Below are 57,671 nucleotides of genomic sequence, written 5' to 3' on the forward strand. Positions count from 1 at the left end.
GAACAATCGTCCCCGAAAATGTCTTGGCATTAAAACGCCCAATCAAGTATTTTTCGGGATTAACCCATCCGTTGCACTAGTGAGTTGAATCCGCGTGATGTAAAAACTCTTCTTGATACCGATAAAAATTTCACTCGGGAATTCAATAGTGATGTACAAAAAAGAATGCTGACCGAAGATAACTAGTCAATTAGCCCAGCTGCTCAAATCAATCATCACTCAAGTGCAAAAAAGAGATCGTCACCCGTTGTTGGCTCAAATTCTGATCGCTGAAAAACGACAACTTTGCCGTCATCAATTTCTTGCTCTCAGGAAACAACACGCACACTCTCTATATCACTATCTCTGTTAGCGACGAATAATTGAGGTTCTTTTCCTTGCCATGATGAATCCAGGTGAATGCGAATCTCCTCTTTTCCTATTTCGCCTTTCCATGAGGCACCAGTCGCAAGAATATAGTCGAAAAACAGATACTTTTTCTTGTCATCCAACACCTTTAGCCATTCCGATGAAATACTGTCTTTCATCACTCTCCTTACTTCTTTATTTCCCTCAACATGGCGTGTAAATACTTCGGGTGACTGCCATGGAATATTCAGCGTGTAATTAATTTCTACAACCCGGGCTGTCATTGCTGGAATGGACGCTTCCCATAACAAGAGTTGCGATACAGGCTCACCGGACATCAATACATCTTTCAAAGCCGGGAATTGTGAGTCGGAAATATCTACCGCTTTCATCTCGCCTCCCGTTAATTCAGAGGAGAGGTGAAACAGACGCCAAGGCAATTTATTTCCACTTGTAGCAACATAAACAGGAGCAGGTTGGCCATCGTTCGAAGCCGTGAATGATTCAAGGCCATACTGACTGTACACCCTGTCACCGAGAGGAAAGCCGATTACAATGCGGGCATCTGCATCACTTTGATTCTCCAGTGTGAAGGCACCCTTGCCATTGATCGGTATTTTTTCATCAGGACTTTCTGTTTTTTCACCGATATAAATATCAACTTCTGCATCAAGCATTCTGACCGAAGACGATTGCTCCCTCTCGGAGACGACTTCACCCGGTATGGCAGCAGATGAGTATCGTTTAGGTCCATATGTAAGCTCTCCGACAAATTCAATGTCTGCCCATGATGCTGACCATAAAAAGAAGTTGAGGATAATGCAGAATGGAACCGTTGTAATATGCATCGTACTTCACCATTGAATCATGAATGAGTTGAAATACTCATGGATCAGAAGCCAGTTTGGACTCCCTTTCCACCTCTTTCAGTCTTGTGTGTAATTGCCATACTTCTTTTCTCCTTCGCTTGACCGCCTCTTCACTCAGGTGAACCCTTGTGTCAAAAGTTTCCCCTGAACGTATCTCGTTCTCCAGAGGCATCATCCTGGATAAGAGTATTGACTCGGCAAATGCCCTCTGGACATCAACAGGCGCTTTTCGCCGCATGATTTCCATATATTCAACTTCTGACTCAAGCATGATCACTTGAGATCTCCTTTGCGTATACTCCTCTTCATTGACATCTGCCAACTCAACAGCGGGCTGAATTTTCTCAATCATCGCTAGACAATTTTTTTCTGCGATAGCTTCGTCAATGACTCGATTGCGGTAATTATAACACCTTGTTCTTGTTGGGTTTTCTAGTATTTTTTGAAATAATTTTTTGAAAGAAAGCACCGCAGAGTACACCCCCCTTCCTTTACAGGAGGCACCCCCACTTCGGATTTTGCATTTGAAGCCGGGGCTGGAGTCCCTACCCACAGGCAGAAAACATTTTCGACTTCGAAAGCGGTGGCTAACCTGCACTGCGCGCCGCTTCTTTTGCGATGCCGGCTAGCCGCCATCGCTTGGGCCTCCTTCTTGTGTCATTTACACAAGAGGAATATTCCCATGAAAAACATACATCTCTCTTCCGTTACCTATATCACCCACCGCCCGGTGACTGCAGAGGATATTATTGCTGAGGCTTTGGGTTTACTCGAGACGCAGCTTCGTGCGCATGGCGACATCTCGCTCACCTCTCCTGAAACGGTAAAGGACTACCTGAAATTGCGCCTGGCAGCTCGTGAACGCGAAATCTTCGGCGTACTGCTGCTGGATACCCGTCACAGGCTAATCAGATACGAGGAGCTCTTCCACGGCACCATAGACTCTGCGACGGTTCATCCAAGAGAAGTCGTGAAAGCAGCGCTGCAGCACAATGCAGCGGCAGTGATCTTCACTCACAACCATCCCTCTGGCCTCTCCGATCCCAGCGAGGCAGACAAGATGCTGACGCAGAAGCTGATCGGCGCTCTGTCATTGATTGATGTCCGCGTGCTTGACCACTTGATTGTGGGCGCTGATGAGCCGTACAGCTTTGCGGAACATGGGCTGCTTTAACTCTCGTGCCCTGCATGAAGCATGAAGTGCGTAATTCTAACTGCGGAGCGTCAACACGGACTGAACATAACGCATGATTATGCGCCCTCCTTCGTCAGGTCCGGCTCTCATCCGCATAATCTGCGTTATATTAAATCGCGTTGTACAAGATGTATTTACTCTGAACGACCGCTTCCGACCCAAAGTGGTCATTCTCTCAACTCTAGTTGTCCCAGTTAGCCCATCACACTCAAGGGAGATGTTATATGCGAAGAAGCACTTTGAAGTTGGACTACTCGTAGGAACATACAAAAAACGGCGCCAACGGGCGCCGTTTTTATATCTTCTGGTTTATTTATAACCCAGATTTCACAGCATCTACTGCGTCCTCCGCCTTTTCCATCATGGTTTTCTCTTCCATGCTTGGAGTTGAGGCTTCCTCAGCGGCTGCTTTTGCTGCGGCTTCTTCAGCGGCTACTTTTGCTGCGGCTTCTTCAGCGGCTGCTTTTGCTGCGGCTTCTTCAGCGGCTGCTTTTGCTGCGGCCTCTTCAGCGGCTGCTTTTGCTGCGGTCTCTTCCACAACCTTTGTATCTGTGGCAGGCGCAGAACCTTGTTCACTCTGAGAACAAGCACCTAGCAGAGCCAGACAGCCAGCGAGAATAAATGTGTGATATTTCATTCGTTGTTTACTCCTTAAAGACATTATCCAAGCTTGCTAAAGCAAATATTGCAAAAGCAGCTTTATTTGGAAATCAGTAATAACGATCACCAACTAAATAATACAGCAATACCAGTGAATGAATGCTGACAAAAAACAATTTATTCTTCATCACACAATTTGTCGTCAATTCGTACGACGAGAAGAATTAGCAGCTTAGATGTGCAATAAAAGCATGCGGCTAATTACTGTCAATCAATGTCTGCTTATGGCCGAAAGCAGATCTTCACGAATTTCACCGGGTTAGCCTAGTTAAACGACCGCTTCCGACCCAAAGCGGACATCTATTCTTGATGCTCAAGAAAGTCGGCTCGCCTATCAGATACTGACAAACGCACTCCATCGAATAACATCTTCTCGATTTCCTGTGACGGAAACGGCTTGCTGAAGTAAAAGCCCTGCATAATCGTACAACCAATTCGGTTCAGGAATTGCAACTGCGAAACCTCTTCAACTCCCTCCGCTACGGTTTGAAGTTTCAAAGCCTTGGCCAGGGCGATAATCGCCTCACAGAAAGAGGCGCTTTCTTTATTTTCTGGAAGCCCCTTGATGAAGGCGCGGTCTATTTTTAGCGTGTCGAACGGCAAGTCCATCAGGCTTGAGAGGGATGAATATCCCGTACCAAAATCATCGATGGCAATTTCCAAGCCCAGGTTGTGCAGGTCGTTGAGTAAGGATTCCGCATACTGCGGGTCGTCCATTACAGTGCCCTCGGTAATCTCCAACTCGACATGGGATGGTGACACTTCGACTTCCTGCAACATTTTCTCGATTATCGCCAGGAAATTCTTATTTTTGAATTGAACGGGGGATATGTTAATGGCCATCCTGAGATGATCAAAGCCTGAATCGTGCCATCTTTTTAAACACTTGCAGCTTTCTTGCAACACCCAGTAACTGACATCAGTAATCAGCCCCGTTTCTTCCAGTACCGGTATGAACTGATCCGGAGAAACCAGACCATGTCCGGGACGGTTCCAGCGTAACAAGGCTTCTACACCAATGAGGCGGCCATCCAGTAAACTAACCTGTGGCTGGTAATGCAAGACATATTCTTCATTATCGAAGGCAGAGCGTAACGCTGTTTCCAGAGCGACTCGTTCATGTACGGATGCCTGCATTTCAGGATCATAGAAACTGATCCTGTTACGACCGGCTGACTTGGATTTATACATCGCGAGGTCAGCCTGCTTCAATAGTGTTTCGGCAGAGATTGTTTCACCATCAAACAGGCTGATGCCGATACTGGCAGTACTATGATGAGAAAAGCCATGTAATGTGTAATTTTGACCCAGTGCGTTCAGAACTTTTTCAGTTAACACTTCAGTGACATTGGCCGCCTTCATTTGTTCTGGAGGAAGTTCAGCGAGCAAGATGACAAACTCATCCCCACCGAGACGTGCAACAGTGTCGACTGCTCGTGTGGACGATTTCAGGCGCTTTGCAACCTGAGCAAGGAGCTCATCGCCTATGTCGTGACCACGCGTGTCATTAAGGTTCTTGAAGTGATCAAGATCGATCATCAAGATAGCGTTGTATTGATTGTGACGCTTGCCCGCAGCGATCAGTAGATCCAGGCGATCCATTAACAGGGTTCTGTTGGGAAGTCCTGTTAGTTGGTCATAGAAAGCCAAATGCTCGATTTTCTCCTCGGCTTCCTTTCTTTCTGTAATATCCGTGTGTACGCCAACAAAATGACTGATTTCACCCTCATCATTGGTAACCGCGGAGATGGTGAGCAACTTGGGATACACTTCACCGTCCTTGTGTTTATCCCATATCTCTCCATGCCAAGAGCCATCGTTGTTGATGTCATTCCACATTTTCTTATAAAAAGCGGCGTCATGACGTCCAGACTGGAACATGCGTGGGGTATTACCTATAACTTCTTCGGCTGAGTATCCGCTCATCTCACAGAATGCGCTGTTGACCTGTAGAATCCTTATTTCTGCATCCGTGATCATCATCCCTTGCTGTGACTCAAAAGCCGTTGCAGCGATCTGTATCTGTTGCTCAGACTGTTTGCGGTCGCTGATATCGCTATGTGTGCCGATCATGCGGACCGGATTATTATCGGCATCGCGGACAACGACCTTTCCACGGGCAGAGACCCATTTCCAGTCGCCATTCTTGGTTTGCATCCTGAATTCGGCAGAGTAGGATGTTCCCACTCCTTTATACATATAATCCTGAATCCCTTGTTGCACATATTCCAAATCGTCAGGATGTATTGCCCCGAACACTGCAGAGCCCGTACCGGGGAACTCATTCTCTTCATAACCGAGTATCGCGTTCCAGTTTTTTGAGAAGGTGGCCTCGTCAGTTTGGGGATTCCAGTCCCATACACCATCGCCTGCACCATCAAGCGCAAATCTCCACCGCCTTTCGCTTTGAGTCAGTTCTTCCGACATTGTCATGCGCGACTTTTCTTTGTTCATAGCAAGCCAGAAAGGAAAGATCAAAGAAAGCATCACAAATGAGGTAGTGGTAATCACATAACGCCACTTTTCGTGACCTTCCTCTGCCTCTTTCCCTAATAGATGCAAAATATAGGGTTCAAGCCAGTGCTCCCAAAGGACAGCGAGACCAAATGTAGATAGGACAACTAATACAAATAGGAGGAAGTAGGGTAAACGATCAATACGCTGATTATTCATACGAAGCTTTTCAATCGCACCTATCTAATCATCTTCAGTGATTCACGTATTGTGTAATTCACAGCGCATGAATATTAATAGACGATAGATAATTATCAATTATGTATCGAATGTAGCACCTATTCAGATGAAAATCTAATTGAGTGGATTGGAGAATAAGATATTGCGTGTTGATTTACACACGTTAAAAGCTTCGAATATTGGGACTAGAAGCATGTTATACGAATGACTGCTTCTGGCCGAAAGCGGACAATCTGGGTGATATTCCGCCTCAGCCTGGCTGAATGGCAGCTAACGACCCAAAACGGTCATTCTACATAATACGTTAACTGCACTATTCCTGATGCAATTCAGCATATGGAGGGATACTGAGTCCTGCATCTAGAGCAGCCTCTCTTACTTTCTTGGGAAGTGGAATAGGCCGCTTACCTTCGTACTGTGTTGCTCTCCATTTTCGAGACGACATTACCGGTTCTCTCGCTTCCATCACCGGGGAATCCGGGGTGGGTGCATCAGTTCCCCATACTGCATCAGGGCTAGTGCATAAACTGTCAGGACTGCTCGAAGGGCCATATTTCAGTTTTGTGTAAACATGCACACCTACCTGTTCATAAGGCTTGTGTACCCAGTCGATCCACCAGACCAGGTTTGCATGTAAATCGTTATTTGCATCATGAGAAGGTCCCGTGGCATCTCTTAGCTTAAAGGTAGTAAGTATCTGGGCGACACCCCGCATTTGATCCATCGCTCTTTCTAGCGCTGAAAAGTCATCAACAAATTTATGCTGGGCAGCGAGATTACAGACATAGTGCGCCCAGATACGCAGCCTCATGGCAATACGGTATTGATCAGCAACGTACTCAAGCTCCGGATACCATACATCATTGCTCTCGCAGGGCTCAGGATATGCCGGGATCGACTCCAAAAGGGACTGTGCAGTAACCTTGGCAAATTCCAGATGGTGCTGCTGAAGTGAGGCCTCTTCGTCAGTCATCCGCCACATGATGATGGGAAGAACCTCAGTCTGCTCCTTCGCTTCTGCAACATTTCCACGATAAACCTCTTCCTCACATGTCTTGATTGCATCTTTAGCTGCTTCAACCGCTGCTGTAATCTTATTCATATAATCCTGAATGATCGGATGCTGATTGACCGAATCGTGCGAAGTTATCATCGGAAGAGGTACATCGTTACCGGAACTACCCGTTGGAGTATCCTTCACAGGCCCATCAGCTACTTGCGGTTGCAGTTTTTCCGTATCGTATGTACTGCCTATCGGAAGAGAGGCTTCGTTACCGGAACTACCCTGTGGCGCATCTTCTGCCGATTCATTGTCTGTTCGAATAGGAGGGCCTAACTCTGGAGTCAGGTCTGTAGCAACTGGTCCCGAAGGAACTGGCACCATATCGCCATCATTTGCGGTTTCTCCCTCTCCCCAGCCGGCCGGGTTTCCTGGGTCTAGGTAATAAGGTTGTTCTTCGTTTCCTGGTTCCTCGTTATCTGGTTGTTCTTCAGCAACATATCTCATTTTGGGAATCAGTGTTTCATCAAATAACATCATACGGATCAGTCCGGCTCTAGGCCCATCACTATTCATTCGTTCCGCTTCTTCAGCAAAAGATCCAACAGAGAATAAAGGGGTCACATATTCTGTTTCAGCTTCATCCCACCATTCTTCTGAAGGCCAACGTGAGAAAACAGAATAATCCCCTTGTTGAAAGTCATTTTCATCGGGAAGACGAATGCTACCATCAGTTGATATTTCAGGCTGAAATGTAATTGGTGGAGGATCTTCTAGAGGAGGCAGAAGTGCACTCCCAGCCGTGTCGATTTCATCAGATAACACTACCTGACACGCAAGAGCCGCAGTAACAACGAGAGGTACAAATATGGACCAGGAAAAGTGTGTCAGTACCGTGTAGAAAGAGCAAACCACACGGTTGAACTGAACACGTAAAATGGCATTTTGATCAGATGAATGCATGATCATCCGCCTTGTTTGTGAATAACCCTATGTAAATAGTTTAGTTGAGGAAATCATCACTCTCAAATACCTTCCAATCATTGAATAATAATTCTGATTGAGATGACACTCATGATTACTGTGATAGATCTCAACTATTCATTAAGATGAAATGAATGTCCGCTTGTGGCCGAAAGCAGACATTCAACGTATCGACTGATCTATCGATATCATAAGAGCGAAGTTTGAACAAAATGTTGACGGCCTCGGACTAAAAAAACATACAATATTTTTTTCGCGTCATGGTAACTCAGTGGTAACTCAGACAAACAAAAAGCCTAGCTATTTCTAGCTAAGCCTTTGATTTATATGGTGGGCCGTGAAGGATTCGAACCTTCGACCAACTGATTAAAAGTCAGCTGCTCTACCGACTGAGCTAACGGCCCGCAAGTGCTGCAACCGGGGGAAATCCCGGAAGCGCACGATTATACAGAATGATCCGAATTTGGCAAGAGTCCGGACAACCAATTTTACCCTGTTATACCTTCTCCAGTTTACGCATGCTGTTGGGTAGCAGGCGCATATCCGCCAGCGACGCCACCAAGGCCTTGCCGAAGCTCGCCTCTTCCTCATAAACCAGCTTGTAGTACTGGATTTTCATCGTCAGCGCACTGCCGAAAACGATGCCACCAAAGGCGACAAAGGAGCCGACTGCGAGCGTCGAGGCGCCCGTAATCGCCTGCCCGATGGTGCAACCCATCGCCAGCACGCCGCCCAAGCCCATGAGAATGGCACCGATGAAGTGCGAGAAGAAATCTCCAACCGATGCAAACCACTCGATGCGGAAGCCCTTTGATATCAGCGACCACACCAGGGAGCCCAGAATCACACCTGCGAGTGCCATGATGCCAAATGTGAGGAAGGCAGCATCAAAACCCGATTTGGCGTACCCAAAGGCTTGCCCCATTGGATTGATGAACGTAAATGACTGGGCATTGAGTGGACGGCTGTCATCAGGTTGGCCCTCGGCATCTTCGGCGATGAAGTCCCAGTTTTGCACATACTCAGCCATTCGCATCGGTTCATCATCAACGTTGACCATGACATTGCTGGAGACATACCAGGCAGCAAAAACGGCGAGACCAACAACCAGTCCACCGAGGATATTGTCGAAACTGCCGCGGAATTCGCTGGTGACAAAAGCGACGACCACCAGCACGGCACCAATCGACAGGCCGATTGCAAGGCGTGCAGATAACGCTCCTTTATCTCCGGCCAGCAGGGTTCCAAGATCCTGGTTGGACGGAAGGTCGATGGCGAGAGGACGCAGCCAGTCATAAAAGAGCACGGTAAAGAGCGTGCTGTCACCGTCCGGGAACGGGTTAATCATGTAGTAAGCGATTACGGCAATAATGGCGACCACCATAACCGACTTGATGTTACCGCCACCGACACGAATCAGCGCCTTGTTACCGCAGCCGCTAGCCAGGGTCATGCCGATACCGAAAATAATGCCACCAACCAGGTTTTCAGCCCAGATCAGCTGACCGTTACGGTAGGGAGGAAAAGAGCCATCGGCATCAACCATCCCGAACATCTCAAAGATGACCACCCCGATCATGGCCACACCTATCGCAAAAAACCAGGCGCCAAGACGACCCTTGTCACCCATGTTGATCCAGTCGGAGATGGCACCCATGGTGCAGAAATTGGTTTTATTGACCACCGCACCCATGATGAAGGCGATGGCGAAAACAAGCAGCAGAAAGAGGCTTTGAGCCTCTGCAAAACTGTCCATTAACATAATTGAATCCTCAGCAGATTTCTGTTTTTTTCAGATTCAGTGGTGTAGCCACTGTAGTTATAACTTCTAATTTAACCATATCTGGCGGGGTTATTGATAGTTTGTCGGATCCCCTGCCCCCGCCTGTTCGAATCCGGCCTTTCTGAGTCGGCATGAGTCACACACACCACAGGCGCGGCCCTCTTCATCAGCCTGGTAGCAGGAGACTGTTTTACTGTAGTCAACGCCCAGTTCGATCCCGCGGCGAATGATGTCGGACTTGCTCATTTCAATCAGTGGCGCCTGTACGCTGAAATGGTCACCCTCTACGCCTGCCTTTGTCGCAAGGTTTGCAAGCTGTTCAAACGCCTCGATAAATTCTGGCCGGCAGTCGGGGTAGCCAGAGTAATCGACAGCGTTCACACCAATGAAGATATCGCGCGCACCGAGTACTTCCGCCCAGCCCAGGGCTATCGAAAGAAACACGGTATTCCTTGCAGGTACATAGGTGACCGGTATGCCTTCTGCTAGTGTCTCCGGCACATCAATCGCTTCATCCGTCAGCGCAGATCCACCAATTGCATCCAGTGCCATTGGCAACACCAGGTGTTGCCTGACGTTAAACTGTTGAGCAATCTTCTTCGCTGCATGAAGCTCAGTGTTATGGCGCTGGCCATAATCGAAGCTGAGTGCATAACAGTCGTATCCGGCATGCTGGGCAATTGCCAGCACTGTAGCCGAATCAAGCCCGCCGGAGAGGAGAATAACCGCCCTCTTTTTCTGCTCAGACACCAGGTTTGTCTCCCCACAGTATCTTGTGCAGCTGTAGCTGAAAGCGCACAGGAAGACGCTCCTCGACAATCCAGTCGGCCAGCTGGGTGGCATCCATTTCATCCACACTCGGAGAGAAGAGCACTTCGCAAGTGTCTGTCAGTTGGTATTTTTCCAGGATACGTTTTGACCAGTCGAAATCGTTCCTGTCACAGATAACGAACTTGACCTGGTCATTGGAAGTCAGGAGGGAAAGATTATTCCAATGGTTTTTCGAGGCCTCGCCGGAACCCGGAGTTTTGATATCCAACACCCTGGAAACACGCGTATCAACGGATCCAATATCGAGTGCACCGCTGGTCTCGAGCGAAACCTTCAGGCCTGCATCACACAGTTTATCGATGAGTTCGCTTGCGCCTTCCTGTGCAAGCGGCTCACCGCCAGTCACAGTCACGTATGGAACAGCATACCCCTGAACCTGTTCGACAATGGCATCAATATCGATCAGGGTTCCGCCACTGTAGGCATATTTGGTATCACAGTAATAACAGCGCAGCGGACAGCCTGTCAGGCGCACGAATACAGTCGCATACCCGACACTGCGGCTCTCACCCTGCAACGAGCAGAAAATCTCTGTAATCCGCAGTTGCGTCATAAAAGCAGCTCAGCCGATGGTTCAGTCTTGTGCGCTGTTAGCGCCGGCCAAGACGACGTTCAACATCCAGATACATCTCGCGCTGTTGCTGCTTGAGTTGCTCAAGCTCATGCCTGAGCAAATCGATCTCACCGCGCAGCTGGTTATTGGACAGCTGCAGCTCTTCAACCCGCAGTGTCAGGTCGGTGACAACGCCGATGCGGCGCTCAAGCGCCTCAAGGCGGTCAGAGGTACCGGCGACAGCGAACTGTGACAGCAGCAGAACCCCGCATATAAGAATTGCCCTTTCCATTAGTAGAGCAGTTCCGCACGACGGTTTTTAGCCCATGCAGATTCGTTGTGTGCATAGTCGACCGGACGCTCTTCACCGTAACTGATGGTAGAAATCTGCGACGAGGAGAGGCCTTCTGCGATCAGGTAGTTGCGTACAGCGTTGGCACGTCTCTCGCCAAGGCCGATGTTATATTCACGCGTACCACGTTCGTCACAATGGCCCTCGATTCTGATGCTGGCACCAGTCTCGTTGAGCTTCTTCGCATGCGCACTGAGTACACGACGGTATTTTGGCTTGATGATGTATTCATCAAAATCGAAGTGGATGGTCTTGATATCCAGCGCACGACGGCCGTCGATCATGAAGTCGTCTTCGCCGACCCCACCTGTGCTTGAACAACCCGCAAGGCCAAGTAGCGCGCCAGCGCCCATAAAGCCCAGCAATTCTCTTCTTTTCATGCTTATCTCCGTTTTATCAGGAATGGCGACCAGGCCGGGTTCCGGACATCACCGGACTGCGCGGCCAGGCGCGTCTCAACATCATAATCAGTCGCAGCAACATGCAAGGTACCGCGCAGACCACTGGCGTAAATAACCATCTTGCCATTGGGAGCGATGCTGGAAGATTCATCCAGCGGGCCGTCGCTGAGTATCTGCATACCGCGTGTTTCCAAATCAAGCAAAGCGACCTGGTAGCCCCCTGAAGTTCTGGTTACCAGTGTAATACTCTTGCCGTCAGGGGCAAAGGAAGCATTCGAGTTGTATTTACCCTCGAAGGTTAGCCTTGTAGGAGCCCCTCCAGCAGCAGACACCCGGTAGATTTGCGGTGATCCGCCACGATCTGACGTAAAGACCAGGGAATTACCATCAGGCGACCACGATGGTTCAGTATCGATACCAGGTGACCGGGTAATACGCTGCACTCCGCCACCACCGGCAGACATAACATAAATCTCGGGATCACCATCCTTCGACAGGGTCATCGCAAGACGTGAACCATCCGGCGACCAGGCCGGTGCACCGTTGATGCCCTTGAAGCTGGTCAGTTTCCTGCGGCTGCCTGATTCGACATTCTGTACATAGATGGCAGGCTGGCCTCCCTCAAAAGAGACATAGGCGAGCTTCTTGCCATTAGGCGACCATGAGGGCGACATGATTGGATCGTTAGTTGCCAAGATGGTTTTTGCACCATGACCGTCCGAGTCTGACACCTGCAGGCTGTTGGCCCTGCGGTTAGCTACGACGAAAGCGATGCGTGTAGCAAAAGCGCCGCGTTCCCCCGTCAACGCCTCGTAAACCAGGTCGGCCACGTGGTGTGCAGCAAAACGCTGATCCTTGGTTGCGGCGTAGACCGTATCCTTGGTGATCTGCTTTCCTCCAGCAGTATCATGCAGAACAAACTCAACCCTGTAGCGCCCGGCAACACTGGTCACCTTACCTGTCACCAGGTTATTGATGCCGCGGTCGCGCCAGGTGGCATGATTCACCGGCTGTCCAAATGGAGCAGCAGGTGGCTGATCGCTTCGCGAAGAGGGTTTGAATTCACCCGAGCGCTGCAGGTCATCAGAGATAATCCTGTCAAATTCTGCCGTTGGCGGAGTTCCTCCACCTTCCCATTCGAAGGGTGCAATGGCTATCGTAATCGCATCAACGTTACCACCGGTAATCTTGATGGTCAGTTCTGCTTGCGCTGCAAGTGGCAACATCAGCAGCCACGCAATGAGTAGAGTTCTGATTTTCATCATCGAATCCTGTTTGGTGTAAATTCCAAAACAAATGAACGAAACGCGTCAAAATCCTTGCCTTTTGGTACCGGCAGAGGATCTGAAAGCCTGACAGCATCTGCTGCCGAACGATCAAAAGCGACATTCCCGCTCGATTTTATCACTTGTACATTGGCAATGCCGCCCCCGGGAAAAAGCTTCAGGCGCATTTTCACCACGAGATCGGAACTGCTGCCCAATGGCCGGCGCCAGTTCCGCGTAATCTTGGATCTGATCGGTCCAATGTACTTATTATAGTTCTTGCCGCCACCGCCACCAGCCTTGCGACTTGTACCGCTACCAGATCCTTTACCCTTACTCTTCTGCCTGGCTGCCGCAGCGGCTGCTTCAGCCTTTTTGCGGGCAGCAATCTCCTGCTTGCGCTTGGCCTCGGCGTATTTTTTCTTCTCTTCTTCCTCTTTACGCTTTTTTTCCTGCGCTTTTTTCTCGGCAGCAATACGCGCATCTTCCTTGCGTTTAGCCTCTTTCTCAGCTGCGATGCGTTCAAGCTCAAGCTGCTTTAAACGCTCTTCCTCTTCAAGACGTTGACGTTCTGCCTCTTCTTCAGCCGCGATACGTTCAAGTTCAAGCTGCTTTAAGCGCTCTTCCTCTTCAAGACGTTTACGCTCTACCTCCTTCTCGGCTGCGATGCGCTCGGCTTCAAGTTGCTTGAGACGCTTTTCCTCTTCCTTGCGCTTACGCTCGGCTTCCTCGCGCTGTTTTTGCAGCTCTGCAAGTTGCCTCTCTCTCTCCTTCTGCTCTTCCTCGAGGCGTTTCAACTCCTCTTCGCGCTGTCTCTGCAGTTCGGCAAGGCGACGCTTCTCTTTCTCCTTCGCCTCTCGAGCCAGTTGCAACGCTTCGTCTTCGCGCTTCTTCAGGCCTATTGCACTCTTCTCCTGCAGTTCGCGTTTTTCACGCAGATCCTTGATAACCTGTTGCACCGTCTCTTTCGGCACCATCACAGGGATTGGAGTCTGCTCTTCAGCTTCCTCGGCCACAATCGGTGCAGGCGCGTCCATGGTGAGCAACTCGTCCGCCTTTAAAAACAGCAGGTAGAGCAACAGCAGGTGCAACAGCAGTGATATCACCATGGCAACCGGGTTGCTCCTGAAGAAAGAAAACACCTCTACTCACCCAATACTGTCATCAACTTGACGCTGTCACCTTCACGTACGTAGGGCGATAGCAGGCTGAGCAGGTCAAGAACCTTTTGATACTCGACTCGCTTATCTCCGTAGACCATGATTTCGCGTTCAGTACCCGCATCGGCATCGAGTGCGTAAACTGCAGCAGCACGCGCAATCGCTGCCTCTCTGGATTCGACGTATTCACGGACACCATCATCGTTGTACAAAAAATAGAGCCCCTGCTCATCGACACCAACGACAACAGGCGGCAGGATTTCAGCGACCTGGGTTGGATCACCCTTGGAAACCGGCAACTCGACATCGACATTTCGCACCAGCAATGGAGCGGTCACCATGAAGATAATCAGGAGCACCAGCATTACGTCAATGAAGGGAACAACATTGATCTGCGACATGCTTTTACGGCTGCGACGTGACATGGATACTGCCTTCCGCTCAGCGGATTAACTGGCGCTGAAGCACGTTGGTGAATTCCTCGATGAAGTCATCGTACTCACCCTCAAGGCGTTCGATTTCAGCCGTGTACTTGTTGTATGCAATGACTGCGGGAATCGCGGCAAACAAGCCAAGAGCGGTTGCAACCAGCGCCTCGGCAATTCCGGGAGCGACCATGCTGAGAGTCGCCTGCTGGACAGAGCCCAGCGCCTGGAAGGAGTTCAAGATTCCCCACACGGTACCGAAGAGACCAACATAGGGGCTGGTTGAACCGACAGTGGCAAGCAGCGTGAGTTGGTTTTCGAGCCTGGTCAGCTCGCGATTCTGTGCAACACGCATGGCACGCCGGCTGTTGTTGATAATGGTAATGTGATCGCCGCCATGCTCCCTGGTGGTCGTGAACTCTTTGAAGCCGGCAGTAAAAATTGAGCACATGCCACCATATTTCTTTGGCTTGGCTCTCTTGAAGAACGAACCCAGGTCTTCACCTTCCCAGAATTTCTTCCTGAAAGTTTTTGCGGTCTTGCGTGCCTTGCTGAAGGCACGTGAGCGATCGATGATCGCTCCCCATGAAAAGACTGATGCCAGCAACAGAAGCAGCAATACTGCTTTGACCACAGGGCCTGAATGTAATACCAGTTCTAAAAAATCGAGTTCACCTGCCATTGTTTATCTTGTCCTGTCTATCCTGTCTCTGATTTTGTCGGGAATGGAGGTTGGACGAAAAGATTGTGTATCAACACAGACGAGCAGTATCTCGCCACTGCACAACAACTCGTCCCCTCTCCTGATTTCTTGTTTAAACAGCAGGGATGCCCGTTTCAACTGCGCCACGCTAGCATGCACAGTTAATTCATCATCCAGGCGTGCCGGCTTGAGGTACTCGATACTGGCACGACGCACGGCAAAAACCACGCCATCCTCATCCATCAATCGCTGGTTCTCAAATCCGCTCGCACGCAGCCACTCGGTACGCGCTCGTTCCATGTAGGCCAGGTAGTTGGCGTAGTAAACCACGCCGCCTGCATCCGTATCCTCGTAGTAGACCCGCACCGGCCATTCATAATGATTCAATGCAATTCACCACTCTTTTTGTGACAAGTCATGACACGCATTGTTCCCTCTTATTCTCCGGATGCCATATCATCGAAGAGATCATCGGCTTTCGGCATCTCCCGGTTCGGTGGGGTCATGCCAAAATGGAGCCACGTCTGTCGTGTTGCCATACGTCCACGCGGTGTGCGTACCAGGAAGCCCTGCTGAATAAGGAAAGGCTCAAGTACATCTTCAATTGTGCCGCGCTCTTCACCGATCGCGGCAGCAAGTGAGTCGACACCGACAGGACCACCTTCAAATTTCTCAAGTATTGCTGTCAGCAGGCGCCTGTCCATGTGATCAAAACCGTTCTCGTCAACTTTGAGCATGTTCAAGGCATCATGCGCGACCGTCGCCGTGACATTGCCATCTGCCTTGACATCGGCGTAGTCACGCACACGTCGCAGCAACCGGTTAGCAATTCGCGGGGTACCGCGAGAACGCCTGGCAATCTCATGCGCGCCCTCTGCATCTATGCTGACATTCACGATATGCGCCGAGCGCTGCACGATACTGGCGAGATCCTCGACGTTATAAAATTCCAGCCGCTGAACGATACCAAAGCGGTCACGCAAAGGTGATGTCAGCAGACCTGCACGGGTGGTTGCACCAATCAGCGTGAATGGCGGCAAGTCGAGTTTGATCGAACGCGCTGCCGGCCCCTCGCCAATCATGATATCGAGTTGATAATCCTCCATCGCCGGGTAGAGAATCTCCTCGACAACCGGACTCAGGCGATGAATCTCATCAACGAACAGCACATCGTGAGGTTCGAGGTTAGTCAGCAGTGCGGCAAGATCACCCGCTTTCTCAAGAACGGGGCCTGAAGTTTGACGCAGGTTCGCCTGCATCTCATTGGCAACGATGTGCGCCAATGTCGTTTTACCGAGTCCGGGCGGGCCGAAAATCAGCACATGATCGAGTGCTTCGCTGCGTCCGCGCGCTGCACTGATAAATATATCCATCTGCTCGCGCACCGCCGGCTGGCCGACATATTCTGCAAGCGTGCGTGGACGAATAGCGCGATCAATCGCAGCCTCTTCGCTCATTTCGGAACCACTGACGAGTCGTTCGTGATCGTCCATATCAGCCTTTTCCCTTCACTGTGGATTGCAGCGCCGAGCGGATCAACTCTTCACTTGTTGCCTCTTCACTTGCAACACTCTTGACCATTTTAGTTGCATCGGCAGCCTTGTAGCCAAGCGCAACCAGCGCACTGACTGCTTCCGACTCCGGCGATTCGGTAACTGCCTGCACCTGCGCCCTGCCCGCTACAGGTGGCGCACCGGCGAAATCAACAACCTTATCCTTCATCTCGATAACCAGGCGTTGCGCGGTTTTCTTGCCGACACCTGGAATCCTGGTCAAGGTGGCGTGATCATCACTCTGCACACACAGAACAAAATCATCTGCACTCATACCCGAGAGAATTGCCAATGCCATCTTGCCTCCGACACCGCTCACCTTGAGCAGGGTCCTGAAAAGGGCACGTTCGGATTCACGATAGAAACCGAACAGGATATGTGCGTCGTCGCGAACCACGAGATGTGTATAGAGCTGTGCCTGCTCGCCCGTATCCGGCAGTTCGTAAAATGTCGACATCGGCGCCTCGACTTCGTAGCCGACACCGTTGACATCAATCAGCAGAAATGGCGCTTGTTTAACCAGCAAAGTACCGTAAAGACGTCCGATCATGAGAGCGCCTCGATGCGTTTTTCAGCATCACCCGTATGAGCATGGCAGAGGGCGATAGCGAGAGCATCGGCCTGGTCTTCGGTCAGTTCTTCAGTTTTGAGATTGAGCAATACACGCACCATGTGGGTCACCTGCGTCTTGTCCGCACCACCGGTACCGACAACCGCCTGCTTGACCAGGCGTGGGGCATATTCATGAACCTTGTAGCCGCGCACCACGGCTGCAGAAATTGCGGCGCCGCGCGCCTGCCCCAGCTTGAGTGCCGAGGCTGCATTCTTTGCCATGAAAACCTGCTCAATAGCCACTTCATCCGGTGTGAACTCCTTGATCAGGGCATCGATACCCTTGTAAATCTCGCCGAGTCGATCGCAGAATCCGAATTGATCGAGACGCAAGCGACCGCTGACAAGATGCTGGCTGTGGCGCCCATCCGACGTTATGAGCCCGTAACCTGTGTAACGGGAACCGGGATCAATACCTAGGATTTTTCGCATCATGGCGAGGCGGGTTAACCCAACGCCTCCAACACCTCGTCCGGAATGTCAGCATTGGTGAAGACATCCTGCACGTCGTCGAGATCCTCGAGCGTGTCGATCATCTTCATCAATTTCTCTGCATCATCTGCAGTGACAGGCGTGTTGTTCTCGGCACTGAAGGTCACTTCAGCATTGTCCGGCTCATGACCTGCAGCGGTAATCGCATCGCGCACATCCTCGAAATCTTCCGGCGTGGTGAGGATATCGACACTGCCGTCATCGTTAACCAGAACATCTTCTGCACCGGCATCGAGTGCAGCTTCCATCAGGGCATCCTCGTCACCTTCGCCAAAGGAGATGATCCCCTGCTTGTTGAACATGTAGGCAACCGAGCCATCGGTGCCAAGGTTGCCACCGTGCTTGCTGAATGCATGGCGCACTTCTGAAGCTGTACGGTTGCGGTTGTCCGTCATGCAATCAACGATCACCGCGATTCCGCCGACACCGTAACCCTCGTAACGAATCTCCTCGTAATCGCCATCATCATCGCCACCGGCACCTTTTTTAACAGCGCGATCAATGGTGTCTTTGGGCATATTCGCAGCCTTGCCCTTGTCAATTGCAAGACGAAGACGCGGGTTGCTCTCGAGATCGCCGCCGCCCTGCTTGGCCGCAACTGTGATCTCGCGAATCAGCTTGGTCCAGATTTTTCCGCGCTTCTTGTCGTTGGCCGCTTTCTTGTGCTTGATATTGGCCCATTTACTATGTCCTGCCATGCAGAATCCTCTTCGATATCCACGACATTTGAATCTTCAGGATTCTACCATTGCTCCACCCTGACATACAGGGCAAGGCGGCAATCCTCAATCCACAAAGACTAAAAAGCCCGCTGATGCGGGCTAATTACACTATCGTCATCCCGGCTAAGGGCCGGGTTAACGGGCAGTTCAGGTTTTTCAGATCAGGCGATTGACTGGTAATAAAGGTTTTGTGGATGCTTTGCTTCCGCAAAGAAGTACCAACGCTCAAACAACAGACCAAGGTACTGAATCGCAAAGGCAATCATTGGCAGGTATGGCGATGCAGTCGCCCATGCTGCAGCAAGCAGTACTGCAGGAACGGCAAACACCAGCACCAGGAATGTATAACGAACCAATTTAAGTACTGCTTCACTCTGGCCATGAAAAAATTCACGTGTGTTGAAATTGCCACCCATTGAACCCTGCGATTTTTGAACCACCGCGTTATGGCGGACACCAATTGCGGTACTGCTGGTTGATTTGTGCTTTAGCGTTACATTCCTGTAGAGCGACCAGCCGCGAGTAACCAGTCCGGCGACCAGGAAGAAAGCAGCCCAGAAACCAAAGAAGTTAACCAGCTCAATCCCTCTCCAGGCTGTAAAGGCAGCCGCAAGGGTAAAACCTGATGTCAGACCAAGGAAGATGTAGTTGGCGACCGTCAGCCAGTGGTGCCACTCCTGCATGAAACGTACGCTCGCGTAGATCATCGCGGTACAGATAAAGAGCACGAAAGCAGCAATGCTGGCAAACAGACCAATGATGATAGTCAGGTCAATGCCGACGTCATCACCGATGGTAAACATAGGTTCATTCCACTGCATGTAGTGTGCGAGTCCATAGAGGAAAACCAGGCACATAAACACCGGCAGTGCGATAACTTCACGTGAAAGCCAGGAAGTTCTCCACATGGTGGCAGAGCGCCATGCACGCTCTGGGCGCCCCAGATGGAAAAATGATGAAAACAGGCCAAGACCCAGAAATACCAGTACGAGGAAACTGCCCATACCGTAAAAGGTTGCGCTGTCCTGCGCCGGAATCAGGTTAGCCAGCGAGTAATACTGCCCGGTAACCAGGGCCAGAAAAAGCCCCTGGGCCACACCGAGAAGCGTGGTAAGAAAGATGACCGAAAAGGCGGGATGCATGCTGGATACTCCTTAGAAGGCGACGTCGTCGATAGAAGCGCCGACACTGACCGTCTCTTCGCGCTCTTCTTCGTGCAGCGGATTATCAACACGCTGCAGCTCGTCTTCGTGAATCTTGATGCGTGTCTTGCGACGTGGCAGATAGTGGTTTGCAGGATTGGTCCCCCACTCCGGCATCAACTGGTAACCACCCTCCTCGCGTATTGCGAGTGACACTTCCGAATCAGGATCATGCACATCACCAAACAGGCGTGCACTTGTAGGACAAGCCAAAACACAAGCAGGCTTACGCTCACTCTCAGGCTTGCTCTTGTCAGTAATGCGGTCAATACAGAGGGTGCATTTTTTCATCACCTTCTCCTGCTCGTCGAGTTCCCTCACGCCATAGGGGCAGGACCAGGAGCAGTATTTACAGCCGATACACTTGTCATAGTCGACCAGTACGACACCGTTGTCCTCACGCTTGTAGGATGCACCGGTCGGGCAGACAGGCACACAGGGTGGATCCTCGCAGTGCAGGCAGCTCTTCGGAAAGTGGACTGTCTCGGTAGCAGGATACTCACCCACCTCGAAAGTCTGCACACGGTTGAAGAAGGTGCCATTAGGATCTGCATCATAGGGATTATGATCGACCATGGGACCAGCCCAGCCTGATGTATTCCATTCTTTACAGGATGTCACGCAAGCATGACAGCCGACGCAAACATTCAAATCGATAACCAAAGCAAGTTGTGTCATTTTGACTTCTCCCCAAAACCTGCTTTCTTCCTGCCAAGCATACCGGCGAAATAGGCCTGCCATTTACCGCGCTTGCTGTCCTGACCGGGCACCTTGCGCATCGGCTTGAACTGGGGATATGTGACCTTTGGCTCGGAATCATCAGCCTTGTAGATGCGAACGCGCACATCAAACCAGGCAGCCTGACCTGTGATCGGATCGGAGTTGGAGATATGGCTTCCTGCCTCACATGGCGGCAGCTCTTCCGAGATCAGGTGGTTGAGCAGAAAGCCTTTCTGAGATTCATTTGCATTATCTGACAGCCCCCATGCACCGGAAGCCTTGCCGATTGCATTCCAGGTCCACACTGTGCCGGGCTCGACCGCATTTGAGAGGCGGCACATGCAGCGCACCTTGCCATGTGGTGATTCAACCCAGATCCAGTCACCATCACCATAACCACCGGCATCGGCAGTTTTTGGATTGATGAACATATAGTTGTAGAGGTGAATCTGACGCAACCAGGCATTCTGCGAATCCCACGAGTGATACATCGCCATGGGGCGCTGGGTCAACGCATGCAACGGATATTTATGCGTATCAATCAGCCTGTCTTCAATGGGCTGGTAGTAGAACGGCAGCGGATCAAAATAGGTATCGACACGTTTGCGCAGTCGATCTGGCGGCTGCTTGCCTTGACGCTTGCCCTGTGCGGCAAGACGGAACTTCTGCAGCACTTCCGAGTAGAGATGCAGCGTGATCGGTTCAGCATAACGTGTCATACCATGTGCACGCGCCCACTCGAGGTAACCCTTGTTCCAGTTACGCATGTACTGGTACGACTTGGGCAGTTCGTAATGGAACAGGCAGTTGTGCTTGGCGTACATCTCCCACTGGCGCGGATTGGGTTCACCTTTCATCGACTTGGTGCCATCTTTGCCACGCCAGCCGGAGAGGAAACCGATACCGGAACCGGGCGCGGTTTCGAAATTGGTAATCAGGTCGGGATAGTCACGGTACTTGCGGCTGCCATCCTCGTTCACAAAAGCAGGCAGGCCGAGACGGCCGCCCATCTCCACCAGCACTTCCTGGAATGGCTTGCACTCACCCTTTGGTGCGACAACAGGAATACGTACTGAGTCGACCGGACCGCTGAACTGTGAAATCGGGCGATCCAGCAATGACATGGCGTCATGGCGCTCAAGATAGGTCGTATCCGGCAGCACCAGGTCTGCATAGGCGACTGTCTCTGACTGGAAAGCGTCACACACGATGATGAACGGAATCTTGTATTCGCCATCCTCATCCTTGTCGGAGAGCATCTCGCGCACCTTCTCGGTGTTCATCGACGAGTTCCACGCCATGTTCGCCATAAACAGCAACAGGGTGTCAATCTTGTAGGGATCGCCGCGCCATGCGTTGGTGATGACGTTATGCATCAGGCCATGTACTGAGAGCGGATGCTCCCATGAGAACGCCTTGTCGATACGTACCGGCTCTCCCTCATCGTCAACAAAGAGATCGTCCGGATCAGCCGGCCAGCCAAGAGGCATGCCGTTGAGCGGCGTCATCGGCTGAACATCTTCCGGGCCTTTCGGCGGCTTGGGGCAAGGTGGAATCGGACGCGGGAATGGTGCCTTGTGACGAAAACCACCTGGGGTATCAATCGTACCCAAAAGGGTCATCAGGATGCCGAGTGCACGAATCGTCTGGAAACCGTTCGAGTGTGCAGCCAGGCCACGCATGGCATGGAAGGAAACCGGGTTGCCCTTGACCGAGTTGTGCTTGTTGCCCCAGCAATCTTCCCAGGCGATCGGCAGTTCGATGCGCTGGTCACGTGCCGTAACACCCATCTCGTGGGCAAGACGCCTGATGGTATCAGCAGGAATACCGGTAATCGCCTGTGCCCACTCCGGGGTGTACTCGTCGATACGATCTTTCAGCAACTGGAATGCCGGTTTGACCCTGATGTTTTCATCCGGGAGTTCAAATTCACCCAGAAGAAGAGGATCTGCACCCGGTGTATGTGTACCAATAGGACCGATTTCGCGATCCCACCAGATTTTGTTCTCAGGATCGAAACAGCCCTCTTCGATATGCATCTCTACACGGTGAAATAACCCAAAATCGTCGCTTGCCGGATCATTAACCACCAGCTCTGCAGCATTTGAGTACTGGGTCAGGAACTCACGATCGTAGAGACCCTGCTTGATGATCTCGTGATTGATAGCGAGCAGCAGCGCACCATCGGTACCGGGCTTGATCGGCACCCACTCGTCGGCAATCGCCGAATAGCCTGTGCGTACCGGGTTGATCGAGATAAAACGACCGCCGTTACGCTTGAACTTGGAGAGATGAATCTTCATCGGGTTGGAGTCGTGATCCTCGGCCGTACCGATCATCACGAACAGCTTGGAACGATCAAGATCAGGACCGCCGAACTCCCAGAAAGAGCCACCGATTGTATAGATGAGGCCGGCTGCCATGTTGACCGAACAGAAACCGCCGTGGGCCGAGTAGTTGGGTGTACCGAACTGCTTGGCGAACATACCGGTGAGCGCCTGCATCTGGTCACGACCGGTAAACAGGGCAAATTTCTTGGGATCTGTTTCACGCAGGTGCGAGAGGCGTTCTTCCATGATCTGGAACGCCCTGTCCCATGAAATTTCCTCGAAATCAGCTTCACCACGCACTGCATTCTTTTTGCGCAGCAGTGGTTTGGTCAGTCGCGCAGGTGAATACTGCTTCATGATGCCGGAGGCCCCCTTGGCACAAATGACGCCCTTGTTATGCGGATGCTCGGGATTGCCCTCGATATGGCGTACGTCGCCGTCACGCAGTGTGACGCGGATTCCGCAGCGACAGGCACACATGTAACAGGTCGTGTTTTTGACTTCTTCACGACCCAAATCGCGGTCTGAATGGGTTACCGGATCCAGCATAAGTTTTCTAAACCTGTGATTTAGTTGAGTTGTGCCTGACCAGAGGCTAACAGAAGAGCAATATTCTAATATTAGCGCAATCTAATGTAAATAGAGCTATACCCTGCTATCTAACTCCCGGATCCGAGTCCCTTGAGCACCATGTCAGACATGGATACGATACCGATAACAGTTCGGTGCTCGACAACCGGCGCTCTCACCAGGCCAAAATGTTCGAACATCCTCGCACAATAACGGATATTCATCTCTGGGTCGACGGAAAATGCCGGCTTGGTCATGACTTCGTAAACATTCACCCGTTCAGGTGAACGGTCAGCAGCAAGCACCTGGCTGGCAACGCCGGAAAGGGTCACGATGCCATACTCATCATCCTCATGACGCTTGTTGACGATCAAAGTCTTGGTTTCAATGAAATTCATGTTCTTGAGTGCTTCTGCAACCGTCGCCATGCCATCGACCATGTCAAAATCGCGTTTCATGACATCCCGCACGCGAATAATTTCCTTGCTCATATGCGCTCCTCTACTTCACTTGCCAGCTTGTTGATCTGTTGACTGACACCCACCGCATCCTCGACATCAATCTGAAATGCGATTCCCGTACCCGGTTTGTCATCGAATTCACACACCTCACCGACAGTCTCGAGAATACGACGGCTCATGTGCTCCTCGACCAGCAACAGAATGACATTGCGGGCAGAGCTCAGGGACAGCCCCATAAAAGTTTTCTTTTTCTCGATACCCTCACCACGCGCCTGGGACAAGACAGTCGCTCCGGTGGCACCGAGTTCGCGTGCTGTTTCGAGAACAATATCAGTATGTTCATCCTCGACCAGAACAATTAATAGTTTGAAATGCATGCTTACTCTTCTCCTGAAGTTGTATTGTCTGACTTACTGTTACGGGCTGCAAGCCACTCTCCGAGTTGTGCATAACCCATAACTGACATAATTGGAAACACGCTGGCAAAGGCGATCAGGCCAAATCCATCCAGCAGGGGATCACGTCCTGGCACCGTAGTGGACAAGCCAAGACCCAGTGCAGTGACCAGTGGAACGGTCACTGTTGATGTCGTCACGCCGCCAGAGTCGTAGGCAAGCGCAATGATTGATTTAGGAGCATAAACCGTCTGTATGATAACGATGATATAGCCGACAATAATGTAGATATAGAGCGGTGTACCGGTCACTATGCGGAATGTGCCCAGCCCGATACCCACTGCGACACCTATGGCAACAGCAATCCTCAGCCCCCAGGGGTTGATTGCACCACCCGACACCTCGCTCGCCTTGATTGCCACCGCAATCAGGGAGGGCTCAGCAATGGTAGTGGAAAAACCGATGGCAAATGCAAACAGGTAGACCCAGTAGTATTCATACCAGTGAGACGCGATGTCACCACCGATTGCGTCAAGTTCAATTCCCAGAAAAACCGGATCTGTTAACTGCTTTGCCATCAGCTTGCCAATCGGAAACAGTGCCTCTTCAAGTCCCATGAGAAAGAAAACAAGACCGAAAATGACAAAGACAAAACCAATCAGCACCCGCTTCAGGTGAGGAATCGGACGACGTAGTACGACAAGCTGAAAGCCAAAAATAATCACGACTATCGGGAACACGTCATGAATCGTGCTGACGAAAACCGTGGCGAAATGTTCGAACCATTCCGTCATATCAACATCCCGTATCCCATGACGAAAATCATAGGTGTCAGCGAGGCAAATGCGATCAGGCCAAAACCATCAGTCATGGGATTACGCCCCGAGATACTGCTGGCAAGACCAACACCGAGTGCGGTAACAAGAGGGACGGTAATGGTCGACGTGGTGACACCACCCGAGTCATAGGCGATACCGACGATCTCCGGCGGTGCGAATGCCGTCATGATGACAACACCGATATAACCGGAGATGATCAGGTACTGCACCGGCCACCCCTTGAGGATTCGGAACACACCAAGAACGATGGCAAAGCCGACTGAGACAGCAACCGTCATACGCAGGTTATAAGCGTAGCTTTCGATTCGTTCCGGCGTGTTTTCAATCATGCCACCGTTTACCGCAACTGTTGCTGCCTCTGCGGCAACCGCGATCAGGGCCGGTTCTGCCACCGTGGTGCCAAAGCCGAGCGCAAAGGCAAACAGCAACAGCCACATGAGGCTGCCCTTGCGTGCGAAATCGTAGGCCATGTTCTCGCCGACAGGAAAGAGGCCAATACGCAAACCATGGACAAAAAGCGACAGTCCGATGACGACCATGAGTATGCCGCCGAGCATCTGCATCATGTTCGGAATCGGCTGCTGCAGGACGAAGAGCTGGAAAAAGGCAATCACCAGCAGGATCGGCGAAAGATCCCTGAAACTCTCAAATATGGCGTTGAAGAACGCTTTCAATCAACCACTACCCAACGGATTTAATACATCCTTTGAGCATACCAGAGCAATGTGACGGTTTCATGCGTTTGGTTGTTGGTATTAGCTGTTGGTCCTTCAGGAAAGCAATCCTCTTCATGCCGGCCCTGGGGCAACATCCATTGAGTGCTTGAACTGCCGCTGATAAATCCCGGTTCAAAGCCCAGGGTGACGAATTAAAGACTATCCAGCTCTTCCCAACGCCCATACGCTGTTTCAAGCTCGGCATTGACGGTATCCAGCTCATTTGTCAGTGCAGCCACCTCATCGGGACGGTCACGATAGAGTGCAGGGTCGGCGAGTGACTGCTGCAGCTCTTCGGCTTTCGTCTCGAGAGACTCGATCAGTTCCGGCAACTGTTCCAGCTCACGCTGATCCTTGTAGCTGAGCTTGGTCGGTTTAGCCTGCTCCTTCGCTGCTGCTGACTTCTTCTGAACCGGCAGCGGCTGCTCCGTCTTGGCGACCTTCACGGACTGGCGCTGACGTTGCCAATCCTCGAAACCGCCAACATAGGAAGCCACACGGCAGTCTCCCTCGAAAACCAGCGTCGAGGTGACCACGTTATCGAGAAATGCACGGTCATGGCTGACCAGCAGGATGGTTCCCTTATACTCGACAAGTAACTCTTCAAGCAGTTCCAGCGTTTCGATATCCAGATCATTGGTTGGTTCGTCTAGCACCAGTACGTTGGCCGGCTTGGTAAACAGCTTTGCCAGCAACAGGCGATTTCGTTCGCCACCGGAAAGTGCCTTGGCCGGCTGTTGTACACGCTCGGGCGAGAAGAGGAAATCCTGCAGATAGGAGATGATATGACGCGACTTGCCATTGACTTCAACCTGGTCTGAGCCACCGGCAACGTTGTCACGCACCGACTTGTCAAGATCGAGGGCCGAACGTAACTGGTCGAAATAGGCAACCTCCAGGTTGCTGCCGCTTTGTATGGTGCCGCTGTCAGGCTCGAGTTTACCCAGCAGCAGGTTCAACAGGGTTGATTTTCCAGCACCGTTGGGTCCGATAATGCCAATCTTGTCACCACGCAGAATACGTGTCGAAAAATCACGAATCACAGGCTTGCCATCCCAGGCATAGGAGACCGAGTCGACATCGGCAACCAGCTTGCCGGATCTGTCGGCTTCCTGCAGACGAATCGAGACACTCCCCTGCTGCTTGCGCCGCTGGCTGAGCTCCTCGCGCATTTTCTTGAGTTGACGAACACGTCCCTCGTTACGGGTACGACGCGCCTTGATTCCCTGGCGTATCCAAACTTCCTCCTGCGACAGTTTCTTGTCGAAGCGCGCATTCTCAAGCGCCTCGGCATTGGCTCTCTCCTCGCGGCGACGCAGGTAGTTCTGGTAATCACCGGGCCAGTCGGTCAGCTGTCCACGATCGAGTTCGAGGATACGTGTTGACAGGCTCTGCATGAAAGCACGGTCATGGGTGACAAACAGCAATGCACCAGACCAGTTGAGAAGAAACTCTTCGAGCCAGGCGATGCTTTCAATGTCGAGATGGTTGGTGGGCTCGTCAAGGATCAGCAGATCGGGTGACTTGACCAGCTCACGCGCCAGTAGCACGCGGCGCCTCAAACCACCTGAAAGGGAATCAAAACCGACATCGGGATCCAGGTTAAGACGGGACAAAACAGTTTCAACCTGCTGCTCGAGCTGCCAGCCATCGGCATTTTCGAGTGCCTGCTGGGCACGCGACAATCGTTCCAGGGCCGCTTCGCTGGCATCACTGCTGATTGCAACGACTGCATGATGGTAGTCAGTCAGCAAATCGGCCTTGTCATCCAGTCCCCCGGCGACAACATCGAAGACGCTGCCGTGTATATCACGCGGCACATCCTGGGTCATGTAACTGACACGAGTCGAGCCAAGCTGGATCAGGCCGTCGTCAGCAGGCTGGAGTCCTGCGATCACCTTGAGCAGGGTCGACTTGCCCTCACCATTTCGCCCGATCAGCGCAACGCGCTCCCTTGCGTCTACAACGAGATTGATATGGTCCAGCAGCGGAGGCCCGCTGAACTGGAGCGAGATGTCACGCAGCGTCAGGAGTGGCATTGTTGGTAGTTAACTCGGTCGTCGTTGGCTGTAGGAGTGGCGTCTTCGCCGCGATGAAAAACACATAGTGTGGATAGCGCAATCTTAACAGGAACCGCAGCCATACCAAAGCAATCGCCCCGAGGACGGGGCTCCTACAGAAAAAAAGCCTCATCCCTCTCTGATTTCCCGAAAATCAGGACGGCTTATGCAGCTCTGAGAAGTTGCTGATGGAGATAAAGTCTTCCAGCGCCTGGCCGGGCAGTTGGCTGTCCGGCTGCGAAATTGCGACCAGGTGCCCGATGCCGTATTCACGTGCTGAGCGTAATACCGCCTCGGAGTCATCAATAAAGAGTGTGCGTTCACGCTCGAACGGTAAATGTTTTTGAAGTGATTCCCAGAACTGTTGTGACTCCTTGGGATGGCCGAATTCATGTGACGAAACCAGGTGCGTGAAATAGTCAGCCATCGGTATCCGTTCCAGCTTGAACGCCAGGGTGCCCGGATGCGCGTTGGTCACAAGGGCGACTGTTTTACCTGATGCGCGTAATTTGTGCAGAAACTCCTCGACATGCGGATGCATGCGAATGAGATGATCAACCTCCTCTTTCAGGGTAAGAATATCCAGCCCCAGCTTGTCACCCCAGTAGTCAATACAATACCAGTCGAGAGTGCCCTGGCGACTCTGGTAGAGCTCAGACAGATGTGCACGGGCTGCCTCAATATCAATCGAGGCCTCCTCGGCAAATCGCATCGGCAGGTGTTCCAGCCAGAAATGGTTGTCGAAATAGAGATCCAGCAGGGTGCCATCCATATCGAGAAAAATGGTATCGATCTGCTGCCAGTCGGGTATCTGTTGTTGATCCATGCTATTCAGGGGTTATCGGGTAATGGTGCATTGTCGCTGATTCCGGCTCGATTGAGAAATCGAACCCACAGACATGACAAAGTGGTCACTTTTCTGTCAACATGGCTCTCTTTCATAACCGACAACTGACTACAGACAAAATGACACAGACCAGAATCGATCAGGTCATGGCGATTGCCGAAACCGCTGGCAAGGCGATACTTGAGATTTATGCACGTGACTTCCAGATCGACGAGAAGGAAGACAAGTCACCCCTGACAGAGGCAGACTTGGCAGCACATCACATCATCGTTGATGCACTGGCACAGCTAACACCGGAGATTCCACTGTTGTCGGAAGAGTCAGCCGAGACAGATTTTAGTGAGCGAAAAGGATGGCAACGCTACTGGCTGATCGATCCGCTCGACGGCACAAAGGAGTTCATCAAGAAAAACGGTGAATTCACGGTCAACATCGCCCTCATCGAAAATCACGCTCCGATACTCGGTGTTGTGCACGTACCGGTCAGTGGTCGTACCTATGCAGGTGAAACAGGCAAGGGGGCTTTTGTTGTCGAGGATGGTATGCGAACAGAAATCTCGGTCACATCACAGGCACAGGCACCCTTACGGGTTGCAGGCAGCCGTTCGCATGCAGGCGAATCCCTGCAGCGCTACCTCGAGAAGCTCGGAGAGCATGAACTGGTCTCAATGGGCAGCTCACTAAAACTCTGCCTGGTTGCAGAGGGCAAGGCAGATATCTACCCGCGCCTTGGGCCAACTTCCGAGTGGGACACCGCAGCTGCACATGCTGTCGTCACTGCGGCTGGTGGTGAGGTGACAGACTTGCAGGGTGAAATACTGAAATACAATGCAAAGGAGTCGCTGTTGAACCCCCACTTCCTGGCATTCGGTGACAAGAATAAAGACTGGCTGAAATACCTGTAGTATCAACACACAGATAATTAAAAAAGACGAGGATACCACCATGAAAAAAGAGACACTTTCCATCCACGCAGGCTATGAGACAGACCCGACAACCAAGTCTGTTGCTGTGCCAATTTACCAGACAGTTGCCTACGAGTTCGATGATGCACAGCATGGCGCCGACCTCTTCGATCTTGCAGTTCCGGGCAACATTTACACGCGCATCATGAATCCCACCTGGGATGTGCTGGAACAGCGAGTTGCAGCCCTTGAGGGTGGAATTGCCGCTCTCGCGGTCAGCGCAGGCAGTGCCGCCATCAACTATGCAATCCTGACGATTGCCGAAGCGGGTGACAACATCGTTGCAACACCCCAGCTCTATGGTGGAACCTATACCCTGTTTGCACATATGTTGCCCAAGCAGGGAATCGATGTGCGTTTTGCCGAGAGTGACAGCGCAGAGGATCTTGCCAAGCTGATTGATGACAAAACCAAGAGGCAGTCTTCTGTGAAACAATCGGTAACCCTGCTGGCAATATTGTCGACCTGGAAGCAATCACGACAATGGCGCACTCTCATGGCGTACCCGTGATTGTCGACAGCACTGTTGCGACTCCGGCGCTGATGAATCCAATCGAGTATGGCGCGGACATCGTGGTGCACTCACTGACCAAGTACATGGGCGGACATGGCACCACCCTCGGCGGCATCATTGTCGATTCCGGCAAGTTCCCATGGGACCAGAACAAGGAGCGTTTCCCGGTTCTGAATAATCCGGAACCCTCCTATCACGGCGTCGTCTATACAGAAGCATTTGGGCCAGCCGCTTTTATCGGCCGCGCGCGTACCGTACCCCTGCGTAACACGGGTTCCGCACTCTCGCCAATGAGCGCCTTCATGCTGTTGCAGGGTATCGAGACGCTATCGCTGCGCATGGAACGCCACTGTGACAACGCCATAGCCGTGGCCCAGTTCCTCAAGGATCATCCATCAGTCGAATGGGTCAATTACGCGGGACTCGAAGGCGACAAGTACTACGATCTGGCACAGAAATACTTTGATGGCAGGCCATCGTCACTGATGACCTTCGGTATCAAGGGTGGCTACGAAGCAGGCGTCAGGTTCTATGATGCACTGAAAATGATCAAGCGACTGGTCAATATCGGTGATGCCAAGAGCCTCTCCTGCCACCCCGCATCTACAACTCATCGCCAGTTGAATGAAGAAGAGCAGGCCAAGGCAGGCGTATCACCGGAGATGATCCGTCTTTGTATCGGTATTGAGCACATCGATGACATCATTGCCGATATCTCGCAGGCATTCGACGCCGTTTAGGAAGTGACAATGCCGGATTGATTTATCAATCCGGCATTTCATACAGATTCCTGTCATTCCCTGTTCACTCGACACCTCCCTGAAATGCCTCATCAACAGCGTATAAGAACAGAGCAGACTTGCACATACCTTGCAGGTATTCGCCAACCCGGCAAGATACTGACTCTGGCAATCAACCCTTTGATGACACCCCACCTGGTCAATTTCGACAAATTTCTGCTTGATAATTTCGAAGTTGAACCAAGCGGCAAGCAAGTGATAGATGCTGAAAAGCTAAATGAGCAGCAGCACGCATGTACCGAAGTGGCCTGGCGTCTCATGATACTCAGCAGAGAATTGTTACAAGCGGTCAGGGCCCCTGTTTTCGATCCAGGTAAAATCCTCGCGATCAAAGCGACACAGAACCAGGACGGCCACTATGCCGTGCGTATCATTGTGCCCTGGTTTGATCACATATCGACTATTCCGCTTCAGCGCGCCTACCAGGCAGCCAACCGTGTGTTTATGGCTGTTGCAAAGAACGGCACAGAACCACGGAATGTTGCACTTATTCTGCAGCAACTGCTTGACAACTTTATCAAACAAACATACAAAATGGTGCCCGGCGGAGAGTCTACGGTACCGGTGCTCGCTAACGCCCATCACAAGGGAATCCCGTTCCATCACATTGGCAAGGGCACCTATCAACTCGGCTGGGGCAAACAGGCCAGACTTGTCGATCGCTCTGCGGTTGACTCAGACTCTGTGATTGGCTCGCGACTCAGCACCAACAAAGGCTTTACCGCAACCCTGTTGGAACAGGCTGGCCTACCTGCACCACAGCACATATTTGTGAATAATGAACAGGAGGCAATCAACGCGGCACAGCGTATTGGCTGGCCTGTCGTTATCAAACCAGTCGACCGTGAGCGTGGCGAAGGCATTGTTGTCGATATCCATGACAACAACAGGTTGCTGCATGCCTACAGGGAGGCGCACAAACTTTCACCAGGAGTACTGGTAGAAAAGCAAGTGGCAGGCGTCTGCCATCGTATCTATGTCTCCAATGGTGAAGTGCTGTATGCCAATAGCAGGCTGGCAAAATCCGTCACTGGTGATGGCATCCACACTGTTGCCGAGTTGATCGAGACGGCCAACAATACAGAATTGAAAAAGTTACCCTGGCGAAGACTGAAACCCTGCCCTTCCGACCAGGAGGCGCTTCTGTCTCTCAAGCAGGCCGGATTCGATATGTCGAGCATACCTGCTGAAGGAGAACGTGCGCCCCTCAGACGAATTGAAGCGACTGCCTGGGGCGGCGCCAGTGACGATCATAGTGACAATATCCACCCGCACAACCGCGAGATTGCTATTCAGGCAGCAGAGCTCTTCGGACTGGATTCTGCTGGTATCGATTTAATTACCCCGGATGTCAGCGTCCCCTGGCACAACAATGGCGCTATTATTAACGAAGTCAATTTTGCGCCCCTGCTTGGCAGCCACCGGACCGGATTTAAACTTGAAGGTGCACTCGCACAATTTATTGAGAATCATGTTCCGGGAAATGGCCGCATTCCTGTTGAGGTTTTCGTCGGAAAAAAAAGCGTGCCTGCAGCAATTGACTGCCAGAAATCATATGTAGGCAAGGGTATCGACTGCTTCATGACCAGTCACATTGTGAACCGCTACCCAACTGGCGATGAAATTCATATTGCAGCCCCTAACCTGTTTGGAAAATGCCGTTCCCTGCTGATGAATCGCGTTGTTGAAGCGCTGGTCATCGCTATAGATAGTGATGAATTCCTCGCCACGGGACTCCCGATAGACAGTATTAATCAGCTAACTATCATTGATGAGGAGATTGCTCATGCGCCTGAGACAGGCGAAATGGAGAACAGTGACAGATTCAGGCAGTTGTTGCGCCTCTTGCAATCTTATATAGTTGAGCCAGTTCAGGATAATCCTGAATAAATATCACATAACGAAATAATATTACCTGCCTGAGGAGACCAACCATGAACGATAGCAAGAGCATCAACCTCGACCTATCCAAGCTATATGGCTACAAAATTGTAGAAGAAGAAGTAAAGGAAAAGTGCATCGCATCAAAAATTGGCGGGGGCGGCAAGGTTCCACCTGCACCAGCGACAATACTTCCTGCCAAGATTGGTTTAGGAAAAATTGGCGTTAAAACCATGTAATCAAGGACCGGCAGCAACTGGTCAAAAAAGCCATTCTAAACAGCCGGTGCATTCAATTTGAATCACCGGCTGCTTTACTCTGAATTATTCATCACTTCACTTCCACCTGCAGACCAACTTTCCCATGAATGATTTTCGATTTGCACCAGATGCACAACGCGCCAGGCTGATTGACCACCGCATGCGTACCCTGCTTGGCGAGAGCCTTGAACACATCGCTGATCAGATCAGGGGGCAAATCAGCTTTAACGAGGAGCAGTTGCAGAACATCGCAACTCGACTGAAACAGGGGGAGAAATATCCTCCCTCGACTTTTGCGATTTACACCGAACTGGTCAAGATACTGCTTGCCGGGAATTTTGCAGAAGCTGAAGGACTGCTCGCAGAGCTACTACAGGAAAAGCCCGTCACGAACACACCACAAATAGCACCTCTCGATTCACCCCTGCTAGCCAGGCAGGCCGAGAGGATGAAGCAACTGATGGGTTCAGATCCGGACACAGAATTCCCAATCACGGCACCATCGCAACAGGTAACCGAAACCTTCACCTCCAGGCTCGGGGAGACAATGAAGTTGATGGAGAGCACGATTCCCGAACTTGCCGGTGAAATCAATGCGCTTATCAGCCAGATCATCATGGTCGTTCCTGACTCTGAGAGTGACTACCGCTTTGATGGCGGATCAAGCTACATGATGTGGGGTGGATTATTTCTTAACGCCCTGTCGCATGAAAATGAAATCGCCCTGCTCGAGGTACTTGCCCATGAAAGCGCCCACATGCTGCTGTTTGGCTTCTGCAGGGATGAAATGCTCGTGAGCAACAGTGACGATGAACTTTTCCCGTCACCTCTGCGGTTTGATCCGCGTCCAATGGATGGCATCTACCACGCCACCTGGGTCTCTGCCCGCATGCACTGGGCCATGTCGCAGCTGATCAATAGTGGTCAACTCACCCAACCTCAACTTGAACTTGCCACAAGCCACATGCAGGCTGACAAAGTCAATTTCGAAAACGGCTACGGTGTCGTTAAACAACATGCAAAACTGACACCCACCGGACGCGCTGTCATGCAGCCCGCACGCGACTACATGGATTCAGTTCCAAACTAAGAACCCCTCCAATAAACACTTCAAAGCGTTAATTTTATTCAGGTTTACTGCTTCCCCTTTGTGCTGATTGGTATTATGATCAAAGCATATTTATTAGTGGGAACTATTTCCCAACTGTAATTAAGGTTATATTTTCATATACCGGACCTTGTAGAAAGGTAAAGTGAAAAAGTTGAGTCATGAACTGCCTGATATCCGCAGCCATAAACGCTTTCAGTTATGGAAGTTGTTGTCATCGATAGGTGCACTGCTGCTGTTGATTTTCAGCCTCGTCAACCTTGCTGATCAGAACTACAGGCTAGGTGGAATGCTGTTGGCTTTTTCACTGGTCATCCTGCTCATATTCCTCACTTACCGCCGATCAGACAATTCAGGCCGTGCAATGACCAGCCTGAATATCATCATCATCTTCTTCTGCCTCTATCTGCTGATAAGCGGAGGCCGCGATAACACAGGCATCTTGTGGATTTACCCGGTTCTTATCACGACTCTTTCTGTCAACGTATTTCGATCAGCCGCTATTACTGGTGGTACTCTCGTTCTTATCAGCACCCTGCTGCTGTTTACTCCGCTCTCTGACTTCATTACCGCCGAGTACTCGCAAACGACTGCAACACGTTTTATCGTCACTCTCACACTCCTCTATATCATCTCCCTGATCGGCTTGCATTATGAACAGCAGGCCTACCGTACGATTCAGGCAATGCATAACCAGGATCTGCACAAACTGGCATACTATGATGGCCTCACAGGGCTACCCAACCGCAACAGCTTCAAGCGCAAGCTTGCGCGCATCGTGCCAAGAACCCACAGCAAACATCAGTATCTCGGTTTACTCTACATCGACCTCGACAACTTCCATACAGTCAATGATCTTTATGGCCACCAGACTGGTGATCAACTGCTGGTGACTTTTGCCGAGAGTTTGCAACATACAGTACGTACAAGAGACCTGGTCGCCAAGGGAGATGGTGAGGGTGAGAGTGAAAGCGGGAATCTTGCCAGGCTGGCCGGTGATGAGTTTGTTGTCCTGCTGTCGGATCTGAAACACCCGGCCGATGCAGCTGCCATCGCACAACGTATTCTTATGCAGTTCGACGGTGGTTTTGAAGCAGGTGGCCTGGTCCACCCTATCCATGCCAGCATCGGGATTGCTGTCTCGCAGAATGAATCAGGAGAGGAATCCACACTGTTAAGGGACGCTGAAGTGGCAATGAACGAAGCAAAGCGTTCTGGTGGTAATACTTTCCAGTTTTTCACCGATGAGATCTCGCAAATTGTTTACAGAAGCCAGAAAATAGAGAGCGGCCTGTCCGAGGCAATCGAGAGTAAAAGCTTCCATCTCGTCTACATGCCAATTTACGACTGCCAGACACTCAAAATTGTCGGTATTGAGGCCCTGTTACGTAGTAACCATCCATCGCTTGAAGGTATTGGACCGGACGAATTCATTCCTGTTGCAGAATCAAAAGGACGCATCAAATGGCTGGATAAATGGGTGCTCGAGAACGCCCTGCATGAATTAACAAACCTGCAGCAGATTGGATTTGACGGCGTTCTATGTGTCAACATGTCTGGTGCCGAACTGCATACAGACAAATACCCGCAGATTGTTGCAAAAACACTCAAAAAGCATGGCATAAACCCGAAATATCTTGAAATCGAGATAACCGAAACAGCACTGGTTGCAGATAATGTCAAAAGTGTCGACATACTCCGTCGTCTCAGAGAACTGGGCATTACCCTGTCGCTTGATGATTTTGGTACCGGTTACACCGCATTCAGTCAGTTAATCAACTATCCGGTCAATAGTCTGAAGATCGATCGTTCATTTGTCGCCGGTATTTTCAGTCAAGATGATACACGCAGAAAAATGGTTGAGATCATTCTGAATCTTGCCGAGATCTATAAACTGCGTATCGTGGCTGAAGGTGTGGAAACCCGGGAACAGTTTGAATATCTGAAAAACATCGGCTGCCACTATGCCCAGGGTTACCTGTTCTCCAAGCCCCTGCCAGTATCGGAACTGGTCACCCTGCTTGAATACCAGAGAGTATCAGAATCAATCTAGAGTCTGTTTACTACTCTGGACATCGCATCCGTCACCTTATGCAGTTGCTCTTGCTCCATCACGTAGGGAGGCATGGCATAAAGCAGTTTTCCAAATGGCCTGAGCCAGACACCTTCATCGATCAGTGCTTCCTGTACTGCCGAAACAGTTAGCGATTCTTTCATCTCAACCACACCGATGGCACCCAGTGAGCGCACATCCGCCACGGCATCCAGTGCCCTGAGTGGTTCCAGTGCAGTGTTGAAATGTGACTCGATTGACTGCACGCGACTCTGCCAGGGACTTTCGAGCAACAGTTCAATACTGGCATTGGCAACAGCGCAGGCGAGCGGATTTGCCATGAAGGTAGGTCCGTGCATAAAGACCATGTCATCACTGCAAACACCTTTCGCCACCTTGTCCGTGGCAATGGTCGCTGCGAGTGTCATGTAACCGCCAGTGATTGCCTTGCCGACACAGAGAATATCGGGGGTCACCTCTGCATGTTCGTATGCGAAGAGTTTTCCGGTACGGCCAAATCCTGTTGCAATCTCATCGAAGATCAGTAGTACATCATGTCGATCACACAATTCACGCATCTTGCGCAGGTAGTTCGGATGGTAAAAACGCATACCCCCTGCACCCTGCACAACCGGCTCGAGAATAACCGCCGCAATTTCATCACTGTACCTGTCGATTAATTCAGCAAAATCGCTAATCGCATCATCCGACCAGGAATCACCCGGAGTAATGTCAGGTCGAGGCGCAAACAGCTGCTGCGGCAACATGCCCTGAAACAGCTGGTGCATACCCCCAACAGGATCACACACAGACATGGCGCCAAAGGTGTCACCATGGTAACCGCCACGCACAGTGAGAAAACGCTGTTTGTCTGGCTTGCCAACACCCTGCCAGTATTGCAGCGCCATCTTCAGTGCTACTTCAACGGAGATTGAGCCGGAATCGGTCAGAAAAACATGCTCAAGTGGCTCTGCCGTCATGCCAACCAGCTTTTGTCCAAGCTCGATAGCCGGCTGATGCGTAAGCCCGCCGAACATCACGTGCGACATGGCATCGATCTGTTGCTTTGCTGCCTGGTTGAGGTGTGGATGGTTATAGCCATGAATGACACACCACCACGAGGCCATGCCATCAATGACCTGGCGCCCGTCATCAAATGTCAGCATGACCCCGTCTGCTGATGAGACGGGGTAAACAGGAAGTGGATTCGTCAGGCTGGTGTATGGGTGCCAGAGATGATCGCGATCGAAGTCACGCAAGGCCTGATCAAGTTGCATTGCAAAGATCGCCCTATTTCTTGCTCTTCTTGTTTTTACTGCCTTTTTTCTTTGCTTTTTCCTTGGCTTTCTTTGTTTTTGCCTTCGTTTTGTCGGCTTCAGCCTGTTTCTTCAACTTCTTTTTCAGCGCCTTCCTGGCTTTCTTGATTGCCTCTTTCTTGCGCAAGGCATCTTTCGCCCGCTGCTTGGCATATTTCTCCAGTTTCGCCCGTGTCTCACGATTTTCGCTGCGCATCTCCTTGATCGCATCAATCGCCTCATGGCGAGCCTTTTTCGCCTTGCTTGCAGAGTGGGATGCGCGTTTCGCGGCTTTGCCGGCCTTCTCTGCGGACTTTTCCGCTTTTTTAATGGCGGACTGTAATTCAACCACGCGTTTTCGGCTCTTGGCGCTGCTGTTTTTTACACTCGCCATCACTCCTCCCCTTTGCCGTAGGCATCTTTCACCGAAGCGCAAATAAGGGGGTCCGGAGCGCATGCAATGGTAGTGTCCTTGTCAGGATAATCAAGGTTATACAGAAAGTGACGCATACAGGCGAGACGTGCACGTTTCTTGTCATCCGACTTGATCACGGTCCAGGGCGCATCTGCAGTATCTGTATAAAAGTGCATCGCATTCTTTGCTTCGGTGTACTCACCCCAGCGGTCGAGAGACTGGATATCAATCGGACTCAGTTTCCAATGCTTCAGCGGGTCATGGCGACGGGAGTGAAAACGGCGCAACTGCTCCTGTTGGGTAACGGAGAACCAGTACTTGTAGAAGATAATGCCTGAACGCACCAGCATACGTTCGATCTGGGGTGCCTGGCGCAGGAACTCAAGGTACTCTTCATCAGTACAGAAGCCCATGACACGCTCTACACCGGCACGGTTGTACCAGGAACGGTCGAAGAAGACCATTTCACCCTTGGTAGGCAGGTGTTTTATATAGCGTTGAAAATACCACTGCCCCATCTCTCTCTCATTTGGTTTTTCGAGAGCAACCACGTGTGCGGCACGAGGATTGAGGTGTTCCATGAAACGCTTGATGGTACCACCCTTGCCAGCTGCATCGCGCCCTTCGAAAACGCCCAGAATCTTCTGACCCGACTCCTTAACCCACGCTTGGACCTTGAGCAACTCGGTCTGCAGCAAGTGCTTTTCGTGCTCGTATTGCTTCGTCGTCATCTTTTCAGCATAGGGGTATTGACCCATTTCATAGCTGATCCGGAGTAACTCCTTTCCAGAAATCACGCTGGGTGATTCGAGTACTTTCTTGGGATTGGTGAGTTTTTCCATCACCTTTTTCAGTTCTTTATCAGGGACGTTGCTGGACATCTCAAGTCGCTCCTTTTTGGTCAATTATCTAGGGGTCAAACGAATTATTATAGCCCATATATAACTGTTTGTTTTGATCGAGATCAGGTTTTCTGATAAACCAATCGGTAATCCGCCTGTTTCAGGTACCCCTTCTCACGCTTCAGATCAACATTGGTTAAAGGGTGATCATCAAGCCAGCCTTCAGGAAAACTCAACTTGATTTCCATCCCATCAACCTCGATACCCACATCGGGACCCGACTCGCTTGGACGCCCCCGATGCAGCAGGGCTGCCAGGCGCAAAATAACGCAAAGCCTGGAGCCAGCAGTCTGCGCAGTTTCAACCAGGTCGAGAAAAGTGTCGAAGCGGAATTTTTTGCGGTGATTCAGAACCAGGGTTGCAAGCAACTCCTGCTCGGGGCGTGAGAAACCCGGCAGGTCGGCATTCGCAAGAATATAGGCACCATGCTTCTGGAAACTGCTGTGTGCAACCTGCAGGCCTATTTCGTGCAGCAACGCCGCCCAACGGAGCATGTTCTCTCGCTCAGTGTTCAACTTCCATTTATCTGCCACCTGGCTATAAAGCTGTAATGCCGTAGCTGCAACGGCTTCTGCATGTGACTTGTCGATACTCCAGCGCTGCAAAGCCGAATCGACGGTTGCATCGCGTACGTCTTCGCGGTTGATACGGCCGACGAGGTCGTAAAGTAAACCTTCACGCAGGGCGAGGTCGGAAACCCGCATATGTGAAATATTGAGTGCTTCGAAGACTGCGATCAACACTGCCAGCCCCCCGGGAAGGACCGGCTTCCTGTCCTCTTTCATTTCTGCCAGATTGAGACTTCTGATATCACCCTGCTTGATTATGGCAGCGCGCATTTCATAAAGTGCATCCAGTGTCAGTCCGCTGTCACACCAGCCTTCTGCCTGGGCGATATTCCTGATCGCCTTGATTGTGCCAGAACAGCCGACCGCTTCTTGCCAGTCGCTCTTGTGGAATTCATGTGCATGGGGATAGATTGTGAGCCGCGCAGCCATCTCAGCCTTTTCCATGCGCTTCTCTGTGATTTTGTCATCCTCAAAATAGTCACGGCTCGCGCTGACACAGCCGATATGCAGGCTTTCGCGAATCTCACTGATGGCTCCTTCACCGACAATCAGTTCGGTACTACCGCCACCAATATCGACAACCAGTCGCTTGCCGTTTCGAGTCGCACGGCCATGGGCAACACCGAGGAAGATAATACGCGCCTCTTCCTGTCCCGAGATGATCTCTATCTCGTGGCCCAGCATGTGCTCCGCCTTCTGCACGAAGGCTCTCGAATTCTTCGCCACACGCAGTGTATTTGTTCCCACCACGCGCACCGAACCACGCGGCAGGTCACTAATGCGCTGACCAAAACGCTCAAGGCAATCGAGTGCCCGTTTACGTGTCTTCTTGTCGATCTTTCCCTTCTTGGTAAGACCGCCGCCAAGCCGTACTGACTCACGCAGCCTGTCGAGAACCTTCAGCGTACCTGTCTCGTCGAGACGCGCGACAATCATGTGGAAGCTGTTCGATCCCAGGTCGATTGCTGCGACTACATCCGGCTTGTCCTGTTGCATTATTCGCCCTGCAAAAAATTAATAATCATTCAGGGCCAATGATGCGGGATTTAACGCCTTTAAGCAAAAGTTGAATCGCACGATTGATAAATCAATAAAAAATCAATAAGATGTCCGGTTTTTCCCGCCAAATAAGGCGGAAAAACGGATAAATGCACTCTCATATATGCGGGTGCGGAGAGAACGACCAATGACAGGGACCCTTATGACAACCTATGCACCATTGCCTGTCACCTTTGAACGAGGTGAAGGCGTGTGGCTGTGGGACACAAAAGGCGAACGCTATCTGGATGCAGTTGCCGGTGTTGCAGTATGCAACCTGGGACACGCTCACCCGGCAGTAACGGAAGCAATCTGCACACAGTCAAAGCAGCTGATGCACACATCCAACCTCTATGGTATTGCCAACCAGGAGCGACTCGGTGATGCGTTGACATCCTTAAGCGGCATGGACAGCGTCTTCTTCAGCAACTCCGGTGCCGAGGCTAACGAGGCAGCGATCAAGCTGGCACGCCTGTATGGCAGCAAGCGCAACATCAGCAACCCGACCACGGTTGTCATGGAACAGAGTTTTCATGGCCGCACCATGGCAACACTCACGGCGACTGGCAACCGCAAGGTACAGGCAGGTTTTGAACCACTGCTGAAAGGTTTTGTGCGCATCCCCTACGGTGACCTGGATGCACTCGAAGCGCTCTCCGGCAATCCTGATATTGTTGCTGTACTGGTTGAATCTGTACAGGGTGAAGGTGGTGTTAACATTCCGCCAAGTGGTTACCTGTCCGGAATCCGGGCACTGTGTGACAGCAACGAATGGCTGATGATGACAGACGAGATCCAGACCGGCATGGGCAGAACAGGTCGCAACTTTGCATGCCAGCACGAAGGAGTTCTCCCTGATGTCATGACACTCGCCAAAGGCCTTGGTAACGGCATGCCCATCGGCGCCTGCCTCGCACGTGGCGAAGCAGCCGAACTTTTCGCGCCGGGATCACACGGCTCAACATTCGGTGGTAATCCGCTGGCCTGTGCTGCAGGACTCGCTGTTATCGATGTCATGAAGAGTGAATCGATTGCAGAAAGTGCTGAAAAGCTCGGCGAATATATCAGCAACAAGCTGTTTGATGCGCTTGATAGTGATGATGCGGTCATTGCAATCCGCAACCTTGGCTGCATGATCGGTATCGAACTGGCACATCCGTGCACCGAACTGGTACGCATGGCCTTTGAACAGAAACTGCTGATCAACGTCACCGCAGAACGTGTCGTGCGCCTGCTACCGCCTCTGACAATGACATATTCAGAAGCTGACCAGCTGTGTGACACGCTGGCTTCACTCATTCAACAATTTCTTGCCTCGCAAGCTTAATAATTTAGTAACTCATAATGACTCAACAACGCCATTTTCTAACCCTCAACGATCTCAGTTCCGAAGAACTGCGCCAGCTGATTCTGCGTGCAACTGAACTGAAACAGATGAGAAAAGCCGGTGAGGACTATCGTCCATTCGTCGGTAAAACCCTCGCGATGATTTTTGAGAAGTCGTCAACCCGCACACGTGTTTCTTTTGAATCCGGCATGGCACAATTTGGAGGCCATGCACTGTTTCTCTCTCCACGAGATACACAACTTGGTCGCGGTGAACCAATCGAAGATACAGCACGCGTCATCTCTCGCATGGTCGATATCATCATGATTCGTACCTTCGAACATGAAAAGATCGAACGCTTTGCTGAATACTCGGATGCACCCGTTATCAACGGCCTGACTGACCTTGTCCACCCTTGCCAGCTACTCGCTGACATGCAGACCTGGCATGAACACCGTGGTGACATTAAAGGAAAAACAGTCGCATGGATCGGTGATGGCAATAACATGTGTCACTCCTATATCAATGCAGCGATCCAGTTTGACTTCCAGCTGAATATCGGCTGCCCTGAGGGTTACGATCCTGATCCTGAAATCCTTGCCCGTGGCGGTGACCGCTGCAAGATCATTCGCGATCCGATGGAGGCGTCTGAAGGCGCTCACCTGGTCACGACCGATGTGTGGGCGAGCATGGGTCAAGAAGATGAGCAGAAGGCACGCGAAGCAGCCTTCGTGGGCTTCTGCGTGACACAGGAATTTATGCAGGTTGCCGACAAAGATGCGCTCTTCATGCACTGCCTGCCAGCACACCGTGGCGAAGAAGTCAGCGCTGAAGTCATCGACGGCTCCCAGAGTGTTGTCTGGGACCAGGCTGAAAACAGAATGCACGCCCAGAAAGCACTGATCGAGTTCCTGATGCAATGAAAAAAGTAATTAATCTCTGTCTGACAGCCTTTGTTCTACTGTGTCTCAATGCACCGCTTGCGATGGCGCAAGAAGCAGAAACCGACACACAAACCAGGTATGTATCCAATAGCCTGCTGATTAACATGCGCGCCGGTGAAGGAACCAATTACAAGATCCTGGCACGCCTGAGAAGCGGAACCCCACTCGAGATAGTCTCGGTAAACCAGAAAGCTGGTTACACCAAGGTCAAAACCGAATCCGGCAAAGTTGGATATGTCTTATCACGCCAACTGATGGATGAGCCCCGCACTTGTGTTAATCCACCGCTCACCGAAGCGACACTGGCACAGTTGGAAAACCTCTCCAACAACCAGATCCGATCACGTTTCGTACAGCTGACGACTGACTATACCAAGTTGCAGGAACGTTACCAGGGAGCTACTGACGAGAAGAACAAACTGACGCAGGAGCTTGCAGGCATTCACCAGACAGCGAGCAATGCAATCAATATTGCCAAGGAACGTACTGAACTACGCAAGCAGGTGACAGATCTGACCCGTCAACTTGCCGACCTACAGCAGGTCAAGCGCGATTTTGAAAACAGTCACAATCAGCGCTGGTTCATTATCGGTGCCGGCGTTCTGATCCTCGGCATCCTGTTTGGCTTCATCCTTCCGAGGCTCAGCTTCGGACGTCGCCAAGGCTCTGGCGGTTGGGGTGACCTGTAACAGCAACCCCGAACAGCCTACACACCTGTCACAACGGCCTGCATCTGCAGGCCGTTTTGCTATACTATTTTCCTACACCCATTTGGCAGACCATTGATTCCATGTGTCTTGCCAATATCCAGTCAAGCGGAACACATCCAGGCCCCAAACAGGAGATCAGGTTATGCAAGTTGCTATCGTACAGCACTCCCCCGTCATTCTTGATGCACAACAAACGATGCAAAAAGCCATCGGTCTTGTCGCAGAAGCAGCAGCCGGCGGTGCCAAACTGGTTATTTTTCCTGAAGCATTTTTTCCCGGCTATCCCGCATGGATCTGGCGATTACGCCCGGGTGGTGACTGGGGCATTTCGGATGAAGTTCACCATCGCCTGTTGAAGAATGCTGTCGATCTTGAGACCGATGACCTGAAACCCCTGCGTGAAGCAGCTGCCGAGCATCAGTTGACGATTGTTGCCGGTATTAATGAACGTGATGGACAATTGAGCCGCTCCACACTTTATAACAGTGTCGTGACTATCGGTCCTGACGGAAGCCTTCTCAACCGTCATCGTAAGCTGATGCCCACGAATCCCGAGCGCATGGTATGGGGCCAAGGTGATGCATCCGGTTTGAAAGTCATCGACACACCATGTGGACGCATCGGCTCTCTCATCTGCTGGGAAAACTACATGCCACTGGCACGCTTTGCACTCTATGCGCAGGGTGTCGAGATCTACGTGGCACCGACATACGACAGCGGAGATGACTGGCTCGGCACCATGCAGCACATAGCTCGTGAAGGTTGTTGCTGGGTGATCAGTGCGGGCGTAGCCACACGTCACGATGATATTCCGGATGATTTTCCTGAAAAGGAACGACTCTATCCGGATGACGAAGAGTGGATTAATCCGGGAGACTCGGTTGTTATCTCACCCCGTGGAAACCTCGTAGCCGGTCCCTTTAATCAAACCCAGGAGATTATCACCGCTGAAATCGATCTGGACGAGGTCGCCATTGCGCGACGGGGATTTGATGTGGCAGGTCATTATTCAAGACCCGATATCTTTACACTGCATATTGACCGGAAGAGTCAGACACCTGTCGATTTCGAATAGGATTCTCAATCTGCATCAAGCAGGGAGCCTCACCACACGGGGCGGCATCGATAGATTCGATCCAGCCCCCGGCTTGTGCCATCCCTGGCCTGGTCATCCCTCTGTTGAACATGCATCTTTGAGTAGCATTATCATCTGAACAGCCTGCGTATCAGCTGCAGCCGCAGATTTCTGATTCAGGGCTACCGGCATTGACCATGTCTAATGACGAGAGGTTCGATGCTACTGATGAGCCACTTCCATCTGCTTCGTGTCCTGCATAGAGCTCAGGATTACCCGGAAATGCTGCTGCAATCGGATCAGCACTGCGACCATAATTGCCGCCTGTTTCAGCGATACTCTCACTGATACCTTCGTGGACATCTGTATGAAATGCACCTTCCACATCAGCAATTGCTACACCTGATACGAAAAGAAGAGCGATGCCTGCTGTCTGTATTAATTTATTCATATTCCTTCTCCAACGTGGTTATTTTCTCTTAAGGTCGTCTTGAACGGCCTTGTAAAAAGAGACACGCAGCAGAAGAGAAAACTTTCAGAAATTGTTGGTGATATAAAATCATCAGACAAAAAAATGGCCGTGCCCGCGTTCGCGGTACGGCCAATTACGGAGGTGAATATACGACCTGGATATCACCACTTGTGACTTTGCTCTAAACCAGGCGGTGTGTCCTTGATAATTATCAATCCTGGAAAAATTCAGGAGACAAATCCAGCCTCCCTGATCGACTTTAACTGGTCACGCAGCTTTGCCGCTTCTTCAAACTCCAGGTTTTCTGCATGGCGATGCATCTGCTTTTCTATCTCCTTCAGCTTCTTCGCCATTTGCGTTGGAGTCAGCGATGCGTATTCAGCCATCTGCTCCGCCACCCTGGCGAACTGTTTCGCCTTCATCGGCGCTCCCGGATAGGCGCCCTCCATGATATCGGCAACATTTTTGATAATACTTTTCGGCGTAATGCCATGTTCAAGGTTATAGTCGATCTGCTTTTTACGACGGCGCTCTGTCTCATCAATGGCGCGCTGCATGGAACCTGTAATCTTATCGGCGTAAAGGATTGCCTTGCCTTTAACATTACGTGCGGCACGCCCGATAGTCTGGATCAAAGAGGTATCTGAACGCAGGAACCCCTCCTTGTCCGCATCAAGGATTGCTACCAGTGACACCTCCGGCATATCGAGACCCTCTCTCAACAGGTTGATCCCGACCAGTACATCGAAAGTCCCCAGTCGCAGGTCGCGAATAATTTCGATACGTTCAACCGTCTCGATGTCGGAGTGCAGGTAGCGCACTCGTACATCGTGCTCCATCAGGTACTCAGTCAGATCCTCAGCCATGCGCTTGGTCAGCGTGGTCACAAGTACACGTTCACCGGCAGCCGCACGCAGGCGAATTTCTGACAGCAGGTCATCAACCTGGGTGGTTGCCGGGCGAATTTCGACTTCGGGATCAACCAACCCTGTCGGCCGCACAACCTGCTCTACCACGGCTCCGGAATGTGCAAGTTCATAGTCACGCGGTGTTGCCGTGACATAGATGGTTTGCGGGGAACGCGTTTCAAACTCCTCGAATCTGAGTGGACGGTTATCCAACGCCGATGGCAGGCGAAATCCGAATTCGACCAGGTTTTCCTTGCGAGATCTGTCTCCACGGAACATGCCGCCAATCTGCGGCACCGTGACATGTGACTCGTCGATCACCAACAGGGCATCATCCGGCAGGTAATCGAACAGCGTGGGCGGTGACTCCCCCGGCTTGCGTCCGGAGAGATAGCGCGAGTAGTTCTCGATTCCCGAACAGTAACCAAGCTCAAGCATCATCTCCATATCAAACTGGGTACGCTGCTCAAGCCGTTGTGCTTCAACCAGCTTGTTGTTATCACGCAGTTGGGCAAGTCGTTCCGCCAGCTCAACCTTGATCTCGTCTACCGCGGCGAGAATCGTCTCGCGCGGTGTGACATAGTGAGTCTTCGGATAGATGGTGTAGCGTGCCGGGCGCTGTCTGACCTCGCCAGTGAGAGGATCAAAGAGGCTGATCTGCTCAATCTCATCATCGAACAATTCGATGCGGATCGCCTCCTCTTCCGATTCTGCAGGAAAAATATCGATCACATCACCGCGTACACGGAAGGTACCGCGGTCAAGTACCACGTCATTACGCTTGTACTGCAGTTCAGCAAGGCGCCTCAGAATGTCGCGCTGTGCAACCTGGTCGCCGCGAACCAGGTGCAACACCATGGAGAGATACTGGCGTGGGTCACCAAGGCCATAAATTGCAGAGACAGTAGCGACAATCACCGTGTCGTGTCGCTCCAGCAGCGCCTTGGTTGCCGACAGGCGCATCTGCTCGATATGCTCGTTGATCGATGCATCCTTCTCTATGAAAGTATCAGATGCTGGAACGTAAGCCTCAGGCTGGTAGTAGTCATAGTAGGAGACGAAATACTCAACCGCATTGTTAGGGAAAAACTCCTTCATCTCGCCATACAGCTGCGCTGCCAACGTCTTGTTGTGAGCCATGATAATCGTTGGACGCTGCAGAGCCTGAACCACGTTGGCGATGGTAAAAGTCTTTCCTGAGCCGGTTACACCGAGCAGTGTGAGCCCGGCCTCACCGTCATGGATACCCTCGACCAGACTTGCGATTGCAGCAGGCTGGTCGCCGGCGGCCTCGTAACTGGATGCAATTTGAAATGGCCTGGACATAAAAAGAACTACGCGGGAGTGTGTAAATTGGATATTATTACAGATTATCGATCACGACTTCGATCTTAACTGTCAGGAAAGCATAAAGATGTCATTAAAGCTGTCACAACGAGTCCAGGCTGTAAAACCCTCGCCCACACTGGCCATTACCGCACGCGCGGCTGAATTAAGGGCGGCAGGCAAGGATATTATTGGTCTCGGAGCAGGCGAGCCCGATTTTGACACTCCTGAGCACATCCAGCAGGCAGGTATCGATGCGATCAAGAGCGGCAAAACCCGTTATACCGCAGTCGATGGTACTGCCAGCCTCAAGCAGGCGATTATCGACAAGTTCAAGCGTGATAATAACTTTTCATTCGAGGCTGACCAGATCCTGGTCTCATGCGGTGGCAAGCAGAGTTTTTACAACCTTGCACAGGCTATTCTCGATCCGGGCGACGAGGTCATCATACCGGCGCCGTACTGGGTCTCGTATCCTGATATGGCGATCCTGGCAGGTGGCGTTCCCGTTTATATCAATGCTGATGCCGAACAGAATTTCAAGATCACGCCACAGCAACTCGAGACATCCATCACCGAGGCAACACGCCTCTTCGTGATCAACAGCCCTTCCAACCCGAGCGGAATGGCCTACAGCATGGAAGAGCTTGAAGCGCTTGGCAAGGTGCTTGAGAGCCACCCCAAGATTGTCATCGCAACTGATGACATGTATGAGCATATCCTCTGGGAAGGAACAAGCTTCTGCAACATTCTCAACGCCTGCCCACAGCTTGAGGATCGTATTATCGTCCTCAACGGTGTCTCCAAGGCCTACGCGATGACTGGCTGGCGCATTGGCTATGCCGGTGGCCCCGTCGAAATCATCAAGGCGATGAAGAAGATCCAGTCACAGAGCACATCGAACCCGACTTCAATATCCCAGTATGCGGCCGAGACGGCGCTCAATGGCCCACAATCCTGCATTAACGATATGATGGTGCAATTCAAGCAACGCCACGACTATGTGCTTGATCGCTTTAACCGTATGCCGGGGATCGAATGCCTCCCTTCGGATGGTACCTTCTACCTGTTCCCGAAAGCGACAGACCTGATCGAGTCACTGGTAGGCATTTCAGATGACCTGCAGCTGGCTGACTACCTTATTCAGAAAGCCGAGGTAGCAGTGGTACCTGGTTCAGCATTCGGGCTTGCCGGCTATTTTCGTGTTTCGATTGCGACCAGTATGGAAGAGCTTGAGACAGCTATGGACCGTATCGAGAAGGCGATTAGCTGATTCAATCATTTGCACCACGCCCTGTAGAAAGGGCGCCCAAACCTGAACAGGCTGGACTCTCCGTTATCGGCGCCCGTGCGCGATGCAGATCATCACAGGAGAAGCGAAAAACTGTTTGAGTGATCTAAGATCGCGAGTTTTACTTCGTGATGTGCAGGGAAGCACAAATGCCGCGAGCGCAGGATGCGCAAGAGCGGCCGCTGTGATGATCAAGTTGCGTGCGGACAGGCGTCGGTAAGGAGCTGTTTCTTTGCCTACTTTCTTGTCAGCACAAGAAAGCAGGGTGGGTGCGTGCCACCGCGCGCTTTCAAAATAAAACCGACGCGAAGCGTCACATGATAAGAAAGGCCCCTCAGGCCTCATTCTCAGTCAAAGACTTCAGATACTGAAACAGCAAGCGCGCCGACTTCGGCGACTGCTCCTTCTCTTTCTCCTTGCCCGCCTGGCGAATCAACTGCCTGAGATGCTGACGGTCGACTTGCGCATGACTGGTGATAATCTCCTGCAGCAACTCCTCGTCACCATCGATCAGGGCATCGCGCCATGCTTCCAGCTGGTGCAGATGCGCAACCTCTTCCTTGTGGGGCTGGCGCATGGACTCAAGGTTGGAGATGATCTGATCTGCATCCTCTTTGCGCAACAGTTTGCCGATATACTGCAGTTGCCTTTTAAGCGCACCTTTCTTCATCGTCTGTGCACTCTTCACAGCTGTAAACAAGTGCTCGGGCAACGAAAGACGAGTGAGCTGACTTGTCGACAGAGTAACAAGGTCTGCACCCAAATCTTTCAACGCAAGTAACTCACGCTTGACCTGTGATTTACTCTTGACCTCAACGCCTTCCTCGTCGAAATCCATGCTCTCTTCATCGTTCATCTGTTTCATGCTCTTAATAATAACTCATCACAGACCCAGTTCCTTCCAGCGCTTTTCAATGCGCTTGATCGAGATCGGGTAAGCTGTTTTCACTTCCTGCGCAAACAGCGAGATACGCAACTCCTCAAGCATCCAGCGAATCTCCTCGATGCGCTCATCCTGTAGATGATCCTTGTGCATCTGCTGGTAGCGCTGCTGCCACTCCTGTTGCAAGTTCGACATGACACGCATCTGCTGCTGATCCCTCGCGGCCGCATGTCCGAGTTTTTCAAGGCGCAGCAATAGCGCCTTGAGGTAACGGGGATACGCCTGCAGATGCTGCCAGTCTGTCTGCTCAATAAATCCCCTGTAAACCAGTGAATCGAGCTGCTGCTGCATATCGTTCACAGAGCTCAGCAGGTTGAGAGCCGAAAGTGACGACAAACGCGTACGAATCTCACGATATGTCTCAAGAATCTCGGCCACCAGTGCTGAAATCCTGTTCGCAGCTTCGGCCAGGCGACTGCGATTCTGTTCGATTGCCTGTTCAAAGTCAGCCTGTTTCCAGATCAGTCCCTCGTGCAGAAATACCTGGTCGATAGTCACAGCAATCAGTTCATCGAGAAGCTCGCTCTGTCCTTGTTGCACTCCATCCGGGCATATGGCTTTGGCATACTGCAAGCGCATTTTATCGAGTCCCGGAAATGCCTTTTTCAGGTAACGCGTCTGCTCCGGAAGCGTCAGCATCGCCAATCGTCGCAGGCCACGCCTGTGAACTGCCGCTGCAATCGCCTCACTCTCCAGCAGTTTCAGCGAGACACTCTCGTTGCAATCGATGAGGGCGGAAAATGCGGTCAGTTCGATACCACCGCGTTTGAGCTTGATACGCTGCCTGATATCACCGAATTCCCAGCGTTTGATATTTTCTATCTCATGACTGGCATCAGCAAGTGAAGTCGGCTGGTTTCCCTGTCCACTGCGGGCATACTTGCGTTTCATTGCAGCAAGATCAATCCCGTGTGCCAGCTTTTTTCCGTCGCTATCAACGACGCGTATCTTCATCTGCAAATGTTCCGGCAACTTCTCCTCCTGCCAGTCAGTATCCGAGATGTGTATACCTGCATGCTTACCCAGCAGACGCGCCACGGCCAGTTTCAACGATCCCTGCGCATGAGGTAATTCATTCACGCAGCGCCGCGCAAAGTCAGGCACGGGAACAAAGTGCTTGCGTATCGCTTTTGGCAACCCCCGGATCATCATGGTGATACGCTCTTCAAGCAGTCCGGGAACCAGCCATTCAAGCTGCGCCTGGGTCACCTGGCCAAGTACATCCTGAGGTACCGTCAGCGTGACTCCATCATCAGTCGCACCCGGTTGAAATCGATAACTCAGCGGTAACTGCATCCCGTTGATATTCATGCTGTCGGGAAACTGCTCTTTAGAGACAAGTGCATCAGACGGTCTGACATCCTCTTCCGACAGAAACAACAGCTTGCCCTGCCCTCCTTTCAGATTACGTGACCAACGCTCAAAATCGGGTTTCGAATAGATGCCAGCCGGAATACGTTCATCATAGAAACGAAACAGCAGTTCTTCGTCGAACAGGATGGCGTGTTGCCTGGAACGTGCCTCCTGGTCTCGCAGCGAAGCAATCAGTTCGTGGTTGTGTCGCCAGAAAGGTGCGCGTGTCTCGAACTCCTCCTCGACCAATCCCTGGCGTATAAATATTTCACGTGACAGATCAGGATCAATCGGGCCGTAGTTGATCCGTCTACGCTGAACCAGCGTCAGACCATAGAGAGTCACTTTCTCGTATGCACCGACCTGGCCACGTTTCTTCTGCCAATGTGGTTCAGAATAACTTCGCTTGATCAGGTGACCTGCCATCGATTCGATCCACTGCGGCTCAACAGAGGCGACACCACGGGCATACAGACGTGTTGTCTCTACCAGTTCTGCGGCAACCACCCACTTGGGACGTTTCTTGAACACACCGGAACCGGGAAAGAGATGGAAGCGGCTGTTCCTTGCTCCAAGATAATCCATCTCCTTGCCACTGTGTCGAAAACCGATATGCGACAGCAGGCCGGAAAGAATCGCCTTGTGAATCTCCTCGTAACCCGATTCTGCCATGCTCTCCTTGTAGCCCATCTCGTGCATCTGGCCACGTAACTGGTGATGGATATCAAACCACTCCTGTACGCGTGTCGACGAGAGAAAGCGTTCACGGCAATGGTTGTTGAACTTGCGTCTGCTGAGGTGCCGTTTCTGCTCCTCAAGATGTCTCCACAGGTTGAGCATCGCCATGTAATCGGAAAGTTCGTCATGGAAAAGTGCGTGCGCTTCATCTGAGGCCTGCTGCTTCTCCAGCGGGCGCATGCGCGGATCCTGAATCGACAAAGAAGCTGCAATCACCAGGAGTTCGTTAAGACAGTGTGTATGCGCCGCTTCCAGCAACATGCGACCGATGCGTGGATCAACCGGCAGCCGGGCTAACTGTTTACCGATACGCGTGACCTTGCGATCAGGTGTCACTGATCCAAGCTCGGTCAGCACGAGGTAACCATCCTTGATCAAACGACTGTCAGGTGCATCGATAAAAGGAAAGCCCTCAATCTTGCCAACACCCATCAACTGCATCTGCAAAATAACCGAGGCGAGATTGGTGCGCTGAATCTCCGGCTCGGTGAACTCGCGCCGTGATTCGAAATCCTCTTCACTGTAGAGGCGAATGCAGATGCCCTCTGCGACACGTCCGCAACGTCCCTTGCGCTGATTCGCCGATGCCTGCGAGACTCGCTCAACCGGCAATCTCTGTACCTTGGAACGATGGCTGTAACGGCTGATGCGGGCAAAGCCGGTATCAACCACGTGTCTTATCCCCGGAACCGTCAGTGAGGTTTCGGCGACATTGGTCGAGAGAATAATGCGCCTTTGTCCGGACGGGTTGAATATTTTTGACTGCTCGATCGGGCTCAGGCGAGCATACAGGGGCAACACTTCGGTGTTATCCATATGGTGCTTTCTGAGCGTCTCGGCAGTTTCACGTATCTCACGTTCACCTGAAAGAAACACCAGTACATCGCCACGATCTTCGAGCGCCAGTTCATCAAGCGCATCAACAATCGCCTGCTGCACTCCCTCGTCGCGTTCTGCAGTACCAAGCTCCTCTTCAGGCGGCTGATAACGCACCTCGACAGGCCAGGTACGACCCGACACCATAATGATGGGCGCTTTATCAAAATGTTCGGAGAACCGTTCAGGATCTATCGTGGCAGAAGTGATAATCAGTTTGAGATCAGGGCGCTTTGGCAACAGGCGTTTCAGATAGCCAAGCAGGAAATCGATATTGAGTGTGCGCTCGTGTGCCTCGTCAATAATCAGCAAGTCGTATTGATTGAGCCATGGATCCTGCTGAATCTCTGCAAGCAGGATACCGTCCGTCATCAGCTTGATGCGCGAATGCGGCTGCAGGTAATCCTTGAAGCGCACACGATAACCAACCAGTTGCCCAGACTCGGTATTGAGCTCTGATGCGATTCTTGACGCCAGGCTGCGTGCAGCGATACGTCGTGGCTGAGTATGACCGATGCGTCCGTAGTGGCCATAACCCAGCTCAAGACAGATCTTCGGCAACTGTGTTGATTTTCCGGAACCCGTCTCGCCACACAGAATCGTGACCTGGTTATCGCGGATGGTTTTGCTGATTTCATCCACACGCTGGGCAACCGGCAAGTCAGCCGGATAGTCGAGATCAAATTCAGTTTGCAGACGTTGAGATGCGATTACTGCAGAAACGTTAACTTCCTTCTCCAGCTTTAATACGGCATCACTATCAAGCGAACCACTTCGTTGTAATTTTTGCAGGGCATGCAGACGCCTGCGAAGACGGTAACGATCCGTTAGCAAGCATTCATTAAACTGTGTTTGATCGGGTAACTTCACTGAGACGAAAGAGGTGAATAACAGAGGCTCCATGCAAGGGGCAAGGGGCCAAAAATGAAAAAACCCCTGACCAACGAATCGGCCAGGGGTTTCCTTATGTCATGCTATTAAAGCGGGACGACATTATTGGCACATGGGCCTTTCTGTCCTTCACCAACTTCAAACTCAACCTTCTGACCTTCATTCAAAGTGGCATAACCAGAGACTTTGATTTCAGAATGGTGAACAAACAGATCCTTTCCACCATCATCAGGTGTAATAAAACCAAAACCTTTGTCCGCATTAAACCACTTAACCGTACCTTGACTCATTTTCAATTTCCTACTGTTGCTAATGTTTGTGAATCGCAAAAAGCATTTTCTGACGACTCTAAAAAAATTGTCTTCCAACATTTCGTCAGTGACAATCATTAGCATCTTACACGTCTAAGTCGCCAAGTTCTTGTGAATATTCGATTAAAACCGGTTTTTTTTCGAAAAAAATGGAAAAAATACCTATTATTCAGCCACATCACGCTGTTTCAGGCGCCATAACTGATAATCGACCTGCTCATTGTAGGCTCGACGATTGATGTAATCGAGCACACCCCACATGCGATAAAACTGCACAATGGAGTCAACGCGCATCACTTCGCGCCCCGCTTCATCAAAGAAAAGTATGGTTGGCAGATGGAATATGCCGAGCTCATCGGCCCATTCACGAGCAGTGGTTTTTTTGCCGGATGGCGTTGTCACTTCATCATCACTGGCGATATTCACCTGCACAACATCCATCTTGTCGAGTTCAGCAACAAGACGATCATCATTTAACGGCCCTGAATGTAAAAGGTCGCAGGCGTGACAATTTCCCTGCTCAAAGAATACCGCGAGCGGTTTAACTGCCGGTTGATCTGTACGTGCCAACTCATACGGCGGCGCCATAAAGAAGTCACGTTCAGTCAGCCCACCCTCCTGGAAAAAGACACCGGGTTCGGCACGCGCAAGGTAATCGCGGAAAGTCTCTGTCTTGTAGAATTCACCGACAACGTATTTAAGCGCAGCCCTGAATTTGTATGGCGGATAGAAACCGCGCAAGCGAAACACCTTTTCACCTTCGCTGTTATAGAAGATCAGTGATGGTGTGAAATTAACCTGGTACTTGATGGATAAGTCACGCTCGGTATATTCATTGCCATCCGTATCTGTAATATCCTCGATACCCCAGATATCAATGGGCAGGACATCAAAGTTCTTCTGCATGTAGGTCCGGATATCGGGAGTGCCCAGGTCAAGACTTAGAAACTGTTCGCAGTAACTGCAACGCTTCTGGCCGAAGTAGACAACGATGCCCTGCTTGCCTTTTGCCAACGCATCTTCCAGGTCGTCACCGAGATCACCGGATGGCAATATAAACCAGTCAGGGTATTTCAGAGGCTCTTCTAGCTGGATATCGTCAAAAACGATACTGTCGTCGCTTGCTGCAAACAGCATTCCTGGTGACAGCAACAGAAACAACAGAAGTCCAAAAAAAGCAATTCCCGTCCCGGCCTGGCATTGTTGCCTTTTACCTTTTACCTTTTACCTTTTACCTTTTACCTTTTACCTTTTACCTTTTACCTTTTACCTTTTACCTTTTACCTTTTACCTTTTACCTTTTACTTCACCTTGAACCTCGGGAGCCCAAGACTCCCTTAATGTCCTCCGCCCTTCAGGGTCGTCACCATGCCTTCGGCAACATCCTTCGCGTCGCCAAAGATCAATGAACAGTTATCCTGATAGTAGAGCAGGTTTTCAACACCCGAGTAGCCGGGGCGCATCGAGCGTTTGACGACGAAAACATTTTTTGCCTTGCCAGCTTCGAGGATCGGCATACCGTAGATGGGGCTTGATGTATCATCCTTCGCAGCCGGATTGACGACATCATTCGCGCCAACAACGAGAACCACATCGGCAGTTGAGAACTCGGGATTGATTTCATCCATCTCAAGCACGTTGTCATAAGGAATATCCGCCTCGGCGAGCAGAACATTCATGTGGCCCGGCATACGTCCGGCAACCGGATGGATAGCAAACTTAACCGGCACATCACGTGCTTCCAACTGTTCCATCAGCTCTTTCATCGCATGCTGTGCCTGTGCAACCGCCATGCCATAACCTGGAACAATAATGACCTTGTTGGCATCTTCCATCCAGTAGACCGCATCTTCAATCGCGGCAGATTTGACACCTTTTTCAACAGCTTCACCGACGGCACTTGGCGCATCACCGGATTCGCTACCGAAACCACCGAAGATGACATTCCAGATTGAACGGTTCATCGCGCGGCACATGATATAGGAGAGGATCGCACCGGAGAATCCAACCAGCGCACCAACGATGATCAACAGATGGTTCTGCAGAGTGAAACCCGTTGCCGCCGCAGCCCACCCGGAATAGGAGTTGAGCATCGAGACAATAACGGGCATATCAGCACCACCGATCGGAATAATCAGTGTAAAACCGAGAATGAATGCAAGCAGTGTCATCAAGACAAGCGAGGTCATGCTTTCGGTCAGGGCGAAATGAACACCCAGTGCAACAGCGGCAATGGCGATCGCCGCATTGACAGCATGCTGTCCCATAAAGCGAACCGGCTTGCCGGAGATAATCCCCTGCAGCTTGCCGAATGCGATGACAGAACCGGAAAAGGTGATCGCACCTATTATAATGCCCGCCGACAGCTCGCCCATCAGTACGCCATTAAGCAGGTCTGCTTCGCGCTTGTTAAGAAAGGTACCGATCGCCACCAATACAGCCGCCATACCAACAAAGCTGTGCAGTGCTGCAACCAGCTGCGGCATATCTGTCATCTTGATACGCATCGCAAGGATGGTTCCGATCACCGCACCACCGACAACACCGGCAAGAATGAAACCGTACGACTGGACCTCGCTACCGAACAGGGTTGCGCCAATCGCAATCGCCATACCGGCCATACCGAGATAGTTGCCACGCCTTGCCGATGCGGGATGGGTCAACCCTTTCAGCGCGAGCACGAAAAGCACCGCGGAAACAAGATAGGCTATCGCCTGGAAATTAACTGAAATCTGCATTATCAAGCTCCCTTATTTCTTGTCCTTGCGGAACATCGCAAGCATTCTGTTGGTGACAAGAAAACCGCCAAAGACGTTAATCGAGGCGAGCAGGACAGCAAAGAAACCGATGATTTCAGCCGTTGTACTGACTGACTCAAGTCCGGTGACCAGCAGGGCACCAACAATCACGATTCCTGAAATGGCATTGGTCAAAGCGACCAGCGGCGTATGCAACGAGGGTGTTACTCCCCATATGACGTAATAGCCAATGAAACAGGAGAGCACGAATACATATAGTGCAACCAGTGTGTCAGGCATGGGAACAGTCTCCGAAATCTATAATCCAATCACTCATCATTTTATTCTTCTCTTTTATCAGGCCTAGCGAACCTGCGCCGCCTGTGTAATCTCGTCTTCCTCAAAATCCCTGAAGACAAGTTGCCCCTCCTGCTCCTCGACCATGATCTGAACCAGGTTGAAGAGATTCTGCGCGTAGAAATTACTCGCGTCTGTTGACATCATCGAGGGGTAATTCGTATGTCCGACGAGGATCACACCATGCTTCTCGACAACCTTGTCCGCCTCGGTCAGCTGGCAGTTACCGCCGTTGCCCGCAGCCAGGTCAATGATCACCGAGCCCTCGCGCATGCGCTTGACAACTTCATTCGGGATCAGAACGGGAGCCGGCTTGCACGGTATCAGGGCAGTAGTGATGATCACATGCGCCTTGGCTAGTTCGTCCGAGAGCAGTTCCTGCTGGCGCTGCTTGGCTTCGTCCGAGAGCTCCTTCGCGTAGCCTCCCGTACCCTCACCGCTTTCGCCAACATCAATATCGATCCACTTGGCACCGAGTGATTCAACCTGCTCCCTTGTCTCCGGGCGGACGTCGTAGGCATACACGTCTGCACCCAGTCGACGTGCAGTTGCAATCGCCTGCAGACCTGCAACACCAACACCCAGAACCACGAGTCGCGCGGGCTTGGCAGAACCTGCTGATGTCATCATCAACGGCAGAAAACGGCGGAAACGCGCAGATGCTTCAATCACTGCACGATAGCCCGCGATATTACTCTGCGACGAAAGTGCATCCATTGACTGCGCCCTGGAGATACGTGGAATATGCTCCATGGCAATCGGCGTAATATCCTTGGTAAGCAATTTCGCGAGGGTGCCATCATCCTCGCAATTTTCGAGGTGACTGACATATACGCTCTTTTCCGCCATCATCTCAACGTCATCCATCA

52 protein-coding genes, 1 tRNA gene and 1 pseudogene (1 of these 54 running past the window's edge) are annotated in these 57,671 nt (G+C 51.4%); 12 read left to right on the forward strand and 42 right to left on the reverse strand.

Going from position 1 to position 57,671, the window contains the following annotated elements; all coding sequences use genetic code 11:
- Nucleotides 1–308 precede the first annotated feature (308 nt).
- The gene (locus BOW06_RS00005) at nt 309–1,025 is read right to left on the reverse strand and encodes a hypothetical protein (protein ID WP_143556040.1); all 717 of its coding nucleotides are present in this window, start codon (nt 1,023–1,025) and stop codon (nt 309–311) included.
- 208 nt (nt 1,026–1,233) lie between these two features.
- On the reverse strand, nt 1,234–1,686 hold the full coding sequence (locus BOW06_RS00010) for a hypothetical protein (protein ID WP_143556173.1): 453 nt from the start codon (nt 1,684–1,686) through the stop codon (nt 1,234–1,236).
- A 213-nt stretch (nt 1,687–1,899) separates the two neighbouring features.
- Between BOW06_RS00010 and radC the strand changes: the two genes are divergently transcribed.
- Nucleotides 1,900–2,391: a RadC family protein gene (gene radC, locus BOW06_RS00015; RefSeq protein ID WP_078453685.1), complete on the forward strand. Its 492-nt coding sequence runs from the start codon at nt 1,900–1,902 to the stop codon at nt 2,389–2,391.
- A gap of 334 nt (nt 2,392–2,725) precedes the next feature.
- On the opposite strand, the gene BOW06_RS12995 is transcribed toward radC, so the two are convergent.
- From BOW06_RS12995 to yrfG, 27 genes are all read right to left on the reverse strand, one after another.
- Complete coding sequence (locus tag BOW06_RS12995) at nt 2,726–3,049, reverse strand: hypothetical protein (RefSeq protein ID WP_230209773.1); 324 nt, start codon at nt 3,047–3,049, stop codon at nt 2,726–2,728.
- A gap of 323 nt (nt 3,050–3,372) precedes the next feature.
- Nucleotides 3,373–5,745, reverse strand: coding sequence for a bifunctional diguanylate cyclase/phosphodiesterase (locus tag BOW06_RS00025; protein ID WP_078454331.1), 2,373 nt, complete (start codon nt 5,743–5,745; stop codon nt 3,373–3,375).
- A gap of 334 nt (nt 5,746–6,079) precedes the next feature.
- Nucleotides 6,080–7,729 (reverse strand): hypothetical protein, encoded by a 1,650-nt coding sequence (locus BOW06_RS00030; RefSeq protein WP_078452899.1) that lies wholly within the window; start codon nt 7,727–7,729, stop codon nt 6,080–6,082.
- Nucleotides 7,730–8,078: 349 nt separating this feature from the next.
- Nucleotides 8,079–8,154 (reverse strand) — tRNA-Lys (locus tag BOW06_RS00035).
- A gap of 92 nt (nt 8,155–8,246) precedes the next feature.
- A complete protein-coding gene (locus BOW06_RS00040) occupies nt 8,247–9,512 on the reverse strand; it encodes a YeeE/YedE family protein (RefSeq protein WP_078452900.1) in 1,266 nt (421 codons plus the stop codon).
- A 90-nt stretch (nt 9,513–9,602) separates the two neighbouring features.
- Nucleotides 9,603–10,283: a 7-cyano-7-deazaguanine synthase QueC gene (gene queC, locus BOW06_RS00045; protein WP_230208770.1), complete on the reverse strand. Its 681-nt coding sequence runs from the start codon at nt 10,281–10,283 to the stop codon at nt 9,603–9,605.
- Entirely contained in the window at nt 10,276–10,917 is a 642-nt protein-coding gene (gene queE / locus BOW06_RS00050) for a 7-carboxy-7-deazaguanine synthase QueE (protein ID WP_043118508.1), read from the reverse strand. The genes queC and queE overlap by 8 nt, the downstream gene beginning before the upstream one ends.
- Before the next feature lie 37 nt (nt 10,918–10,954).
- On the reverse strand, nt 10,955–11,209 hold the full coding sequence (locus BOW06_RS00055) for a YbgF trimerization domain-containing protein (protein ID WP_043118506.1): 255 nt from the start codon (nt 11,207–11,209) through the stop codon (nt 10,955–10,957).
- On the reverse strand, nt 11,209–11,649 hold the full coding sequence (gene pal, locus BOW06_RS00060; protein WP_043118505.1) for a peptidoglycan-associated lipoprotein Pal: 441 nt from the start codon (nt 11,647–11,649) through the stop codon (nt 11,209–11,211). The genes BOW06_RS00055 and pal overlap by 1 nt, the downstream gene beginning before the upstream one ends.
- 2 nt (nt 11,650–11,651) lie before the next feature.
- On the reverse strand, nt 11,652–12,932 hold the full coding sequence (tolB, locus tag BOW06_RS00065; protein WP_230208771.1) for a Tol-Pal system beta propeller repeat protein TolB: 1,281 nt from the start codon (nt 12,930–12,932) through the stop codon (nt 11,652–11,654).
- Entirely contained in the window at nt 12,932–14,077 is a 1,146-nt protein-coding gene (gene tolA, locus BOW06_RS00070) for a cell envelope integrity protein TolA (RefSeq protein WP_143556041.1), read from the reverse strand. Before tolA ends, tolB begins: the two co-directional genes overlap by 1 nt.
- Before the next feature lie 2 nt (nt 14,078–14,079).
- A complete protein-coding gene (locus BOW06_RS00075) occupies nt 14,080–14,520 on the reverse strand; it encodes a biopolymer transporter ExbD (protein WP_043118498.1) in 441 nt (146 codons plus the stop codon).
- Between the two features lie 16 nt (nt 14,521–14,536).
- Nucleotides 14,537–15,202, reverse strand: a complete 666-nt coding sequence (gene tolQ, locus BOW06_RS00080) for a protein TolQ (protein WP_078462821.1) — start codon at nt 15,200–15,202, stop codon at nt 14,537–14,539.
- Between the two features lie 3 nt (nt 15,203–15,205).
- Nucleotides 15,206–15,610, reverse strand: coding sequence for a tol-pal system-associated acyl-CoA thioesterase (gene ybgC / locus BOW06_RS00085; RefSeq protein WP_043118494.1), 405 nt, complete (start codon nt 15,608–15,610; stop codon nt 15,206–15,208).
- Between the two features lie 50 nt (nt 15,611–15,660).
- Nucleotides 15,661–16,716: a Holliday junction branch migration DNA helicase RuvB gene (ruvB, locus tag BOW06_RS00090; protein WP_043118491.1), complete on the reverse strand. Its 1,056-nt coding sequence runs from the start codon at nt 16,714–16,716 to the stop codon at nt 15,661–15,663.
- A gap of 1 nt (nt 16,717) precedes the next feature.
- Nucleotides 16,718–17,326, reverse strand: coding sequence for a Holliday junction branch migration protein RuvA (ruvA, locus tag BOW06_RS00095; RefSeq protein ID WP_043118489.1), 609 nt, complete (start codon nt 17,324–17,326; stop codon nt 16,718–16,720).
- Nucleotides 17,323–17,820: a crossover junction endodeoxyribonuclease RuvC gene (ruvC, locus tag BOW06_RS00100; protein WP_043118845.1), complete on the reverse strand. Its 498-nt coding sequence runs from the start codon at nt 17,818–17,820 to the stop codon at nt 17,323–17,325. The genes ruvA and ruvC overlap by 4 nt, the downstream gene beginning before the upstream one ends.
- Nucleotides 17,821–17,834: 14 nt before the next feature.
- Complete coding sequence (locus BOW06_RS00105; RefSeq protein ID WP_043118487.1) at nt 17,835–18,578, reverse strand: YebC/PmpR family DNA-binding transcriptional regulator; 744 nt, start codon at nt 18,576–18,578, stop codon at nt 17,835–17,837.
- 185 nt (nt 18,579–18,763) lie between these two features.
- The gene (locus tag BOW06_RS00110; protein WP_078452903.1) at nt 18,764–19,744 is read right to left on the reverse strand and encodes a dimethyl sulfoxide reductase anchor subunit family protein; all 981 of its coding nucleotides are present in this window, start codon (nt 19,742–19,744) and stop codon (nt 18,764–18,766) included.
- A 12-nt stretch (nt 19,745–19,756) separates the two neighbouring features.
- Complete coding sequence (locus BOW06_RS00115; protein ID WP_043118484.1) at nt 19,757–20,482, reverse strand: 4Fe-4S dicluster domain-containing protein; 726 nt, start codon at nt 20,480–20,482, stop codon at nt 19,757–19,759.
- On the reverse strand, nt 20,479–23,403 hold the full coding sequence (locus tag BOW06_RS00120) for a molybdopterin oxidoreductase family protein (RefSeq protein ID WP_043118482.1): 2,925 nt from the start codon (nt 23,401–23,403) through the stop codon (nt 20,479–20,481). The genes BOW06_RS00115 and BOW06_RS00120 overlap by 4 nt, the downstream gene beginning before the upstream one ends.
- A 110-nt stretch (nt 23,404–23,513) precedes the next feature.
- Nucleotides 23,514–23,915 carry a CBS domain-containing protein gene (locus BOW06_RS00125; RefSeq protein ID WP_043118480.1) on the reverse strand — a complete coding sequence of 134 codons (402 nt, stop codon included), beginning with the start codon at nt 23,913–23,915 and terminating at the stop codon, nt 23,514–23,516.
- Nucleotides 23,912–24,262: a P-II family nitrogen regulator gene (locus BOW06_RS00130; RefSeq protein ID WP_043118479.1), complete on the reverse strand. Its 351-nt coding sequence runs from the start codon at nt 24,260–24,262 to the stop codon at nt 23,912–23,914. The genes BOW06_RS00125 and BOW06_RS00130 overlap by 4 nt, the downstream gene beginning before the upstream one ends.
- A 2-nt stretch (nt 24,263–24,264) precedes the next feature.
- Nucleotides 24,265–25,074, reverse strand: coding sequence for a DUF1538 domain-containing protein (locus BOW06_RS00135; protein ID WP_078454906.1), 810 nt, complete (start codon nt 25,072–25,074; stop codon nt 24,265–24,267).
- On the reverse strand, nt 25,071–25,793 hold the full coding sequence (locus BOW06_RS00140; protein ID WP_043118468.1) for a DUF1538 domain-containing protein: 723 nt from the start codon (nt 25,791–25,793) through the stop codon (nt 25,071–25,073). The genes BOW06_RS00135 and BOW06_RS00140 overlap by 4 nt, the downstream gene beginning before the upstream one ends.
- A 194-nt stretch (nt 25,794–25,987) precedes the next feature.
- A complete protein-coding gene (locus tag BOW06_RS00145) occupies nt 25,988–27,874 on the reverse strand; it encodes an ATP-binding cassette domain-containing protein (RefSeq protein WP_043118467.1) in 1,887 nt (628 codons plus the stop codon).
- A gap of 175 nt (nt 27,875–28,049) precedes the next feature.
- Nucleotides 28,050–28,721: a GMP/IMP nucleotidase gene (gene yrfG, locus BOW06_RS00150; RefSeq protein WP_043118465.1), complete on the reverse strand. Its 672-nt coding sequence runs from the start codon at nt 28,719–28,721 to the stop codon at nt 28,050–28,052.
- A 140-nt stretch (nt 28,722–28,861) separates the two neighbouring features.
- Between yrfG and cysQ the strand changes: the two genes are divergently transcribed.
- The 6 genes and pseudogenes from cysQ to BOW06_RS00180 all read left to right on the forward strand — a co-directional run bounded on the left by cysQ (nt 28,862) and on the right by BOW06_RS00180 (nt 36,323).
- Nucleotides 28,862–29,647: a 3'(2'),5'-bisphosphate nucleotidase CysQ gene (gene cysQ, locus BOW06_RS00155; RefSeq protein ID WP_043118464.1), complete on the forward strand. Its 786-nt coding sequence runs from the start codon at nt 28,862–28,864 to the stop codon at nt 29,645–29,647.
- Nucleotides 29,648–29,687: 40 nt separating this feature from the next.
- A pseudogene (locus BOW06_RS00160) lies at nt 29,688–30,961 on the forward strand (O-acetylhomoserine aminocarboxypropyltransferase/cysteine synthase family protein).
- Between the two features lie 84 nt (nt 30,962–31,045).
- The gene (locus BOW06_RS00165) at nt 31,046–32,911 is read left to right on the forward strand and encodes an ATP-binding protein (protein ID WP_078452907.1); all 1,866 of its coding nucleotides are present in this window, start codon (nt 31,046–31,048) and stop codon (nt 32,909–32,911) included.
- 44 nt (nt 32,912–32,955) lie between these two features.
- Nucleotides 32,956–33,141 (forward strand): hypothetical protein, encoded by a 186-nt coding sequence (locus tag BOW06_RS00170; protein WP_043118458.1) that lies wholly within the window; start codon nt 32,956–32,958, stop codon nt 33,139–33,141.
- A 124-nt stretch (nt 33,142–33,265) separates the two neighbouring features.
- Nucleotides 33,266–34,252: an aKG-HExxH-type peptide beta-hydroxylase gene (locus BOW06_RS00175; protein WP_078452908.1), complete on the forward strand. Its 987-nt coding sequence runs from the start codon at nt 33,266–33,268 to the stop codon at nt 34,250–34,252.
- 163 nt (nt 34,253–34,415) lie between these two features.
- Entirely contained in the window at nt 34,416–36,323 is a 1,908-nt protein-coding gene (locus BOW06_RS00180; protein ID WP_230209597.1) for a putative bifunctional diguanylate cyclase/phosphodiesterase, read from the forward strand.
- Here the strand turns inward: BOW06_RS00180 and bioA are convergent.
- The 4 genes from bioA to ppx form a co-directional block, all read right to left on the reverse strand.
- Nucleotides 36,320–37,600 (reverse strand): adenosylmethionine--8-amino-7-oxononanoate transaminase, encoded by a 1,281-nt coding sequence (gene bioA, locus BOW06_RS00185; RefSeq protein WP_043118456.1) that lies wholly within the window; start codon nt 37,598–37,600, stop codon nt 36,320–36,322. The two genes, BOW06_RS00180 and bioA, sit on opposite strands and share 4 nt — an antisense overlap.
- A gap of 13 nt (nt 37,601–37,613) precedes the next feature.
- Nucleotides 37,614–38,012, reverse strand: coding sequence for a hypothetical protein (locus BOW06_RS00190; RefSeq protein WP_043118455.1), 399 nt, complete (start codon nt 38,010–38,012; stop codon nt 37,614–37,616).
- Nucleotides 38,012–38,914 (reverse strand): polyphosphate kinase 2, encoded by a 903-nt coding sequence (gene ppk2 / locus BOW06_RS00195; RefSeq protein WP_078452909.1) that lies wholly within the window; start codon nt 38,912–38,914, stop codon nt 38,012–38,014. The genes BOW06_RS00190 and ppk2 overlap by 1 nt, the downstream gene beginning before the upstream one ends.
- Before the next feature lie 83 nt (nt 38,915–38,997).
- A complete protein-coding gene (ppx, locus tag BOW06_RS00200) occupies nt 38,998–40,500 on the reverse strand; it encodes an exopolyphosphatase (protein ID WP_078452910.1) in 1,503 nt (500 codons plus the stop codon).
- A gap of 190 nt (nt 40,501–40,690) precedes the next feature.
- Between ppx and BOW06_RS00205 the strand changes: the two genes are divergently transcribed.
- The 4 genes from BOW06_RS00205 to BOW06_RS00220 all read left to right on the forward strand — a co-directional run bounded on the left by BOW06_RS00205 (nt 40,691) and on the right by BOW06_RS00220 (nt 44,598).
- Nucleotides 40,691–41,869, forward strand: coding sequence for an aspartate aminotransferase family protein (locus BOW06_RS00205; RefSeq protein ID WP_078454335.1), 1,179 nt, complete (start codon nt 40,691–40,693; stop codon nt 41,867–41,869).
- Between the two features lie 17 nt (nt 41,870–41,886).
- Nucleotides 41,887–42,792: an ornithine carbamoyltransferase gene (argF, locus tag BOW06_RS00210; RefSeq protein ID WP_043118447.1), complete on the forward strand. Its 906-nt coding sequence runs from the start codon at nt 41,887–41,889 to the stop codon at nt 42,790–42,792.
- On the forward strand, nt 42,789–43,502 hold the full coding sequence (locus BOW06_RS00215) for a TIGR04211 family SH3 domain-containing protein (protein WP_043118445.1): 714 nt from the start codon (nt 42,789–42,791) through the stop codon (nt 43,500–43,502). Before argF ends, BOW06_RS00215 begins: the two co-directional genes overlap by 4 nt.
- A 163-nt stretch (nt 43,503–43,665) precedes the next feature.
- Nucleotides 43,666–44,598, forward strand: coding sequence for a carbon-nitrogen hydrolase family protein (locus BOW06_RS00220; protein ID WP_043118442.1), 933 nt, complete (start codon nt 43,666–43,668; stop codon nt 44,596–44,598).
- Between the two features lie 151 nt (nt 44,599–44,749).
- On the opposite strand, the gene BOW06_RS00225 is transcribed toward BOW06_RS00220, so the two are convergent.
- Together BOW06_RS00225 and uvrB are read right to left on the reverse strand one after the other, a co-directional pair.
- The gene (locus BOW06_RS00225; protein WP_043118440.1) at nt 44,750–45,049 is read right to left on the reverse strand and encodes a hypothetical protein; all 300 of its coding nucleotides are present in this window, start codon (nt 45,047–45,049) and stop codon (nt 44,750–44,752) included.
- Between the two features lie 248 nt (nt 45,050–45,297).
- Complete coding sequence (uvrB, locus tag BOW06_RS00230; RefSeq protein WP_043118439.1) at nt 45,298–47,304, reverse strand: excinuclease ABC subunit UvrB; 2,007 nt, start codon at nt 47,302–47,304, stop codon at nt 45,298–45,300.
- Between the two features lie 88 nt (nt 47,305–47,392).
- Here uvrB and BOW06_RS00235 point away from each other — a divergent pair, with 88 nt between their 5' ends.
- Nucleotides 47,393–48,577, forward strand: a complete 1,185-nt coding sequence (locus BOW06_RS00235) for a pyridoxal phosphate-dependent aminotransferase (RefSeq protein ID WP_078454337.1) — start codon at nt 47,393–47,395, stop codon at nt 48,575–48,577.
- Between the two features lie 352 nt (nt 48,578–48,929).
- Here BOW06_RS00235 and yjgA read toward each other — a convergent pair whose 3' ends face one another.
- The 7 genes from yjgA to BOW06_RS00270 form a co-directional block, all read right to left on the reverse strand.
- Complete coding sequence (yjgA, locus tag BOW06_RS00240) at nt 48,930–49,460, reverse strand: ribosome biogenesis factor YjgA (protein ID WP_043118435.1); 531 nt, start codon at nt 49,458–49,460, stop codon at nt 48,930–48,932.
- 18 nt (nt 49,461–49,478) lie between these two features.
- On the reverse strand, nt 49,479–53,408 hold the full coding sequence (gene hrpA / locus BOW06_RS00245) for an ATP-dependent RNA helicase HrpA (protein WP_078454338.1): 3,930 nt from the start codon (nt 53,406–53,408) through the stop codon (nt 49,479–49,481).
- Nucleotides 53,409–53,482: 74 nt separating this feature from the next.
- On the reverse strand, nt 53,483–53,686 hold the full coding sequence (locus BOW06_RS00250; protein WP_043118433.1) for a cold-shock protein: 204 nt from the start codon (nt 53,684–53,686) through the stop codon (nt 53,483–53,485).
- 186 nt (nt 53,687–53,872) lie between these two features.
- The gene (locus tag BOW06_RS00255; RefSeq protein WP_143556174.1) at nt 53,873–54,868 is read right to left on the reverse strand and encodes a thioredoxin family protein; all 996 of its coding nucleotides are present in this window, start codon (nt 54,866–54,868) and stop codon (nt 53,873–53,875) included.
- Between the two features lie 176 nt (nt 54,869–55,044).
- The gene (locus BOW06_RS00260) at nt 55,045–56,439 is read right to left on the reverse strand and encodes an NAD(P)(+) transhydrogenase (Re/Si-specific) subunit beta (protein WP_370602460.1); all 1,395 of its coding nucleotides are present in this window, start codon (nt 56,437–56,439) and stop codon (nt 55,045–55,047) included.
- 18 nt (nt 56,440–56,457) lie between these two features.
- Entirely contained in the window at nt 56,458–56,745 is a 288-nt protein-coding gene (locus BOW06_RS00265) for a proton-translocating transhydrogenase family protein (RefSeq protein ID WP_043118430.1), read from the reverse strand.
- 63 nt (nt 56,746–56,808) lie between these two features.
- Nucleotides 56,809–57,671: the 3' portion of a Re/Si-specific NAD(P)(+) transhydrogenase subunit alpha gene (locus BOW06_RS00270; protein WP_078454339.1), read on the reverse strand. It continues 226 nt past the right edge of the window; 863 of the gene's 1,089 nt are visible here — the last part of the coding sequence; the start codon falls outside the window, past its right edge — the gene reads right to left on this strand; the stop codon is at nt 56,809–56,811.

This window comes from Solemya velum gill symbiont, assembly GCF_002020255.1.
GTDB lineage: Bacteria > Pseudomonadota > Gammaproteobacteria > Chromatiales > Chromatiaceae.

What these genes read in the sequence shown, in the direction of transcription:
- BOW06_RS00030 (WP_078452899.1), bottom strand. Translation starts at nt 7,729, where the DNA reads ATGCATTCATCTGATCAAAATGCCATTTTACGTGTTCAGTTCAACCGT.
- BOW06_RS00075 (WP_043118498.1), bottom strand. Translation starts at nt 14,520, where the DNA reads ATGTCACGTCGCAGCCGTAAAAGCATGTCGCAGATCAATGTTGTTCCC.
- argF (WP_043118447.1), top strand. Translation starts at nt 41,887, where the DNA reads ATGACTCAACAACGCCATTTTCTAACCCTCAACGATCTCAGTTCCGAA.
- BOW06_RS00235 (WP_078454337.1), top strand. Translation starts at nt 47,393, where the DNA reads ATGTCATTAAAGCTGTCACAACGAGTCCAGGCTGTAAAACCCTCGCCC.
- ruvB (WP_043118491.1), bottom strand. Translation starts at nt 16,716, where the DNA reads ATGGACGATCACGAACGACTCGTCAGTGGTTCCGAAATGAGCGAAGAG.
- BOW06_RS00120 (WP_043118482.1), bottom strand. Translation starts at nt 23,403, where the DNA reads ATGCTGGATCCGGTAACCCATTCAGACCGCGATTTGGGTCGTGAAGAA.
- tolQ (WP_078462821.1), bottom strand. Translation starts at nt 15,202, where the DNA reads ATGGCAGGTGAACTCGATTTTTTAGAACTGGTATTACATTCAGGCCCT.
- BOW06_RS00110 (WP_078452903.1), bottom strand. Translation starts at nt 19,744, where the DNA reads ATGCATCCCGCCTTTTCGGTCATCTTTCTTACCACGCTTCTCGGTGTG.
- BOW06_RS00130 (WP_043118479.1), bottom strand. Translation starts at nt 24,262, where the DNA reads ATGCATTTCAAACTATTAATTGTTCTGGTCGAGGATGAACATACTGAT.
- BOW06_RS00250 (WP_043118433.1), bottom strand. Translation starts at nt 53,686, where the DNA reads ATGAGTCAAGGTACGGTTAAGTGGTTTAATGCGGACAAAGGTTTTGGT.
- BOW06_RS00215 (WP_043118445.1), top strand. Translation starts at nt 42,789, where the DNA reads ATGAAAAAAGTAATTAATCTCTGTCTGACAGCCTTTGTTCTACTGTGT.
- BOW06_RS00125 (WP_043118480.1), bottom strand. Translation starts at nt 23,915, where the DNA reads ATGAGCAAGGAAATTATTCGCGTGCGGGATGTCATGAAACGCGATTTT.
- BOW06_RS00145 (WP_043118467.1), bottom strand. Translation starts at nt 27,874, where the DNA reads ATGCCACTCCTGACGCTGCGTGACATCTCGCTCCAGTTCAGCGGGCCT.
- uvrB (WP_043118439.1), bottom strand. Translation starts at nt 47,304, where the DNA reads ATGTCCAGGCCATTTCAAATTGCATCCAGTTACGAGGCCGCCGGCGAC.
- BOW06_RS00135 (WP_078454906.1), bottom strand. Translation starts at nt 25,074, where the DNA reads ATGACGGAATGGTTCGAACATTTCGCCACGGTTTTCGTCAGCACGATT.
- BOW06_RS00220 (WP_043118442.1), top strand. Translation starts at nt 43,666, where the DNA reads ATGCAAGTTGCTATCGTACAGCACTCCCCCGTCATTCTTGATGCACAA.
- BOW06_RS00265 (WP_043118430.1), bottom strand. Translation starts at nt 56,745, where the DNA reads ATGCCTGACACACTGGTTGCACTATATGTATTCGTGCTCTCCTGTTTC.
- BOW06_RS00055 (WP_043118506.1), bottom strand. Translation starts at nt 11,209, where the DNA reads ATGGAAAGGGCAATTCTTATATGCGGGGTTCTGCTGCTGTCACAGTTC.
- BOW06_RS00205 (WP_078454335.1), top strand. Translation starts at nt 40,691, where the DNA reads ATGACAGGGACCCTTATGACAACCTATGCACCATTGCCTGTCACCTTT.
- ruvC (WP_043118845.1), bottom strand. Translation starts at nt 17,820, where the DNA reads ATGCGAAAAATCCTAGGTATTGATCCCGGTTCCCGTTACACAGGTTAC.
- BOW06_RS00190 (WP_043118455.1), bottom strand. Translation starts at nt 38,012, where the DNA reads ATGGCGAGTGTAAAAAACAGCAGCGCCAAGAGCCGAAAACGCGTGGTT.
- yrfG (WP_043118465.1), bottom strand. Translation starts at nt 28,721, where the DNA reads ATGGATCAACAACAGATACCCGACTGGCAGCAGATCGATACCATTTTT.
- ruvA (WP_043118489.1), bottom strand. Translation starts at nt 17,326, where the DNA reads ATGATCGGACGTCTTTACGGTACTTTGCTGGTTAAACAAGCGCCATTT.
- BOW06_RS00165 (WP_078452907.1), top strand. Translation starts at nt 31,046, where the DNA reads ATGCCTCATCAACAGCGTATAAGAACAGAGCAGACTTGCACATACCTT.
- bioA (WP_043118456.1), bottom strand. Translation starts at nt 37,600, where the DNA reads ATGCAACTTGATCAGGCCTTGCGTGACTTCGATCGCGATCATCTCTGG.
- ppx (WP_078452910.1), bottom strand. Translation starts at nt 40,500, where the DNA reads ATGCAACAGGACAAGCCGGATGTAGTCGCAGCAATCGACCTGGGATCG.
- BOW06_RS12995 (WP_230209773.1), bottom strand. Translation starts at nt 3,049, where the DNA reads ATGAAATATCACACATTTATTCTCGCTGGCTGTCTGGCTCTGCTAGGT.
- cysQ (WP_043118464.1), top strand. Translation starts at nt 28,862, where the DNA reads ATGACACAGACCAGAATCGATCAGGTCATGGCGATTGCCGAAACCGCT.
- tolB (WP_230208771.1), bottom strand. Translation starts at nt 12,932, where the DNA reads ATGAAAATCAGAACTCTACTCATTGCGTGGCTGCTGATGTTGCCACTT.
- ppk2 (WP_078452909.1), bottom strand. Translation starts at nt 38,914, where the DNA reads ATGTCCAGCAACGTCCCTGATAAAGAACTGAAAAAGGTGATGGAAAAA.
- radC (WP_078453685.1), top strand. Translation starts at nt 1,900, where the DNA reads ATGAAAAACATACATCTCTCTTCCGTTACCTATATCACCCACCGCCCG.
- BOW06_RS00115 (WP_043118484.1), bottom strand. Translation starts at nt 20,482, where the DNA reads ATGACACAACTTGCTTTGGTTATCGATTTGAATGTTTGCGTCGGCTGT.
- BOW06_RS00040 (WP_078452900.1), bottom strand. Translation starts at nt 9,512, where the DNA reads ATGTTAATGGACAGTTTTGCAGAGGCTCAAAGCCTCTTTCTGCTGCTT.
- yjgA (WP_043118435.1), bottom strand. Translation starts at nt 49,460, where the DNA reads ATGAAACAGATGAACGATGAAGAGAGCATGGATTTCGACGAGGAAGGC.
- BOW06_RS00105 (WP_043118487.1), bottom strand. Translation starts at nt 18,578, where the DNA reads ATGGCAGGACATAGTAAATGGGCCAATATCAAGCACAAGAAAGCGGCC.
- BOW06_RS00005 (WP_143556040.1), bottom strand. Translation starts at nt 1,025, where the DNA reads ATGCTTGATGCAGAAGTTGATATTTATATCGGTGAAAAAACAGAAAGT.
- BOW06_RS00225 (WP_043118440.1), bottom strand. Translation starts at nt 45,049, where the DNA reads ATGAATAAATTAATACAGACAGCAGGCATCGCTCTTCTTTTCGTATCA.
- queE (WP_043118508.1), bottom strand. Translation starts at nt 10,917, where the DNA reads ATGACGCAACTGCGGATTACAGAGATTTTCTGCTCGTTGCAGGGTGAG.
- BOW06_RS00175 (WP_078452908.1), top strand. Translation starts at nt 33,266, where the DNA reads ATGAATGATTTTCGATTTGCACCAGATGCACAACGCGCCAGGCTGATT.
- BOW06_RS00170 (WP_043118458.1), top strand. Translation starts at nt 32,956, where the DNA reads ATGAACGATAGCAAGAGCATCAACCTCGACCTATCCAAGCTATATGGC.
- BOW06_RS00025 (WP_078454331.1), bottom strand. Translation starts at nt 5,745, where the DNA reads ATGAATAATCAGCGTATTGATCGTTTACCCTACTTCCTCCTATTTGTA.
- hrpA (WP_078454338.1), bottom strand. Translation starts at nt 53,408, where the DNA reads ATGGAGCCTCTGTTATTCACCTCTTTCGTCTCAGTGAAGTTACCCGAT.
- pal (WP_043118505.1), bottom strand. Translation starts at nt 11,649, where the DNA reads ATGAAAAGAAGAGAATTGCTGGGCTTTATGGGCGCTGGCGCGCTACTT.